Source organism: Sphingobacterium sp. B29 (assembly GCF_001952815.1).
In the GTDB taxonomy this organism is placed as follows: Bacteria; Bacteroidota; Bacteroidia; order Sphingobacteriales; family Sphingobacteriaceae; genus Sphingobacterium; species Sphingobacterium siyangense.
Map to the genome: position 1 here is coordinate 3460286 of NZ_CP019158.1, position 57671 is coordinate 3517956.

The window sequence follows — 57671 nt, forward strand, 5'->3', positions numbered from 1 at the left end:
CAGATTCAATCTGTTCAAGGGGCAACTTCTCCACAGGTGGAGCGTGTATCGGGTCTCCCGCAAATTAATATCGTTTATGACCGCACCCGTATCGCGAATTATGGATTGACAATTCAGGACGTTAATGATGTGGTGAGTACCGCCTTTGCCGGTCGGAGTACGGGCCAGATCTATGAAAATGAGCGTCGCTTTGATCTGGTCGTCAGGTTAGATACAACACACCGAAATAGTATTGATGATGTGCGTAATCTGATGATTCCTACAGATACGGGTACGCAGATCCCTCTTTCTCAGGTTGCTGCCATTGATTATAAATTGGGGCCGGCCCAAATCAGTCGCGAAGCTGGTAAACGAAGAATAGTGATTGGATTTAATGTGGCAGGGCGTGATGTTCAAACCGTAGTAAAGGATATCCAGCAACAATTGGCTACAAATGTAAAACTTCCTGCGGGTTATTATTTCACCTATGGAGGTCAGTTCGAGAATTTGCAAAAAGCGAGTTCACGTCTGCTGATTGCTGTGCCAGTTTCCTTATTGCTTATTTTTATGCTGTTGTATTTCACATTCCATTCCTTTAAGCAGGCCACGCTAATTTTTACCGCAATACCAATGAGTGCTATCGGGGGTGTCTTTGCATTGATGTTGCGCGGTATGCCTTTCAGTATTAGTGCCGGTATTGGTTTTATCGCCTTGTTTGGTGTGGCCGTACTCAACGGAATCGTTTTAATTGGGACATTCAATCAGTTGAAAAAAGAGGGCGTCGATGATATTTTTCAACGCGTTAAAGAAGGTACTTTGACCCGTTTACGTCCTGTACTGATGACAGCGACAGTGGCCTCACTGGGCTTTTTACCGATGGCAATAAGTACAAGTGCCGGCGCTGAAGTTCAGAAGCCTTTGGCAACGGTTGTTATTGGCGGATTGATAACGGCAACTTTCCTGACGTTGTTTGTACTGCCCTTATTGTATATAATCTTTAATTCTAAATTGAATATGAAACGAAGTAGGGATGCGAAGACCTTTGTTACAGTACTTGCTTTCTTATTTATGGCCTTGGGATCTCAGGTGTTTGGCCAAGAGCGCATTTCTGTTACAGAAGCTGTGGAAACTGCGTTGAAGAGCAATCGACAGTTTCAGATCAACCAGGCTGAAATCGTAGGTGCTGGTTTCAATGAAAAAACGGCGACCGAAATCCCCAAGACCGGGATTTTCGCAGAAAATGAAGATTACCGTCCTACGGATAAGGTCGGCTTATTGAAAATTGGTATAACGCAAAGTATTGCCTGGCCCGGGCTCTATGCGGCGCGCAAGGAGTATTTTAAACAGCAGCTAAAATATGCGAATTTAAATACGGATGTATTGAAAACTGCGATTACCAAAGACGTGAGGACAGCCTATTTTCAACTTTGGTATCTCCAGGATCGCCAAAAGCTGTATATGGAGCTGGATAGCATCTATACAGCCATGTTCAAAGCAACTGAACTTCGCTTCAGAACGGGTGACGTGGCTGCGCTGGACAAGATCGCAGCTGAAGCAAAACTGAAGGAACTGCAAGCACAGCTTGTTCAAAACAAAAAGGACATTGTTATCCAGCAACAGCAACTTATGCTCTTGTTGGACCGTAACGAGTGGATGCTCCCATTGGATCAGTCCTTGGAGAAGATTGTCGTGAACGCCAGTCCATCTGAGGAAACAACACATCCTTTACTTGTTTTACAGCAGCAAAACGTAAATATCGCTACATCAAATATCAGTGTTCAGAAAAATACAAATAAGCCTGAGTTCTCGGGTCGATTTTTTTCCCAACGTGTTTGGGGAGCCAAAGATCCATTATCGGGATTTTCGGTCTCCGCATCTTTTCCGGTATTTGGCCTAGGCGCGTATAAAAGTAAAGTGAAGGCTGCCAACGCTGAAATGGAAGTTCAACAGCGTAAGTTGGAATATGAGACGCAGGTATTCCAGACAAATAAAGGAAACGCACTTGCTGAAATTGACAAGAATAGTGCGTTACTACAATTTTATGAGTCTTCGGGTTTAAAACAAGCTGATGCCATCATTAAAGCGGCTAGTTTGGGTTATAGGACAGGGGAGATCAATTTTGCTGAATTGAGTCAATTTTTAAGTCAGGCCATTGGGATTCGCCAGAATTATTTAGACGTCCTCAATCAGTATAATCAATCAGCAATTCAATATAATTACTTCAATAACAAATAAGTCAGCAATGAAAGTTTTCATAAAGATATTTATCGTATGTATAGCCGGCACTGTTTTTTACGGTTGCGGTTCTAATGAGTCGGAGCCTAAAAGTCAACCGGAGGGAAAGGAAGCGCCTAAATCCGAAGCGGGGCATGAGGAAGGTCCGGTTAGGGTAGCGGCACTGAGTGCTGCGCAAATAAAAGCTGTGGGCATCGTTTTTGGAGGTATTGAAGAGAAGGAACTAACGGCTACAATCAAGGCCAATGGACTTTTAAGTGTACCCAATAACAATAAAGCGAATGCAACGGCGCTTTATGGTGGTGTTGTAAAGACATTAAACGTGCAGCTTGGTGATCACGTACGCAAGGGGCAGGTGATCGCTACGATCACCAACCCCCAGTTTGTACAGTTGCAGGAGGAATATGTCTCCCTTGCAAGTAAGATTACCTTGGCGGAACAAGAAATGGCAAGGCAACAGGAACTCAATGAAGGTAATGCGGGCGCACGGAAAAATCTGCAGGCCGCAACAGCAGACTTCAACAGTTTACGGGCTCGAAAGGCCTCCTTGCAACAACAGATCCAATTGATGGGCATTAATCCCAATAGCGTGAATCTTTCTAATATGCGGACCTCATTGGCCGTAACAAGCCCTATCAATGGAACAGTAAGTAATGTTTTTGCGAAAATTGGGAGTTATGTAGATGTCTCTTCGCCAGTGATTGAGATTGTTGATAATAGTCTGTTGCATTTGGATCTGCAGGTATTTGAAAAGGATCTACCTTTGGTTAAAGTCGGACAGCTCATCAACTTTCAACTGACCAACAATCCGGATAAGACCTATACCGCCAAAGTTTTTACAATTGGATCTTCCTTTGAAAATGATAGCAAGACCATCGCTGTGCACAGTACGGTTGTGGGCAGCAAAGTGGGGTTGATTGATGGGATGAACATCACGGGTATGATCGGTGTCAATAATGTACGGACTCCGGCTGTTCCGAATGACGCAATCGTGGAGGCTGACGGCAAGTATTATATTTTTGTGGAGACAGACAAGAAACCTGAGGAGCATGAAGAAGGGCACGACGATCACGGACATGCGCACGATGAAGGTGAAGCAAAACATGCGCATAAAAATGAGCAAGAAGCTGGGCAGCATGGCGAAGAACAGGCTAAAAACATCAATTTTGAAAAAATAGAGATTCAAAAAGGCGTGTCTGCTTTGGGATATACGGCGATTACCCCGGTTACCGAAGTTCCTGCTGGAACGAAAATTGTTGTAAAGGGTGCCTTTTTTATCAATGCTAAAATGAGCAATACAGGTGGGCACGAACATTAATTGACAGTATTTGTTAACAGAATCAAAGCAAGTTATGGAACATCAACATCGTTATGATGCACAAGGCAGACAGCTTTGTTGTACACAGACAGAAAAAATATATAGTCAGGCGGGAGCTGAAGACCTTATTGGGAAAGCTCCAGCTTCCAGTCATGGTCATGATCATAGCCATGATGAAGACGGTCACGATCACTCAACGGCAGGGGCTAGTCAGATGCAGTTATTTCTACCCGCGCTAATTTCTTTTATTTTGCTCATTGCAGCAATAGCCATGGATAATTGGATTGCGCAAGCATGGTTTAAGGATTGGGTTCGTTCGGGCTGGTATATCGTATCTTATCTGCCTGTTGGGTTTCCTGTAGTCAGAGATGCCCTAAAGAGTATTGCTAAAGGGGAAATCTTTTCGGAGTTTCTTTTAATGAGTATCGCTACGATAGGAGCTTTTGCGATCAAAGAATACCCAGAAGCTGTGGCGGTGATGTTATTTTATGCTGTAGGCGAGGTATTTCAGACGTTGGCGGTGAGTAGAGCTAAAAGTAATATTAAGGCACTACTGGATCAGCGTCCGGATGAAGTGACTATTTTGGAGAATGGAAAGAGCAAAGTAATCAAAGCCGCAGACGCAGGTATCGGAGCAATTGTTCAGCTGAAACCTGGCGAAAAGCTCGGGCTCGATGGTGAATTGCTGTCTGAACAAGGCGCATTTAATACTGCTGCGCTAACTGGCGAGAGCAAGCCAGATACAAAAATGAAAGGTGATGTTGTGCTGGCAGGAATGATTAATATGAACACGGTGAGCTTAATTCGGGTGACAACAGCTTATCAAGATAGCAAACTGAGTAAAATCCTAGAGCTTGTACAGAACGCAACAGCTCAAAAAGCGCCTACTGAACTGTTTATCCGCAAATTTGCTAAGATATATACCCCAATTGTCGTGTTTTTGGCTATTGGAATTTGCCTCCTGCCTTACTTGTTTGTCGATCAATATGTATTTAGCGACTGGTTGTATAGAGCACTCGTATTTTTAGTGATCTCCTGTCCCTGTGCACTCGTCATCTCAATCCCTTTGGGGTATTTTGGTGGAATCGGTGCCGCGAGTAGAAATGGTATACTTTTTAAAGGCAGTAATTTTTTGGATGCGATGGCAGATATCCGGCATGTGGTGATGGATAAAACCGGAACAATGACTGCCGGCGTTTTTAAGGTGCAGGAAATTAAGCTACAGGCTGGCTACGACGAGGCAAGAATTTTAAAGCTCGTCAATAAAATAGAAAGCCATAGCAGCCATCCAGTTGCAACAGCGATTAGGGAATATGCAGGTGCGATCGACGAGTCTATTAATCTCCATAATATAGAAGAAATCGCCGGACATGGATTAAAAGGAATTACTGAAGGCAAAGAGTTGCTGGTGGGTAACTTTAAATTGCTGGACAAATTTAATGTAGCCTATGATATCAATCCGAATGGTATCGTATATACGACCATTGCCATTGCTTTGGACGGTAAATTTGTAGGATTCATGACGATCGCTGATAGCATTAAAGCAGATGCCGCGCTTACAATTCAGCTACTGCATAAGCTCGGTGTAAAAGCAACGATGTTGAGCGGGGATAAGTCGACAGTAGTCGCCTATGTTGCCAAGGAACTTGGAATAGATCAGGCCTATGGTGACCTGCTTCCGGAAGATAAAGTGAATAAGGTCAAGGAAATAAAGGGGCTAAACGAATCTGTTGCTTTTGTTGGTGATGGCGTTAATGATGCTCCGGTTGTCGCACTGAGTGATGTTGGAATAGCGATGGGTGGACTGGGCAGTGATGCGACGATCGAGACGGCAGATGTCGTGATACAGGATGACAAACCTTCGAAGATTCCAACGGCCATTCGCATTGGGAAACAAACGAAAAAAGTTGTTTATCAGAATATTGGCCTTGCTTTTATAGTCAAAGGGATCGTGTTGATTCTTGGAGCTGGAGGTTTGGCAACAATGTGGGAGGCTGTATTTGCCGATGTTGGTGTATCGTTAATTGCGATATTGAATGCCATTAGAATTCAGAAAATGAAATTTTAACAATTGGCGCTAACTTACACCCGCCCTTTTCATTGGATGAAATGAAGGGCGGGTGTATTCCTATTTTTATTCGCTATCATTTATAAATACTAAATATATTAGTATATTTGAGCGTGCAGATCCACGAAGTGAATCGACTATTTTTTAAATTACCTTTGTAAGGTATTACCTGGTGTTAAAGTGATGACGAAAGAGCAAATTGCGGGATTGCTTGAAGGAATTCCGGCTGCAGTCGGCGTATATTATATTTATGATAAGTATGATGCACTAATTTATGTCGGCAAGAGTATCGATATTAGAAATAGGTTATTGCAGCATTTTAGAAGCACAGATTTTAAGGAACGCAAAATCCAAGGAGCAGCCTGCAGAGTTGGATTTGAACTGACTGGCCATGAATTACTAGCGCTATTGCATGAATCTGACCTGATCAAAAAATATCAACCCTATTATAATCGGGCGCAGCGTCGAACTCACTACGGATTCGGCCTTTATCTTGCAGTAAATCCATTGGGCTATCAAGTTCTTCAAGTTGAGGCGCTTGACCCCGAGCGAGAAGAGCTGATGACCTTTTCGAGTTACCAGGAGGGGCGCGAGCAATTATTCACTATTGTTGAAGCTTATCAGCTCTGCCAAAAAATAAACAAATTACAGACGTATACGAAACATTGTTTTCAGTATATGTTGAAGACCTGCAAAGGCGCTTGTATTGGGCAGGAGCTTCCAGAACACTATAATCGAAGAGTGCAGGAATTTGTAGCCTCTTCGGAGCTTCCGATGGGCGAAATATTTTTGGAGTTTTTAGGGCGTAATCCCAAAGAAAAGGGACTTGTTTACTTGTTGGATGGTCGGTATAAAGGATTTGGCTACTGTAATAAGCGTGTATATAGCGAAAAGAAAAAGCGAGAAGCCATCATCTTCAAAGCCGACAACAGGGACGTTAGACGTATTTTGAGACGTTATTTCAAACTCAACCCTGTTTAGATTTTTAACAACAATAGTTTACTGGCTTTGTAGGCCAGTAAATTATTGTTTTACCTTCGGTAAAAACTTTTTGTCGTTCTCATCGGAATCTTTATAGTAGGCTCGGGCTTCCTCCAGTTTATGATGCATTTCTTCACGCACCTTTTGGTATGCTAGTACATTGTATACATTCTGCATTTCCTGTGGATCTTTCTCTAGATCGTATAATTCCCACTCATCTTTGTCATAATAGAAATGGATCAGTTTGTACCTTTCGGTACGAATTCCATAATGTCGTTTTACCATATGAATGGAAGGGTACTCATAATAGGTGTAATATACTGCATCGCGCCATTGTTTTTCTTTTCCATTGAGTAGACCACGAAAAGATTTTCCCTGCATATCTTTCGGGATTGCAAGTCCTGCATAATCTAAGATTGTGGGGGCAAAATCAAGATTCTGAACAAGTGCTTTTGAGGATTGGCCAGCTTTAATTTCTGCTGGATAGCGGATCAATAAGGGGGTTCGGAGCGATTCTTCATACATAAAACGTTTGTCAAACCAACCATGTTCACCCAGATAGAACCCTTGGTCTGAGGTATAAATGACAATTGTATTTTCGTCGAGTCCATTGTCTTTCAAAAATTCCAATAGACGTCCAACACCGTCGTCGACCGCAGCAACGGTACCCAGATAATCCTGCATATAGCGTTGATATCGCCAGCGCATCAGGTCTTCTTTGGACATGTTGTGATATTTCATCTTAAAATCTGCCATGATTGGGTTGTAGATTGAATCCCATGTTGCGCGTTGCGCTGCAGTCATTCTTCCTAGGTTTCCATTGAAGGCAGCTTTATCCCAGGATAGATATTCTTTTAGTCCCAATTCATCCATTAGCGCAGGAGGTATCTTGTTGTCACCAGCCCAGTTCATGTGTTTAAGGATATTCATTTCAGCGGTTTTAGCAGCAGTTCCTCTTCCTTCGTAGGTGTCTAATAGATTATTCGGTTCTTTGTAGGTTTTTGACGTATATTGTTGAAGATGTCGCAAAGCCGGTAGCCACTCTCGGTGTGGCGCTTTTTGATGATAGAGCACACAGAAAGGTTTTCTGGTATCTCTTTTAGCGATCCAATCTAGGGTCATATCGGTGGTGAGATCCGATACATAGCCTTGTATTTGTTGTTTTACACCATTGATAATAAAGTTTGGATTATAATATTCGCCTTGGTCAATAAGGACCGCTGAGTGGTTAAATCCCTGGGGTAGGCCATCCATATGGATTTTACCGATTAATGCCGTTTGATACCCGTTTTTTTGGAGAATCTTGGCAAAGTTGTCCTGATTCCAATCGAATTTTGCCTCATTATCAATTTTCCCATTCATATAACTGTGCTTCCCAGTTAGGAGTACAGCCCGACTGGGCGCACATAATGAATTTGTCACGGTCGCACGTGTGAAAATGGCACCTTCTTTTGCTAATCTGTCAATATTGGGCGTTTCGTTCAGTCCGTAACCATAAGCGCTTATCGCTTGATAACCATGGTCATCACTCATGATATATACAATATTTGGATGCTTTTTTGCATGGCCTTTTTGTGCCAATGCCCACGAAGGTACAAGTGTGTACAAGGTGAAAGTAAGTATATAATGATGCAGTTTCATGGTTAAGGTTTGAATGTGTTATGCTGAACGATTTTACCTCAGGCTAATATAGGTGTTTTCATTGAGACAAAGACGGTGCTATTAGTTTAATGATAGGTTGTACCATTTAAATGATTTGTTTGTTAAATTATTCTGATAGAAATTTGTGTTATTAATAATTTCACTTATATATGAAGAAGAGTTTATTAGCACTTGCACTGGGGGGATTGGGGATAGGAATTACAGAATTTAGTATGATGGGGATGCTACCGGACGTTGCCCAAAGTCTGCAAGTTTCAATTCCGGAAGCTGGTTATCTCATTACAGCTTATGCCTTAGGTGTAGTTATCGGTGCCCCACTGTTGGTGGTTGTGATGAATCGATTCTCGCCACTTAAGACTTTGATTATCCTCATGGGATTGTTTACCCTATTTAATGGACTGTCTGTGGTTGCTCCAGACTATGGTCTTTTGTTGGTCTCGCGTTTTATTTCGGGATTGCCACATGGTGCTTTCTTCGGAGTAGGGTCTGTCATTGCCAGTCGATTGGCTGATCCTGGTAAAGAAGCGCAGGCTGTAGCGACGATGTTTTCCGGATTGACAGTTGCCAATTTATTGGGGGTTCCCTTGGGTACCTATATTGGACATCATTTTTCATGGCGTTATACTTTCCTATTGATTGTTATCGTCGGTATTTTGACCATGTTAGCCTTAAAGTTGTGGATGCCTAAGATGAAAGCAGCACCTAAAAATAATCCTTGGAAGGACTTTGGCATTTTTCGCAATGTGAATGTCTGGTTTATGGTTTTGTTATTTTCAATAGCTCCAGGGGCACTGTTTGCCTGGATAAGTTATATAGCTCCACTGATGACTGAAGTGTCTGGTATTGCTGATAAATACCTGCCTTATATTATGGTTTTGGCTGGATTAGGTATGTTTGTGGGGAATTTGATCGGAGGGAAGTTGACGGACGCTTTTTCTTCAGCAAAGGTGGTTGTAGCCGTATTGGTGGTTCAGATTTTATGTATGTTGGTTATTTATGGGCTGTCCGATAACGTTTGGGTATCCTTGGTGATGACTTTTTTAACCGGAGTCACAACTTTTGCGCTCGTACCTTCGTTAACCTTATTATTGCTTAACTCGGTAAAAAGTGATGCTGAAATGTTGGTTGCTTCTTTAGGACCTGCTTGTTTTAATATTGCGAATGCATTGGGTGCCTTTTTAGGTGGTGTACCCATTAATCAAGGCTATGGTTATACTTCTCCGGCTCTGGTTGGTGCGGTTATGGCAGCTTTAGGAATCGTAATTTCCCTATGTTATATCAAACGAAGCAAAAAGCAACCGGCTGTGGCTGCCAAAGAGGTTCTTGAGGATGCCGTAGGTCAGCTTTCGTAGAGTCCATTATGTTGTCTTGAAATTTGCTATCGGTCTAAAAAAAATAACGTATAGAATTGGTGTTAACCTAGATTTCCACCAATTCTATTGAAGATGGACTGAAATTGAACATCGATATTTTCCCCCAGGTACATGCGCTTGGCCTGGCGTTTTATTGGATATCCTTGGTTCAATAGAAAGGAAACGGCAGCTGTATTCTCTTTTGGTAGCACAACTTTGGAATTTTGCATTAAATACATTTTTAACAATGCCATTCCTGCAGCTTGTTCATTGGCAACAATAAGGCCTTCTCCCAAAGAAGGAAGATAATAGCCGCGGAGCGTTTGGTACTATTTTATTGCTGCTTTATTGTACTTGTTTTTATATTCAAGGGGAGAGAGTCCTGTAAACCGACGGAATATCTCGCGAAAAGCCTTTATGTCTGTATATCCAATAGCGTACATCACTTCATTTACCGTTTTCCTCGAGCTTTCCAATTCTTTTTTTGCCGATTCTACTTTTATCCGTTGAAGATATTCCACGGGCGTATTGCCTGTCGCTTTAATAAATCTACGGTCGAAATTCCGACGTCCGACAGTGAATTTTTCAGATAACTTCTCCATGGAAATTTTTTCTGAAAAGTTATTCTCGAGGTAGTCCTGTGCACGCATGACCATTTCATCTCCATGTGATTTTTGACCATTAAAGATCATAAAATCGGACTGTGTTTGTCTGGCAATATCAATTTGAAATATTTTGGAGCAATAAATAGCCGTCTGTCTGTCGTAGAACTTTTCGACCAGGTAAAGGAGGAGATTAAGGAACGAATAACCGCCACCATTGGTATAGATTCCTTGCTCATCAGTAATAATTTGTTCTGTTTTTAAGTTGACCTTTGGAAAGAGCTTATGAAAATTTGCCGCTGATTTCCAGTGGATAGAGCAGTTTTTGTTATCCAAAAGCCCTGTGGATGCGAGCAGATATGCGCCGGTACACATGCTTGCAACATTTGCTCCCTTGGTATAATGGTCTAATATCCATGCTGAGAGCATGCTATTACCAGCTTCTATCGCACTAAAATTAGAAATGACAGCGGGTACAATAATGAGGTCGGTCTTTTGAATCGTAGTGATATCTTTCTGCGTCATGACCGTTAATAATCCATTGACAAAGTTACTCTGTTTGGAAACTCCTGCCAATTCTATATTAAATATAGGTTCCCTGTTCAGTTGATCGTAATAGCGGTTCGCTTCTGTGAATATATGGTATGTTCCAACAATGCACGATATGGTATTAGGGCCTGTCTGACTGTCTGGAACTAAGATCGTTAGGTGTTTCATGTTGAAAGTTTATAAGATTGAATAAACGATAATACGCTTATTTGATGCTATTCAAATATACCGAAACGACTTGTCTAAATCAACCGCTGAGAATGTCTATTTTACACCCCTTTTTGTGTTTTGAACTCCGCTATATTTGATCTATAAATTTAAATTAATACGACAAGATGGTACGAATGATCGCAATATATAAGACTCCTACGAATAGGGAGTTTTTTGACAAACACTATTTTGAGACCCATATTCCCTTGGCAAAAACGCTTCCGGGACTTATTCGTTATGAAGTGGCCAAAGGTGGAATTCTGTCCACGACTGGACACGACGATGTGTATTGTATTGGAACTTTATATTTTGAAAGTTTAGCAGCAATTAAAATAGCATTTGCGTCTGAACATGGAAAGGATTGTGCAGTTGACCGGACAATCTTGGCACCTCATGATCATGATGTTCAGATTTACATATTTGATTCGATTGAGGTATAGGAAGATAAGAAGTATGAGTTAACGTTATAAAATACGATGAATGATGAAAAAGGACGATTTTAAAATAAGCATTACCGTTGAAGCAGGTGCTCAACGTGTATTTGAAGCAATCAATAATGTCCGCGGATGGTGGTCTCAAAATATTGAAGGGCCAACTGCTGCTTTGCATGATGAGTTTATATATCATTATCAGGATGTACATCGTTGTCGAATACGAATAGAAACGATGGAAACAGATCGTAAAGTAGTCTGGCGGGTCCACGAAAACTATTTTAAATTCACCCAGGATGAACGGGAATGGACTAATAGTTCCATTATCTTCGATATTGTGGAAGATGAGGGTACAACTACATTACATTTCACCCATCGTGGGCTTAATTCCCAGATGGAATGTTATCAGGTATGTCATGATGCCTGGACATATTACATAGCGGACAGCCTAAGACAATTGATTTTAACGGGGATGGGACAGCCTACTCCAAAGGAGGAAATAGCGCTGGACGCTATGGAAGAGAATCGCATACCACATGATCCTGGGACAAAAAGTATCTACCATAGATTGTTAATTGAAACTCCGGTAGAGACTGTTTACAAGGCGCTTACAACGGCGGAAGGACTAGCAGGCTGGTGGACACCAGATACGAAGGCAAAGCCAGAGATTGGTGCGATCCTGCGCTTTGGATTTGGTCCCAGCTATTTTAAAAATATGGAAGTTATTTCGCTGAAGCCTTATTCCAGGGTCGAGTGGCGCTGTGTCAAGGCATTTGAGGAATGGATTGGAACAACACTGACCTTTGAACTTGAACCTCAGCAAAAGGGATGTATGCTGCTGTTTCACCATGATGGCTGGGCAAATTATAGTGCGGAATTTGCTTCCTGTAGTTTTGATTGGGCGCTATTTTTCAGGAGTTTAAAATTTTTCTGTGAAAAAGGAAAGGGTTTTCCTTATCCCGAATTTAATGTATAAAATTCCTGAAGGGGCATAGTGTATTTTTGGTATAAAATGAGACTATCGCAATAGCTCGGCAATCGCATGCAGATAGTCTTTATTTTTAGAAAAATCATTATGTCCTTCCTTTGCCAAACGTATCAATTTATCCTGTTTTTTAAAGAAGTTACTCAGTTTAATGGAAGAATCAAAATAGACGGCATTATCCTGGTCTCCGTGGAAGATGATCGTTCTACATTTTACTTTTTGCAATGCCGCAGCATTGTCGAAATAAAAGGGGATCCCGCTTGTATCGAGTTCAGGGGCGACATGTTGTGTCCAATCTTGAAAACTATAGTAAGGTGCCTGAAGAATAAGCATTTTCGGAGAATTATGCGAAGCAATAGTTGAAGCTAGTGCCGTGCCCATAGATTGACCGATTATGATAATGTGATCTTCCGGATACTGTTGTGTCAGCTTATCATAGACCGTTTGCAGATCACGATAAAGTAGTTCTTCATTGGTTACTTTACCTTCACTTTTTCCGTAACCTCGGTAGTCCAACATAAAAAGATCATATCCGTTATCAGTATAGATTTTGGCAATTTTACCCCAGGTATCTACAGCCCCATTACTGCCATGCAAATAGAAAATTAGTCCTTTGCTCTTGTCTGCCTTAAACAAGATTCCATGGAGTTTAACATGATCTGCTGTTGTGATAAATTGTTCTTCAAATTTGCCTTGAAAGCTGAACGTGGAATCTTGGAGCTTTTTACCTGGAAACAGTTGTTCTTCAAGTATTTCATTCCAGTTTGGTTTCACTTTAGATTTACTGTTGGATTGCGCATGTACTGCGGGGTAAAAAAAGATGAATAGCAAGAGTAATAGTATTGGACGTGACCAAAGGTGACGGTAAAATTTTGTTAATGTGACGGTATTGTTTGAGTGCATAAAGATACTTGGTCTATGATTTTTATTGAAGTTACACATTTCTATGGCATCCAGAAAATGTGGGATTCCTAGTTTTAGCAGTATCTTTTCTTATAAACTTAATCTAGGTTAAGTTTATGCCTTAATCCAGGTTGTTGGAAGCAGGCTTCTTCTTGTCGTACCTTTGAGATAGCAATTTAAAATGAAGTGAATCAATTTGGGCTTCAACTTAAATTCATCAAGAACGATAAAAAAGGAGATCATAACATGAAAAAATCAATTGAAAGAATTTTCCAACGTCCAGCTCAACCGGGTATGGTAGGAGATGGATTTCGTGTATTTAATATGATACCAGGGAATGGGATTTCCCAAAAGAGGATGAGTCCATTTCTTTTACTGGATTTCAACGCAGCATTTGATTTTGGACCTTCGGATCATATCAGAGGCGTGGATGTACATCCGCATAAGGGATTTGAAACCGTTACTATCGCCTACAAAGGCAGTGTAGCCCATCACGACAGTTCGGGAAACAGTGGAGTTATTCGTCCAGGCGATGTACAATGGATGACTGCCGGTGCGGGTATATTACATAAAGAATACCATGAAGAGGAATTTTCAAAAAAAGGTGGATTGTTTGAAATGGTTCAGCTCTGGGTTAATTTACCAGCGAAAGATAAATCAGCGGAGGCACATTACCAGGCGATTACAGCCAATCAGATGGGGAAGGTACTATTGCCTGAGGCAGCAGGGGTAGTTAATGTCATCGCGGGGAAATTTCAGGATACGGTAGGGCCGGCGAACACCTATACGCCTGTCAATCTATTTGATATCAAATTGGCGGAGCAACGTGAAACGAATTTTTTAGTTCCACAAAATCATAATACTGCGATGCTGGTTGTGAACGGGGAGGTCGAGGTCAACGGTGAACTTGCGAAGGAACATAGTTTTGTTTTATTTGGTCATGATGGTGAAGAGATCTCGATAAAGGCCCATAAAAATGCGGTTTTACTTGTGTTAAGCGGAGAGCCCATCGATGAACCTATCGTGAGCTATGGCCCATTTGTAATGAATACACAGGCAGAGATTTACCAAGCCTTTGAAGATTTTCAAGCTGGCAAGTTTGGTGTACTTGAATAAATGAAATAAGTTTCCATCCATGGCCTACATTTATAACATGTAGGCCATTAATGGATATCATCATATAGAAGGTTTTCTGTTAATCAGCTTTTCTTTAGATTATGGTGTTCAACGACTAAGAAAATTTTTTTGGTCGTCTGTCGTAGCAGATATGGATGATGAGAACCAGTAGTGTACAACAAAAGCCTATCAATACCACGCCATTCCATTGAAAGTATTTCCAAGCGAGAGAAGCCAAGTAACTACCCAATGATCCACCCGCAAAGTAACTAAACATATAGACTGTATTTAGTCGGTTGGTTGCCCCTAGATTTAAGGCAAAGAAAGCAGATTGATTGCTGATATGCATTGATTGTAAACCCAGGTCAATTAAGATTACACCAGTTATTAATCCGGTATAGCTATTCCCCCCAATGTAGAATACGATCCAGCTCAATAGCAGGATACATATGGAACCAAGAATAACGGTATACGTAGAAACACGCGTTGAAATCTGGCCTACCAATGCTGCTGCTAGAGCGCCAACAGCCCCTATTAATCCGAAGGATCCGGCTACAGCGGACCCCGCGTGGAAAGGAGCTTCCTGTAAATGAAATACTAATGTAATCCAAAAAGCACTGAATCCCGCAAAACCTAGGGCACCTCTGAGTGCAGATAGCCGTAATACCGGTTGAGTTTTTGTCAGATGGATCAATGAGTGCATTAATTGTAGATAACTTCCTTGAAATGTCGGATTCACATCGGGGAGTGCGAAAGCTAATAATAACATGAATAGAACCATTAACGCTATCGCTATATAATAGATCGCTTGCCATCCCCAGATATCGCCAATAAATCCTGCTGCGACGCGGGAGAGCAGAATACCTAATAGTAAGCCACTCATGACCATTCCGATTGAAGAATTGCGTTTTTCGGGAGTAGCAAGTTCGGCCGTAAGGGGGACGAGCATTTGGGGAACGACTGAGCTAAATCCAACCATAAAGCTTGCGATATAAAGCAGCTCGAGGCTGGGAGCGAAGACCATTGCCAATAAGGAGGCTATGATAAGTAGAAAAATTGATAATATTAATTTCTTTCTTTTTATCATATCTCCCAAAGGAACGAGAAAGAGTAGTCCTGTTGCAAAACCGATCTGGGTGAGCATAGCAATCATACTTATTGCAGCTTCACTAACGTGAAAGTCTTTTGCCATCAATCCCAAAAGCGGTTGATTATAATAGTTGTTGCCGACGACTATTCCAGTTGTCAGGGTAATAAGCCATAAAAGAGGCTTCGTAAGTACAGGTGTATCCCGCTTTGAGTCTACGTGAAGTTCTATGTTTTGTTTTGTTATGTCTGTTGTATGTATCATTTTGAATTTTATTTCCTTGGCCGCAAATTTACAGCGATCAGTAATGTAGGAATTGAAGAATTCGATCCATGAATTGAAGAATTGAAGTTTGATTAACCTAAATTGATCCAGAAGTGAGATGATTGTGTACTGGACCAGATATTGTGTTTCTGTTTTTTGACTTAAGTCATGGTTTTTCAATTGCGAGGCGTCTGGATGTCATTTTTAATGCAAGATGCCCTTGAAAAATATCGTTTATTGTTGGATGAAAATCCAATGGTTGTCAGAAGGCTATCCAATAGAATAGTTGCTTCCTATCTGAATATTTCACAGGAGACATTGAGCCGTTTAAAGTCAAAGCTCTAAAACTCAACTGGCCTATGCAGTTCTTAAATGCATAGGGCAGTTGAGTTTTAGAGGAAGATAGATGAAAATAGTGCAGACTGATTAATCAGGTTTAAAGATTTATTTGCTGATTTCTCCTTTTGCGAGAAGCATTATAGACAATGATCACACTAATCGTCATCAGGATAAATGCTAAGAAAAACGGCGCGCCAGAAAATTTAAATGGTGCTTTGTCATGGGTGAAATAATAAAATAGGTTTGTCATCATCGGTGGACCAATAATCGATGTTGCACTCATTAAGCTTGTTAGTGCACCTTGAAGTTCACCCTGTTCGTTTGAAGGAACATTTTTTGTAATAACAGACTGAAGAGCTGGTCCACAAATACCACCCAAGCAATAGGGGATAAGGAAGACGAACATCATCCATCCCTCACTTGCAAACGAGAATAACAGTAGTCCAATAGCATACAGGGTCAATCCATAGAAAATGCTTTTTTGTTCACCAAGTTTGGGTGTAGTCCATCGAATTAAAACACCCTGAACCAATCCGATCAATAATCCAATAACACCTAATGAGATACCCACCATTCTTTCTGTCCAGTCGAATTTATACATGGTGAAGAAGTTCCAGTTACTTTGAACTGCATGACCTGCGATATATATTAAAATTAAGGCAACGATTAATCCGGATATTTCTGGATGTTTTCCAAGAAACTTAAAGGATCCAATTGGATTTGCGCGTTTCCATTCAAAAGCTCTACGTTTTTCTTTATCTAAGCTCTCAGGTAAGATAAAATAGCCATACAGGAAGTTTAGCATACACAGTCCTGCGGCCGCATAAAAGGGAACCCTGGCACCATAGTGACCGAGTAGACCGCCGATAACTGGGCCGATGATAAAGCCCAGACCAAATGCAGCGCCTATCAAGCCAAAGTTCTTTGCCCGATCTTCATCCGTAGATATATCGGCGATATAAGCACTTGCCGTTGTAAAACTAGCACCTGTCAATCCGGCGATAACGCGTCCTAAGAATAACCAACCTATAGTTGGCGCGAGGGCAAGAAAGATGTAGTCTACAGCAAACCCAAAAAGTGAGATCAAAATAATTGGCCTTCTGCCATATTTGTCACTGAGGTTACCAACGACGGGAGAACAGATGAATTGGGTGAAAGCGTAGGCAAAGCCGAGCCAGCCGCCATATTTTGCTGCTTCACTGATGTCGCTATGAATCAATTCCTCGATAAGTTTAGGGACGACTGGAATAATGATTCCCCAACCCGTAATATCGATTAGTAGTGTAATAAATATGAATCCGATTGCTGCTTTTTTCTTGGAATTTTCCATCATGATTCAAAAGTAATGAAATCCTTAAAAATTTGTTTGTTATTTAATTACTAATTTGTGCTACGTGTTATATTTTCGGTTGTGTTAACAAACCGATAATAGGGGGCTTTTTTCTTTCGATTGAACGTCTAGGTATGGATTAGATCGCTTGACATTTGGGACGGTGCAGCACAGTGAAATTACATGAATTCGCAATAAAACACATTTTATTTGCTTGGGTATGTAAGGATAAAGCAAGTTCTATCTGGGATTCATCTGTGATGAGAACCTCGGGGTGTAATATAACTTCTGTAAAACGACCACTTCCATCTCCATTCGTTTCGAGGGTGGCGATAGCATTGTCCGTATAGGATAAAATCTCGATGCTATTTTTCGAGCAGACGTATAAATAGGACATCATGTGGCAAGAAATCAGGCTGCTAAGTAGCAAATCTTCCGGATTGTACAATGCGGGGTCACCCTTGAATGCTTTTGCTGCGGAAACTTGCAGGTCAGCTTTCCCTTCGATCGCGATGTGATGGCTCTTTGTATAAATTTTTGAACCCACAGCACTAGGCTGTTCAGGATGGTTCCAAGTTAAGGTCGCTTTAAAGATATGTTTGTAACTCATTTTGTTTCAAATTTAAGGTATTCTCCAATATTATAGAACGTCTAGTCCGCCAATTACAGCATGTGTAGGATAGGTCGAATTGACCAGATCAAAATTTTAATAGAACTGCTTAAAAATCAAAGCGACCATTATCTGGTTGAAAACGAGTATGTCCTAGGGTATTCCTTTTATTACCTTGCAGAAGGATTGATCCAGCATGATATTTATCGTTTGGAGCAAATCGGCATTTGAATAAAACTACTTCGTTTGTAATCAGACTACAGTGGCGTCTGATTACAGTACTGTTATGTGCGAGCAAAAGTGATATAATCTGTGTTGATAGGTTCAATACCATTTTTCCGCATTTCGCTTGCTATTTGCGCCCTGTGATAGGTGCCATGATTAAAGACGTGTAACAGAATGTCGTTGGCCTTATTATGAAAAGCCTGATGCTGTGTGTTTGTATAATTGATAATTTCATCCTCTATATCATTTCTGCGCTGAATCTGCTGCCCAAATCCTTCTGAAGCTAAATCGTGATACCTTTGGCAATCGATGATACTGTGCTCATCCCAAACACCAACAGGTGGTTTTTCACCAGTTAATCGACTTAACCAAATAATCTGAGCATTGACAATATGGCTAAAGAGCCGTATGCAAGAATGAGGTACATTTTCGCCTTCACTTTTCAGTTTCTCCAGTAGTGCTGTATTGGCCCAGTTATTATATAACCAAAGCTGCATAAAAGTAGTTGACATCTAATTGTTGTTTATGTGGGTTCTGCAAAATTAAATATACGGAAGATCGCTATAACTTTTTTTGCTGAGCCTTCAATTATGGACAATTTATGTTATGTAAATAGACATTTTAGTGATCGCTACGTATTATATTTACCTTATTAGGTAAGTTTTGAAAATTACCAACTTAATTGAAATTAGAGATAACGTTATTCTATATTGATAACTTAGCAAATTACTTTATTTGCTGGATGAGCTAGCTGTTTTATGCACGCTAAAAATCATTTTCATTTTAAAGCAATATATTTGTTACAATTTTATTGTTTTGTGCGTAATGCTATTTTTTTTGATTTGCTCAGATCCTAATTGGGATATATTCAGATTGTTAGCGTTATAGGTGGTTGTTTTTTGTCGCAGAAATGTCTTTTTGCGTTATCACTTGATAAGTCAGACTACCACAAACTAAAGGATATCATTATATTAGACTGATATTATTGAAAAGTATGCTATCTATGAACAGGTTTTTCCAAAATTACAATACGGGGAAACGTATTATTCTTCATTTGTGTTTTTGGTTTTTGGTTTTGGGAATGCAATTCATTTCCTATCAGCGGATAGATATTGATAATTCCTGGATTTTGTTTGTAAAGGACGTCTTTTCTTTGTTGACAATATTTTATGTGACAGCATATATCGTCATTCCGCGGTGGTTTATTCCAGGGAAGTTTGTATTATGTATATTATGGTTGTTGTTTATTTACGCCTGGTGGTCGTTTCTAAGTTACTTTGGGGCCCTATTAACGTTGAAATATCTAACACCAGATGTTCGCCTGTCAAGCTATCTTGAAATAATATTAAGTCAAGGAATCTTTGGTGCTTTTCGCCTTTCTTCCATTAGCGATTATTTGTTGGATTTTATTTTTTTGGTGGCGCTGCCATTGACTGTAAAAATTGTACAGGCATTTATGTCTGTCAGAAATTCAAAAATGAAACTCGAATTGAAAAATTCAGCATTGGAATTGAACAATGTCCAATTGGAACTTGCCTTTCTAAAATACCAGATTAATCCACATTTTTTACTTAATACACTTTATAGCATTTATGTGCTGGTATCCGATCATGATGAACGAGGCGGCGAGAGTATGATGCGTTTAAGTAGTATTATGGTGTATTTACTGCATGAAAGTAATCAACCCAGGATAGAAATTAGTCGCGAATTTCAATTGCTAAAGGATTATGTTGAATTGGAAAAGTTACGCTATAGCGAGACCGTACAGATCAATTTAAATTTGGTGGCCGACGACGAAAACAGCATGATTGTTCCTTTGATCTTTTTTCCGTTTGTGGAAAATGCATTCAAACACGGACCTCGGTTAAGTTCTTCGGCGGGATGGATATCCGTAGACATTAAGGTTGCGGATGACAAGGTGTATATGCACGTGGCTAATGCGTACAGAGAACTTTCAAAACCAGAAAATTATATCGGCGGATTAGGGATAGAAAATGTAAAAAAAACGACTGGAACTTCATTATCCTCATAATCACAATTTGGAAATAAAGTCGCAAGAGGGTGTATTTAGTGTTAATCTTGTTGTAACTTTACATTCGGAAACAGAGCCGTAGCACCAAAGCAACGGGTTGCGAAGTACTTATGAATAGAATTAAAACGATCCTTATTGAAGATGAGCCTATTGCGAGAGGCCGCCTGGAGAAATTAGTTTCCAAATTAGGCCTGATCGAGATATTGGGTGTATTCGAGAGCCCATTGCAAGCAATTGACGTTTTAAGGCAGCACGAGGTAGATCTCATTTTGTCGGATATAGATATGCCTGAAATGGACGGAATTACCTTTCTCAAAGGGCTTGCTCATCCACCATTTGTTGTTTTTATAACTGGGCATTATGAGTATGCGGTCGATGGATTTGAGCTGGATGTGATCGATTATATCTTAAAGCCACTCCTGACGGAAGAGCGGTTAATCAAGGCAATTGAAAAAGTCCAAAAGGCAATTTTGTTTTCTAGAAGGGGCCCACAGGGTGAAAGAAAGGCTATTAAGATAAAGGATCGGAACAAAACTATTTTTATAGATCCGGCGGATATTTTCTATTTAAAAGCCTGGGGGGATTACATTCAAATTTATACATTAGAAGGTATGCAAACGTTGCTGTCTACCATGAAAGATATGGAAGCAGAACTGCCTTGGGATATGTTTGCTCGTATGCACCGGTCCTATATTGTCAATATCAAACAGATCAAGGGTGTTGAGGCAAGTAAAGTTATTCTGAAAAATGGGACAGAACTCGGTATAGGTTTACAATATCGTAATCAACTTTTCGCGAAGATGGGACTCCTATAATTTATCGGATTCATACGTTCTTTCTGTTTCCCAATTTGCATTTTATAATAGCCAACCATAAAGTGGTAAACGGCAAGTTCATGTAAGCGTTGATCAGACATGAACAATCGATTAATAAACATATGAATGTAGCTTGATAGTAACGATGTCCGAGCCGACTTGAATTCATCTTGCTCGGTATGGCTCTGTAAGGTGTTAAATATGCTGTATTGAAGTGCATTTAGTTTCTTTTTCGATTCTTCTAGGTTGTCTAAAGGTTTGTCGAACCAGTCTTTTTTCTCTTTAAACTTATTGTTGAGATGAATCCAAAGGTTTTTATTATTATCAAATTCTTGCTGATAAAGGGTATTCATCTGTAGGCAGAAATCTCTTTTTTCGATCAGTGTAAATTTTGCAGCTTCTAATAGCGACTCAATATTTTCGAAAGCCAGGCGCCATCGATCATTGATTGAAGTACTTTGTTGAATAACCTTCAGTACCGTTTCGCTCTGTTGATAGAATAGCTCCTCACTAAGTTCCATACAAAATGGGGTATAGCGTTCTATCTCCCGTGTATAAGTGTCAAAGGATAGCGTTGATATCTGTCCATCTTTAATAAACTGTTCCAATAGGGTATTGAGCGTGGATATAACGAAAAAATACTGGCTTGGATCTGAAAGCTCAACTCTAAACCTAATGTGGGGCGATGGATCGCTGTACCGTATAAAAAACCATTTTTTTAGGACATTTTGTTGACTAATTGTGGCTACGATAATGGGGAAAACTTCCTTTAACAAGGTGTCTGCAATATGTAAACCACAATAGATCTTGGCGTAAAGCCATTCACTGCCCAAAGGGAAGCATCTTTTTAGGTTATTGTCTTGCGGAGCTGATTCATTTGTGAAAGTCTCCTGTTGTGATTCTATTGGAATAATGATTTCGTTGGCAAAAATATGTCCATCTTTATCCCTGGCTATTGATGAATAGTCATTCAGGATATATTCGGTTAATATGGTCTCTCTTTTGCACATATGATCCAATAGGATTTCTATGCAATAAGGATTGTCTAAATTTATCAACAGTTCATTATCGCCGCTGCTGATGATGACCATTGCAGGGATTGATAACTCCGCTTGTATATTTTTTATGAAAGCCTGAGGGTTGCTGGGGTATTTCGCTATTTTTTGAATTCGCCACTGGGCTCTAGACAAGATAATATTTTTGTAGCTTATTCTTGGGAGCCTCCGCTGCTCTTTCATAATTCCCCAATTCCAGGAAAGATCCAACCTATTATTTTGGAACTGAAAATCTGCGAGAAACTTATAAATATTCATACCTTGTTCAAAATTGTGGGCCGTCGTCAAACGGGGGATAACCATTTTATTGAATTTCTTGGACCACAAGATTAGACGCTGTTCTTTAAGGAACAGGTATAAGTCATTAACATCAATTTGCTCTTGTTCTTCGTCGATTGTTGGGCTTAGACAAATTGATGTCTTTCGCAGCGCAGGTCTATAAATTATATTACCAGCATTATTGTCTGGGTAATGACAAATCTCGGCAAGTATTGCATTGGGAAACTGCTGTTGCTCTTTGTTGGCCGATTCTTTTAATTTGTTATGCAATTCTTCATCCAAATGTGCAAATCTGGAAATTAAGTTTCCTGATGACGAACCACCAATAGTACCTAGATTGAAGAATAAATTTTCCTGACATGAACTTCGAAGGAGATTGCCGATGGCATAGAATGAAGAAGGGATAGTATGGGCTGTTTGTTTACGCTGTTTAGCGATATGATCTAGATCTTTGCCGGTCAGCCGAATTTCGGTGAATTGATTTTTTACACTTTCTACAAATTTTTCAATGACCAGATCTTGATAATGGTGGTCCCCATATTTTTTTTCGCCCGTCGGAGTGATGTTTTTAACATCCCCGAGTATTTCATCCGTTATATTGTAAACACCTTCTTGACGTCCGTAACCAATCCCAATATCGGGGTCTAGAGCTGTCGTTAGCGGGACCATTCTATCTTCATATTTAACAGAGAACGCAGCTCTAAACTGGTCAAAATCTGTTAACTTAGCCTGGCTGCAAAGTGGTAGTAAATCCTGAAATTGATCTCTTATGTGATTTAATGCGGTATCTGATAAATTATTTTCTTCCATCCCCATGAGGAGATCCCCCTGTAACGAATTGGTCATATCGAGATCTGGAGCCAAAGGCTGCAATAATTTAAGGATGGCAGTTCTGATCTCAATGACAGATTGAGAACTATGAAGCCATCTTTTTATCGTTAATAAAGGATTTAAATAATTTTCCGCCTTATCCACTCTTTCAAGCGTCGTTATCAGGCTATCCAGATAACCTCGGCCAATTACATTGGGCTGTAATTCAGAAGATATGATTCCAAGGCTGATGAGGTTATTGACGAATAAGGGCGCATGCGTTGTTGATGCTCCAAGACCTTGCAGCAGATCGATTAATGATTGATAGTGGCTGGTTCTCTTATTACGTTCAAAGTATTGGATGACTCGATCCAAAACTGGGGTAAGCCTTATGCGTTTCAGGATATGCTGTCCTTTCTTTCCATTAGTCACTTTTTGATAATATTTGTAATATTTACCATCTAAGTATAAGGTCGGATTGATGCGATAATAGAGTTGAGTGTAAATTCTTTTGTCTTTTGATAGCTGTTCAATAATTCCTGTCAAAATGGTGGCATCCAGTTTTAATACAGCTTTATTCGCATTAGTCCTAATTAAGGATACCTTTTTTTCGGAGACGGCAATGTTCCCAAAAGATACCCCTGCGAATAAACCGAAAGGCGTACTTCTGGTGCTCATCCTAATCGCATATTTGAGTAGTGAAACGATCATTTTTGAGCTGCTTTCTTTCTTGTATTCAAGCCATTTTTGAACTTCTACTGAGAAGGCTGGGCTTGCCAGAAATAGGGCTTCTTTTAATTGCTCATTTTGAAACAAATGACGAAGTTTATCTTCTATTTCATGTCTCTCTTTACTCGTTAAAAGATCAACGGCAAATGCAGCTGGAAGCAGCGGCGTGCGCAGAAGAAAATAATCGGATAAGTGGAATAATGACATGAATTAGTAGGACTAGTATTGCATGACTTGTTTTATACAGGACTGAAACATTTCGGGCGAAATTGGTTTTTGTAGTGCAAAATGCTTTCTGTTTTTGATAAATTCCGGATAATGCCAGCGTGACACAGCGGACGTTATGATCAGGATAGGAATATCGGCGATCAATTCGGCAAGTGTATTAATATTACCGCCGCTAACAATGAGATCGAGGAATAGGATGTCTGCAGATTTTAGATCATGACTAAATAATGCTGGATTTTCAATGTCTTCAACCATCTTTATCAATTGAAGATCTGGAAACATGTGAATGTATTCAACTATTTTTTTTGTCGCCAAGGGTTCATCCTCAATAAGAATACATTTAAGCTTGGGTGAAGTCATATACTCGGTTCTTTTTTTATTTAGTAGGCAATAAAGACGATTGCTGTAAAGGCGCCTACCAGAACGCCCTCACAGCATTATCCTCTTTTATATTACTTTTGAAGATGTAACTGTCTTAATAGTTACCAGTTCCATATCATCAAAATCAAAAAATGAGATCGGTTCGACCACGCAGACAGTTTGTACATCCAATACAAAATCCTCCGCTAAAAAATTTTCAATGTTTTCCATAGTTATACGTTTAAATTGTAAACAAATGTGCTTTCTATGGAAAAGAACAACGAAAAATATCGACAGAATTGAAAATGAATCGGACGAACTAAAGAATCTATTCGACGAAAAAATAGTGCCTGTTCCTATTTCTGTTCGCCGTGTATTAGATGCTGTTCGAATAGTCTGCCAGATTATAATGAGCATTGAAAGAAGGTCCATCGTATGCTATTGGAAAATTCGACGAAATAGCATTTGAGTACGATGAAATAGCGACGGCTTCATTGTAGGATTCTATCTGGTTCATTATTTTAGAACTATCTATTTTAGCAGCGAAAAACCAATTCTTTAGCCATTAAAGCCATGTAGCGTAAATAGATAAACTAATGAGAAGGCTTGAGGTAAGTCCTTGACCAGAAAAGCATCTACCAAATAAATAGGTGAGTAGTGTGAGCGCGTAAAACAAATGAGAATATGAATTTATCTAATGAAATGCACAGTTTTTTGAAAAGAGAAGGTTTACGGTTATTTAGAAAAAAAGTAAGCTGGCAGACCTCTGCGAAATATCAGATTTATGCCGATGGGAAAACAAAGATTGGTGTCGCATTTGACAGAATTCAAAATTTTATCGATGAAAATACCGATGCATCCGGCTGGAGTGGAATGGAAACGATTAAACTCGAAGAGCGCGGTGATTATATTATCTATGGTTTTGTTGAGGAAGTGGAAAGCTAAAGAAGAATTGAGTTTAACCTGTCGTATCGTATTATCGAATAAATATTACAAATCAATTCCCTAATTGTGTAATGATTTCGATGTTATTTGTGGCCAAATTTGTTGTGTAAAATAAAACAATCAGTTATGGCGACAGATATTTATAAAGATACGGTTTATCTACCTTTAGAAGATGTTGAAAGCGAACATTGTGCTTCAATTGTCGAAAAAGGACTAGCTCAGGTCAAAGGCTTGGCGAGCTATCGGGTGGAATTGAATAATCATAGAGCTGCTATCGTACCTAAAGATAGTGAAGCGGTCGTTAGCAGTGTAAAGACGATCAAAGATCTTGGTTATGGTGTTTCTACATTGACCAAAATATTTCCAGTTCTTGGGATGACTTGTGCCTCATGTGCCAGTAGCGCCGAAAGTATGGCGAAATATGAAGAAGGGGTTGTCAATGCGTCTGTAAATTTTGCAACTGGAAATCTTACAGTTGAATATTTGCCTAATATTACGGATCATTTAAAAATTCAGAAAGCAGTCCAGGCTGGTGGCTATGATTTATTAATCGAAGATGAATCTACACAGCAGGAAACATTGGAGGCTATTCACGCAGCTAAATTTCGCCAGCTTAAAATCAAAACACGATGGGCAGTATTGCTATCTCTTCCCGTAGTTGTGATTGGTATGTTCTTTATGGATATGCCGTATGCAAATCCTATTATGTGGCTGTTTTCTACACCCGTAGTTCTTTGGCTAGGCAAGGACTTTTTTATCAATGCGTGGAAACAAGCGAAACACCGTTCGGCCAATATGGATACACTTGTTGCGTTGAGCACGGGAATAGCCTACATCTTTAGTGTATTTAATATGCTCTTTGCTGAATTTTGGCATCAACGTGGCTTGCATGCACATGTGTATTTTGAGGCCGCCTCTGTTGTCATTGCTTTTATTTTATTGGGTAAATTACTGGAGGAGAAGGCCAAAGGTAACACCTCATCTGCCATTAAAAAGCTAATGGGGTTGCAACCTAAGACGGTTATGGTCATTCAATCGGATGGGGTAGAGCGTCAGGTCCCTATAGAGGCCGTTCATACTGGCGATATCATTCTGGTAAAACCAGGGGAGAAGATCGCTGTCGATGGTGTTGTTATCAGTGGAAATTCCTATGTTGACGAAAGTATGTTAAGCGGAGAGCCGGTCCCGGTTTTAAAAACGGGAAATGAACAGGTATTTGCAGGGACGATCAATCAAAAGGGAAGTTTTCAGTTCAAAGCTACAAAAGTTGGCCGGGAGACAATGCTTGCACAGATCATTAAAATGGTTCAGGATGCACAGGGAAGTAAGGCTCCTGTGCAAAAACTGGTCGATCGAATTGCTGGTGTATTCGTTCCTGTTGTCATTGGTATTGCTATTTTAACTTTTCTACTGTGGTTTACTTTAGGTGGAGAAAACCATTTGGTACAGGGTTTGTTGGCGACAGTAACGGTTTTAGTTATTGCGTGTCCCTGTGCACTAGGTTTAGCAACTCCTACAGCGATCATGGTTGGCGTGGGTAAGGGAGCTGAACAGGGCATTTTAATTAAGGATGCGGAAAGTCTGGAGCTGGCCCAAAAGGTAAGTGCAGTTGTTTTGGATAAAACCGGTACCATTACGGAGGGAAAACCTGTTGTTACTGACGTGTATTGGAAAAATAATGAAGATAATTTGAAAGGTATCCTGTTAAGCCTGGAGAAACAGTCAGAACATCCATTGGCAGAAGCTGTTGTAGGGTATTTTAATGATGTGAAAGTTACTCCAATATCCTTTATCGAAAGTATTACAGGGAAGGGTGTAAAAGGCAGTGAAGGAATCGAAACTTACTATGTAGGGAATCGGAGGTTGTTGGATGAAAATAGGATTACAATTTCGACAGAATTGACGGAACATGCTACTCAATGGGGAAATCAATCGAAAACAGTGATCTGGTTTGCCAATAGTCATACTGCATTAGCTGTAATTGCCATTGCGGACCAGATTAAGGAAACTTCTGTACGTGCAATCAAGGAGATGCAAGCAATGGGAATTGAACTATATATGCTGACTGGTGACAACGAGGCTACAGCGAGGGCCATCGCTGCGGAAACAGGGATTCAGCATTACAAAGCCGAGGTGTTGCCAGAACACAAAGCTGATTTTGTTAAGGAATTGCAGCAAAGGGGGCAGGTGGTCGCTATGGTTGGGGACGGTATTAATGATAGTACAGCCTTAGCAACAGCGGATGTCAGTATTGCAATGGGAAAAGGAAGTGATATTGCAATGGATGTAGCGAAAATGACAATTATTTCTTCTGATTTGACGAAGATACCCCAGGCAATTCGACTTTCGAAACAAACGGTCGCAACAATTAAGCAAAACTTGTTTTGGGCATTTATTTATAATTTAATTGGAATTCCCCTCGCTGCAGGCATTCTGTATCCATTCAATGGTTTCCTTTTAAACCCGATGATAGCTGGGGCTGCAATGGCATTGAGCAGTGTAAGTGTTGTCAGTAATAGCTTGCGGCTTCGCTGGAAAAAATAGCTACCGATGGTTAAGCTGTAGACCGTGTTTTAAACGATAAATATTGTAAAACAAAATAGAAAAACTATAAGTATAGCCAATTGAATTAAAGGGATATTTGTATAGATAATTAAATAGATTAATAACATTAAAATTAAATAACATGGAAAGCAAAGAACTTCAATTCAAAACAAACCTTACTTGTGGGGGATGTGTATCCAAAGTAAGTGCAGATCTGGATAGTGTGGACGGTATCTGTGAATGGAATGTTGACACCACAAATGCAGACAAAATTCTGACTGTAAAATCTGAAGGCGTTTCGGAAGAAGAAATAATTGAAATTATCAAGAAGAAGGGTTTTAATGCAGTGACCTACTCCGCATAATTGTTCCATAAATCTATAGAAGCATCACACCCTAAAAGCTGGACAAAACTTTTAGGGTGTTTTTATGAAGTATAATTATGAGACGAAACTGAGCTCAATTTTATTCGTTTTAAATTTGGGGTTTCCTTTTTATCCATTTTAGTTTTAGATTCCTGTTAATTAAAATGATAAACATGTCTTTAAAATTAAGTGTCATTTTAGAAAATTGGCGGATAATATCTTGTCCTATATTTCCATATACAGTTTCATTCTTGATTTTCGATTTCAATAGGTTTATTTTTTTAAGAGCGATCGGTTTATCGCCGATATGGAATGTATGTTGTATGACAAAGCCATCATATTCAACGTTACCACCTGCGCCGCCCATGGCGACTTTGGTCGGTATACCATATTTTTCGATATGCTGTTTGTAGGTTTCGTAAAATGGCGCATAAAGGATTGTATTTTCCGCTCCCGTATCAAAGGTATAGTGCTTTCCATCAATGGCAATAAGAGGTGATAACCCATCTATTGCAAGATTTGAAGCCTTCTTTGTAACTGTAGGTCTCTTAGGTACGATAAAAAAATCATCTTGTGTAAGCTGTACTTCTTGCAGTGCTTCTATGACTGGGAAGCCTATTATGCCATTGATCTGATAGCCAATTTGTGGGATATAAAGTGCACTGTCTGGGAAAACCAGAAATATAGCATTCGATATACTGATGTTACCAAGTTTTAATTGTTTACAGACTGCTAAATCGGCTTTGATAGCAATACCTGTAATTGCGTCTACATCAATATCTGCAGGGATCATATCCATATGAAGTCGTTTGGCCACGGACTCCGAAACTGTAGATAGATTTGCTCCGGTGTCAAATATGAAACTTGCTGTATCGCCGTTAACCTCTACTTTTAGATTCTTCAAGCCGGCTTTATCTTTCGTCATTTTAAGACGGGTATCGTCGTTGATTTGTATAAGCTGCGGCTTTACATGATCAAGTGCCGACCAGATTTTTAGATTGTTTCGGAGATCCGCTCTTGTATCTGTTGACAGCAAGGGATCGAATTCGAGTAGGATTTTTTGCGTTGTCTGTTTTGCCCCATCGTAATCTTTCAGTTTGACAAAATTATCTTCCTGAATACGTCGTATTTTTAGTCGCAGTGTGTCAGTCAATTTTTCTGTTGCTGTGTTCAGCAGTGCAATTTTTTTGTTTGAAGCGATGGGCCTATTAAAGGCATTATCGAGTATTGCCAAAATAAAAAGTTGCTCATGGGCGTTTAAAAAAGTTTTATTTACCTTAAAAAGGTCACGGGCGGTGAAGAAATCTTTTGATGCTATTAGCTGATATAGGTTATTGAATTTAGTTGACGTGGCTTGCCCGAAATTAAGCTGGGGGGTGATGAATAACAGGAAATATATTAACAAGTATTTTTTGAAATGATTTGCTGAGAGATTCATGATGTAGTCAATAAATTGTCTTTTGATCAGTGATATGTTCACTCTTTTAAATGTCGGAAAAGTTCTTGTTATTTTTTCAAATTTATTGTTGCTTATTTTGTTATTGATCAATTGTTTATGTTGTGAAGTTGTTTGCAATACTTGTGGTCTTGAATAATTAAGGTTAAATTAGCTAATGTTTGAGAATTTCTCCTAGGAGGATTGGATTGACGAGATCTCCGAATTCGGATTTAATCTTTTAGCCCTTACTTTAAGAGAACGATTAGTGAACAGGATTTATTTTTAATAGAATAATTTAATGAAACAAAAGACGATGAATATTAGGTTTAATAGAGGGGTTATTTTTTTGGGTCTTGCGGCTTTATCGACCAGTTTGTTTTTTAGCTGTGGAAACACAGGAACTAAAAGTGAGGCCAAGGCCGAAAAGGTGGAGGAACCTGCTGAAGCGACTGCACCCACAACGCAGGAGCTATCTTTTAAGGATAAAGAGGGGAAGGTTCTTCAATTAAGTGCTTTAAAAGGTAAGGTCGTATTTATCAATTTCTGGGCGACTTGGTGTCCTCCTTGTATTCATGAACTACCTTCCATTGACCAGCTTAGGCAATCGCTTAAAGATAATAAGGATATCGTTTTCCTCATGGTGGACGTTGATGGCGACATGGAGAAGTCTTCAGCATTTATGGCAGAAAACAAGTATGATCTGCCCCTTTATATAGCAGAGGGTGAAATTCCTGCAGAATTCTTAGGGCAGTCCATCCCGACAACGGTGATCTTGGATAAAACTGGAAAGATCGTAGAGCGTTTGGAAGGAAGCCGTGACTATGGGACTCCTGAGATAAAAAAAGCATTGCAGGATATCGCAAGCGGCAGTTAACGATCGATTATTGTAATCGTTATTTTCTAGATATGGAGAATAGAATTTGAAGAGAAAAAACAGTATTTTCGCGGTGTCAAGTTAATTTATAGCGATGTCCGAACTTCAAGAGCAGACTGCAGTCAGAACGACTTATTTTAGTATTGTAGGCAATGCATTACTAGCATTGTTAAAATGGCTAGCTGGTTTCTTTGGAAACTCCTATGCCCTGATTGCGGATGCAATTGAGTCAACGGCGGACATTTTCTCTTCATTTCTAGTGCTTCTGGGTTTAAAATATGCGCAACGACCTGCCGACGACAATCACCCGTATGGTCATGGCCGGGTAGAACCCCTCATTACATTTATTGTCGTTGGTTTTCTCATCGTTTCTGCAACCATAATCGCTTATGAAAGTATTGAGAATATAGGAACGCCACATGATCTTCCAAAGCCTTGGACCCTATTTGTTCTTGGCGGGATCATCGTATGGAAAGAAATTTCGTATAGGATCGTTATGAAGAAAAGTAAAGAAACAAATAGTTCTTCACTTCGTGCAGACGCTTGGCACCATCGAAGCGATGCGATAACGTCAGTTGCAGCCTTCATTGGGATATCTATTGCATTGTTACTCGGAAAAGGATATGAAAATGCGGATGACTACGCGGCATTATTTGCTGCTGGATTTATACTGTATAACTGTTATCATATTTTCAGACCGGCGCTTGGCGAGATAATGGATGAAAATGTATACGATGAGGTCATTGATAATATCCGGGAAGAAGCATTAAAGGTAGAGGGGATAAAAGCCACAGAAAAATGTTTTGTCCGCAAATCGGGGGCTAAATATCATGTCGATCTGCACGCTATTGTTGATAGTGAAATTACCGTAAGGGAAGGGCATGAGTTGGCACATAAACTCAAAGACCATTTGGTTGCGCATATTCCTGATCTCGGTCATGTGATGATCCATATTGAACCGAACGAATGTCTTTGGAAAGCAAATTGAAATGGCAGCACATGTTAGTTTTCTTGAACCGTGCCGCCATTTGATTGTTTAGAAGCTTAGGTGTTTTCAGCTTCAAGCAATTCGATCTGCCATTTAACCTGATCCGCTTTAATAGGGTAATCGATATTATTTCTTAAGCTTTCATAAATGGCTTCAAACAGCTGATTGTAATCTCCTTTATGTGGCGTTACTAAAGACTCATGTTTTTGATTTGATGCGTCTATCGTAACAAGTTTCCCCTCTTGGCCGGCTGGCTCAAGTCCATAAGATGGATTGTTAGGTAACATACCATCTAGCAATTGCTGTTCTTGCACATCTGTCATATTCTTGATAAAACTCCCTTTTGTGCCATGTAAAACAAAGGCTGGCTGTGGAGAGGCAACAAGTAGACTTCCCGTTAAATACACGTTCAGTCCAGCTGGATAATAGAGCTGGTAGTGAAAATAATCTGCAACTTTAGAATCCGGCCTGTTAATGGATGTTGTCTTGGTAAATTTAACCGGTTTTCCAAAAAGTGAGATTGCCTGATCAATAAGGTGAGGGCCTAGGTCATAAGTAAGACCATTAGAAATATACTGCGTATCTTCCTTAAAGTATTTTTGTCCCAATTCCATTTTATAGCGATCAAATCTGAAATGCACTTCAATTAGCTTTCCTAATTCTCCACTGTCAATCACTTTTTTAATATCTAAAAAGTGACCGTCATACCGTCTGTTTTGATAGAAAAATAATTGTTTGCCTTGTTTTTTGCTGATGGCAAGAAGAGTGTCGAATTGTGTAGTGTCATCAACGGCAGGTTTTTCTATCAATACATGTTTTCCTGCTTCTAGGGCCTCTTTGGCATATTGGAAATGTGTATAGTTTGGTGTATTCACAATGACCAGTTCGATGCTTTCATCCGCTAGTAATTCAGCAATGCTATTATAGCTTTTTATTGCCGGATAAAATTCATGTGCTGCTTTTTTCGACCGTTCTACAACAGCGCTGAGATTGAAATGAGGATTGGTATGTATAAATGGTGCGTGAAAAACACGTCCTGACATGCCAAAACTCAGTATTCCCGTGTTAATTTGAGTGTGTTTCATGTTAATTTAAATTACTTTAGCGTTGTCTTGTTGGTTGTTAGACTTCAATATAAATTTTAATGCTATTGCGTGACAATCTTATCCATGTCTGATTCTCCAAGGTTGTTTGCAAATAAATGTGTTACGCCGTCTTCTGTTGCCAAAAGACATGCCGAACACAGCTGATAAAAAAGTGAATGTTCTATAACCCCTGAAATGAGTTTAATTTGTTTATTCAAATCAAAAATATCGGGCAGTTTAGAAAAATAAATATCTGCCAGGAAATTACCTCTCTCAGAAAGGAGAGGCCCCGATTTTTGTTCAGATTTTCGTAATACAATGTCGGATATCGTTGTAAAATAACTTGATTTTAGATTTTCACGTACCGATAGCCAAGCTTCTGGTATAATTTCAACACATAACGGATGCTTTGTGCTAAGTTTTTCGACCATCTTTGAGCCATCGACCAAGAGAATAAACTGCTGCGCCATATTCGCCATAATCTTCTCACCCGTGTGCACGCCACCGCCACTTTTGAATGCATTTAAATGAATGTCGACCTGATCACAGCTGTCAAAATAATAGTCCAGCGTTGTTAGGATACTGTTATCAACACAAATAAGTCCATTCTCTTGGAGCAGCGTTTTGGTTTCCAAGGAAGGTGATGTAAATTTTAAGCTGGATTTAAAGCTGATACTGCTGGCGATTAATTCAATGAAATAAGCTATTGTTGATCCAACACCTAGTCCAATGAGCTGATCGGGTTTTAATAGTTGAAGAGCAGCTTTGGCAGCTTCCTGTTTGAGATTGTTCATAGACGGTAAACTTATAAGATTGTAATACCTTGTGCGGCATAAGGCTGTAAAATGCGGTCAAAAGGATCCTTTTCTGTAATTAAATAACTGATATCAGAGATGGGGCATGTCAGGAAAGAAGCCAAGGTATCCAGCTTATTGCTTGTTGTGGCAGCAACAATGTTCATTGAATTTTTACATAGTACTCTTTTGATATCTGCTTCTTCGTGTGTTCTTGATGTAAGTCCGCGGTGGAGATCTAGGCTACATACACCTATGAAGCTGATATCCGCGTATATGTCTTCAAATGTGGAGATCGTTTGTTGTCCTTGCATAGTAAGTGATGATTTGCAGAAAGTGCCACCAGCAAAAATCAAGGTGATGTTTGGGAAGTTGGCAAGTATATTGGCTATTGGGAGACTATGTGTGACAATAGTAAGGGTTAGGCTATCGGGAATATTTCCTGCAATTGTCTGTGTTGTTGTGCCGCCATCGAAAAAGACAACTTGATGATTTTTCAATAGAGTGATCGATTTTTCTGCTATGGATTGTTTCTCCATAACATCAAGGTTGTTTCGGTCGTATATATCGAATGGCATGTTTGATCGTAGCGTGGCGCCACCCCGAATAGCGCGAAGCAAGCCGGCGTCGGATAACTCTTTAAGATCACGTCGGACGGTATGTTCAGAGACACCAAGTTCGGCCGCTAAGTCTACCATCGCTAATTTTCTTTCCTTTTTGATTTTAACCAATATAAAATCGTGGCGTTCTACTTTGGATATCATGCTATAAATATAGTGCTTTTGTGCTATATACTGCAATATTTAACCTTGAATTTGTTGTTATGTTGCAATAAGTTGCAATATGATGAGTTGTTTATCGATAAATTGTTTATTAGTTTTTTTGGGGATGGCTTCTAATTCAATTTTTGATGAACTTGTTTTTGTGGCATTTATTTCTTTCAAATAGCGTTATATTTGTGAATGATCGGGGGGGGTAGATTCGCTCACCTTTCTGTTGTAACCAATTCTAATTTTTGCCTTTACAGGTTTGCATCTTAAGCATGGGAGATCAAGTAAAATATGAATGTTATCGTTAAAATTGCAGGTTCTATTGTGTTCGTCTTTTTATGTGGCTGTAACGTACAGCCTGGCGGAAAGCTTAAGAAAGAACAATGGGTATTAGGAGGCTTTGAGCGGCCCAAAGGTATCAATCCAATTATTGAGCCTGATACGAGTTCGATATTTTATGATCCAATTCTGAAGAAGGAGATTCGATGGGAGGACAACGACACTTTTAATCCTGCTGCAGTGGTAAGGGGAGATAGTGTTTATGTCATTTATCGTGCAGAAGATCGGACAGGGAAGGCGATTGGCCACCGGACCTCCCGACTGGGATTAGCAGCTAGTGCTGACGGTATTCATTTTGAACGACTGAAAACACCGGTATTCTATCCAGCTCCCGATGAGCAGCAGGATAACGAGTGGCCCGGTGGGACGGAAGATCCCCGCTTAGCACAGACGGAGGACGGGCGTTTTGTACTATTTTATACCCAATGGAATCGAAAGGTTCCACGCTTAGGTTTAGCAATATCCACTGATCTGAAACACTGGACTAAGTATGGTCCCATTTTTAAAAAATCGAAAAACAGGCCCACTCTTGTTGATGAACCGCATAAATCAGCTTCTATTGTGACAGTAATGAAAGGTAACAGACAGGTCATAGCTAAAATCAATGGGAAATATTGGTTATACTGGGGGGAACATGGTGTGTATGGCGCCACATCTGATAATTTGATTGACTGGGAGCCCGTAACAGATAAAAAGGGGGCATTGATCGCTTTTATTTCGCCAAGGGATGGTTATTTTGATAGTTCATTGACGGAGTGCGGTCCCCCGGCAGTTTTGACTGATAAAGGTATTGTATTGTTGTACAATGGTAAGAATCATGCTGAAAAAGGAGATAAGCGCTTTAATAAAAATACTTATTCCGCTGGGCAGGTTTTATTTGATTCACGAGATCCCACAAGCGTATTGGCTCGAATGGATGTTCCATTTTTGCGTCCCATGGAATCTTTCGAAAAAAGTGGGCAATATATCGATGGTACTGTTTTTATTGAAGGATTGGTCTTTTTTAAACAAAAATGGTTTTTATATTATGGCTGTGCTGACTCTAAAGTTGCTGTGGGCATTTATGATCCAGGAAATCCTTCCGTCATGGACCCCTTACCCTAATCGATGTAGATATGTTTGTATAGCATAAAAACATTATTGAGTCTGAATTTTATATTAATTAAGGATTGATGGAGCAATTTTGAAGGGAGGCTGTATTGGTTGAATTTGCAAAATTAAAAAAGGCAGATCATTTGATCTGCCTTTTTGGGTAAGTAATCGGGCTCGAACCGACGACCCCTAGAACCACAATCTAGTGCTCTAACCAACTGAGCTATACCTACCGTGATTTTGATGATACAAAAGTACGATTAAACCCTATTCCCTCCAAATATTTGATTGAAAAAAAACAGCGTTTAATGCCAACTAGGTGAAGATTAGTTTATTAAATTTTAATAAAAAACATCGATATGGTTACGTTTCGATGTTGATGTGCATTTCGCTTGTCTAAATTTGTCATTTGCTTCCGATATTTTAACAAAAAATGCGGTTCCTACCATAGAAACCGCATTTTTTGTTAAAAGAAATATGATTAGATCATTTCTACACTTCTCTTCACGAAAGACGTTAGATCTGCTCCCGACAATAAACCTCTGGACAAGAGCGCTAAATCAAAAGCTTGTTTTGCTAGTTTTGAACCCTCTTCGTCAGATGACGATAAAATTCTTTTGATCAGCGGATGGTTCCCATTGACAGTTACTTTATAATTATCGGGCAATGAACCATAAAAATTCATACCACCACCTGTCTTGGCCATATCTTTCATTCGGCGCATAAATTCATCAATTGTTACCGACACAGGCAAATCGCTTTCATTTAACGCATCAACCTCAACTTTCATATCCTGACGGGAGATTGCTTTTTCAAAGACCGCTAACGCTTTTTTAGATTCTTCTTCCGAAAGGGCAAGTTCGACCTTTTCGTCTTTTTGGATCAATTTATCGATAACGTCAGCATCTACACGCTTCAGCTGTACCTTTTCACCGCCTTTTTGCTCCAAATAAGCTGCAAAGTGCGTATCCAGTGGTCCATCGAGCATCAAAACATCATACCCCTTATTTAATGCAGTTTGGATGAAACCATCTTGTTGAGCAGCATCATGCGTATATAAATAAATAATGTTTCCATCTTTATCTACCTGAATATCTTTGACCTTTTCGTAATACTCCTTAATGGTGAAACTTTGGTTACCTGTGTTTTTTACTAAACAGAAGTCATTTGCTTTTTCAGCAAATTTTTCATCGCTTAGCATACCGTATTTGATAAATAAACCGATATCCGTCCATTTCTCTTCAAATCCCTTACGATCAGTCTTAAATATTTCGTTCAATTTGTCGGCCACCTTTTTGGTGATATAACTGTTGATTTTTTTAACGTTACTGTCTGCCTGTAAAAATGAACGGGATACGTTTAATGGAATATCCGGCGAATCAATTACCCCATGAAGTAACATCAAGAATTCTGGAACAATATCTTTCACCTCGTCGGTGATGAACACTTGTCTAGAGTAGAGTTTAATTTTATTGCGTTGGATCTCCAGTTCATTTTTAACTTTAGGGAAGTAGAGGATACCTGTCAGGTTGAATGGGTAGTCTACATTGAGGTGAATCCAAAACAATGGTTCATCCATAGAGTAGGGATAGAGTTCGCGGTAGAAGGCTAGATAATCTTCGTCTTTTAATTCAGACGGCGATTTTGTCCAGGCCGGATTGGTATTGTTGATGATATTGTCTACCTCTACAGATTTGTATTTTGGTTTTCCTTCTTCGTCTTCACCATCCGGTTCAGAATTTGTTTTGGTACCAAAACGAATTGAAACAGGAAGAAATTTAGCATACTTATCTAAAATGTCCTGTAAGCGTGCCTGGCTTAAAAATTCAGTTGATTCTTCGTTAATATGCAAGATGACATCTGTTCCACGGGTGGTTCTTGTACCTGTAGAAATTTCGTAAGATGTACTACCATCGCAAGTCCAATGAGCAGGTTCTGCTCCATCCTGATAAGATAAGGATTGGATTTCTACCGTATCGGCTACCATAAATGCGGAATAGAAGCCTAAACCAAAGCGGCCAATGATTTCATTTGCATCATTTGCCTCTTTGAATTTTTCCATGAACTCTGTTGCTCCTGAGAAAGCGATCTGGTTGATGTATTTTTTTATTTCATCTGCTGTCATACCAATACCATTGTCGGAAATAGTGATGGTCTTGGCAGCTTCATCAAATTTTACGTCTACAATCAATTCACCTGTTTCACCTTGGTATTGACCCAAAGATGCCAGACGTTTGATTTTTTGAGAAGCATCAACTGCATTAGATACCAGTTCACGCAAGAAAATTTCATTATCAGAATATAAGAACTTTTTGATTACGGGAAATATGTTCTCCGTGTGAATTGAAATACTACCTTTTTCTGGATTCATAATTTGTATGTCGCTATTTTTAATTTTTTAATTTGTTTTATAAACATACAATCAGTGTTCCAAATCGTCTTTATAGGACATGATGGCAGGAAACAGCCTATTTTGTCATAGGCTCATTTGTTGAATTTAAGGGCTTTTTAAGTAAACTGCCAGCGAGCGCAAGTTCCTAACATTAATTTAGGCCTGGGCTCTGTGGGAAATTGGCGACATGTGCATATTTGGGGCCAAGTCCAATAATGGCATCCTTCCACAACAATTCACCGTTACCTTCAAAAATGAGCTGATGATGGTATTTGTTTTGTACAGCCCAGCTATTTTCTTTGATTTCGCCGTCTAATTGACCTGCGGACCATCCAGAATATCCGATAAAGAATTTTAATTCGTCAGGTTTTATGCTATCGGTTTGTATGGCTTCGATAAGCTTCTCTTCATCGCCGCCAAAATAGATTCCAGGAGCCACTTCTTCGCCACTCAACAGTAAATCGAAACGGCTATGTACAAAAAAAAGGCTTTCCTGAGCAACTGGGCCACCAACGTAGATCGGGAAATTGCAATCCGGTATAGATTCCAATAATTGGCCTATACGAACATTGGTTTGATTATTTAGAACAAATCCGAGCGAACCTTCCGTATTGTACTCACATAACAATATCACGGACCTGAGGAATCTGGGGTCTAGCATAAAAGGCTCGGAAATCAATAAACTTCCTTTTTGTGGGTCTAGTTCGGTAAACATATAGCGCGAATTTTAATTATTTATTGAATTTAATCTTTTTTATTTAATCTATGCGAGATTTGTGCCAAAATTAGGATTTTGTCAATTTCTACTAACTTTATAGAGAAAAAGCAATGATTTTAGTAAGTTTGTAGGATATAAAAACAGGTTTCTATGTCCATTCAACATAAAGATATTGCAGCAATCAGACAGGATTACGTATTAGGTAGTCTATCTGAATCGGATGTGGATCGTGATCCAGTCCACCAGTTTAAAAAATGGTTTGATGAGGCTATTCACAGTGAGGTAATCGAGCCCAATGCCATGGTACTTTCAACGGTTTCTTCCCATCAATTGCCGTCCTCGCGAGTTGTTTTATTGAAGGATATCGTAGCAGAAGGACTGGTCTTTTTTACAAACTATGAAAGTCGTAAAGGGGAAGACATGAAAGCTAATCCGCATGTTGCTTTGTTGTTTTTTTGGCCTGAATTACAAAGGCAGGTCCGGATCGAAGGTGTCATTGATTTTGTAAGTGAGGCCGATTCGGATGAATATTTCCAATCGCGGCCCAAAGCAAGCCGTATTGGTGCGTTAGCATCCCCACAGAGTCACGAAATCCCTAACCGTAATTTTTTGGAAAATAGGGTGGAAGAACTCGAGAATCAATATAATGGAAACGATTTTGTACCGAGACCATTACATTGGGGTGGTTATCTATTGAAACCGATTTATTTCGAGTTTTGGCAGGGGCGTGCAAGTCGGCTACATGATCGTATGGTCTATAAAAAAGTGTCGGATTCCTGGAAGATTACGCGCATAGCTCCATAAATATGACATTTGACGAAATTAAATCGATGCTTGTTTCAAATTTGGAAGTCAAATTATTCTTAAAGAAGATCAGAATGGGCTGCAGCCAGCACTTTTTATTGATAAAGCAGATATTGTAGCCGTTTGCTTATTTCTGAGGGATACAGAAGGCTTATACTTTGATTTTTTAAGCAACCTAACTGCAGTGGATTATCAAACGTATTTTGCTATTGTTTACCATCTAAATTCCTTACCTTATCAACACGGTTTGGTCTTAAAAGTTGAGTTGTCTGGTAATCGTTCGTTGAATGAACTACCTGAGATTCCTTCGCTTACTTCGGTGTGGCGCACGGCAGACTGGCATGAACGTGAAGCATTTGACCTTATGGGGATATATTTTGAGGGACATCCGGACCTGAGACGGATTTTGCTGCCTGACGATTGGGAAGGTTATCCTTTACGAAAGGATTATGAGGAAGCAGAAAAATATCATGGCATTCATATTAATTGATAAAAATGGCGAATCCAAAATATAAAGAGGCATTAATGCGCTATGAAAAACACCTCACAGAGATCTCAAGTCAGGAAATGGTGTTGAATATGGGACCTCAGCATCCTTCGACCCATGGTGTACTTCGGTTACAACTGATTACAGACGGAGAGATCGTGAAAGAGGTTGTTCCACACTTGGGTTATCTGCATCGTTGTTTTGATAAGCATGCTGAATCGTTGAATTATGCAAAAACAATTCCATTTACTGATCGCCTGGACTATCTGGCTTCGATGAACAATAGCCATGCTTTCGTAATGGGGGTTGAACGCATGCTTGGACTCGACAGTAAAATACCTAAGAGAATAGAGTACATTCGGGTTTTGGTCTGTGAACTCAACCGGATAGCATCCCATCTAATTGCTATTGGTACATATGGTATTGATATCGGCGCAACAACGCCATTTCTGTGGTGTTTTAGGGATCGCGAACATATCATGAATATGTTGGAATGGGCCTCAGGTTCCAGGATGTTGTACAACTATATCTGGGTAGGAGGTTTATTTTATGATTTGCCTGTTGGCTTTGAAGAGCGCTGTACGGAATTTATTGCGTATTTCAAGCCCAAATTGGTCGAACTTGATGAGATATTGACACAGAATCAAATATTTATCTCCCGTACAGCTAAAATAGGTGTACTTCCTGCTGATGTTGCCATAAATTATGGTGTATCGGGGCCTATGCTGCGTGCTTCGGGGATAAAATGGGATTTGAGACGAATAGATGGCTATTCTGTTTACCCGGAAATTGATTTTGAGATACCTGTGGGAAAAGGTGAAATGGGGACACTTGGTGATTGCTGGGATCGTTATAAAGTTAGGGTAGATGAGGTCAAGGAATCTGTTCGCATTGTTGAGCAATGCCTTGAACGATTACAGAAAGACTTTACACGTACAGCCGAATTTGATCCGCGAGCTTTGGTTCCGAAGAAAGTGAATTTGAAAGCGCAGGACTACTATGTCCGTGCTGAAAATCCGAAAGGAGAATTAGGGTTTTATTTTGTCACAAAAGATAAATCAGATATTCCATTACGTGTAAAATCAAGGGGACCAAGTTTTAATAACCTTTCGGTGATTTCAGAACTCGGAAAAGGGGTGCTGATCGCTGATTTGATAGCGATCCTTGGGTCGATTGATATCGTCTTGGGGGAGGTGGATCGTTAGATTGCGGTAGTGTGCGTGTTTTATAAACGATTTAGCAAAATAAAATAGAGATTGTATTGAAAATGTTGCATGAAAACGCAAATAAATTTGTAAATGAAAGCAATTTTCATCATATTTGCAGTCTCATAATTTAAGTTTATAATTGGTTAATGAAAGCTCGTTACTCCCAAAGTAACGGGCTTCTCTTTTTTATAAGGGTGTAACTTATTGATGCCGCTTATTTATGATGTCGATGTGTTGGTTTGAGCTTGAAGGATTTACTGTCTTTTCTCCCGAGTATTGTTGATTATCCTGTAGATTTCATCGAATTCCTGTACTAGAATTTAACGTAAATGATTACCTTTACTGGTCTTAAATATAAAAAAGTGACGGATAGTTTAGTTATCATTCCAACATATAATGAAAAGGAAAATATTGAAAAAATCATTCGCAAAGTTTTTTCCTTATCACAGGCATTTGATATTTTAATTGTAGATGATGGTTCTCCCGATGGGACGGCTACCATCATCAAGAATTTACAGGCTAATGAATTTACTGGCCGTTTGTTTATCGAAGAGCGAACTGGGAAGCTGGGGTTAGGAACAGCATATATCCATGGATTTAAATGGGCACTATCCCGCGAACATTACCAATATATTTTCGAAATGGATGCGGATTTCAGCCACAATCCAGAGGATCTGCTTCGCTTACGGCAGGCTTGTGTGGATGGTGCAGACATGAGCATAGGTTCGCGTTATATCAAGGGCGTGAATGTTGTCAATTGGCCGATGAGCCGTGTGCTGATGTCCTATTTCGCTTCGGTATATGTTCGTTTTATAACGGGAATAGCTATTCAGGATGCTACTGCGGGGTTTGTTTGTTTCTCCAGGGAAGTCCTCAAGACAATCCCACTTGAAAAGATTAAATTTGTAGGCTATGCTTTTCAGATTGAGATGAAATTCACAGCCATAAAATATGGCTTTAATGTCGTTGAAGTACCCATTATATTCACAGACCGGACCGAAGGTACATCAAAGATGAGCACAAGTATCTTTAAGGAAGCTTTTTTTGGAGTGATCCAATTGAAATTAGGAAGTATCGGAAAGCGCTACAAGAGAAATTAAATATTGCCACAATGAACGAGAATTTAGATCCAAACCCAGAACGTCTGAGCAATACAGATCGTGATATTGAACGGGCATTGCGGCCTCAGGCTTTTGAAGATTTTACGGGACAGGCTAAAATATTAGAAAACCTCAATATTTTTGTGAAGGCAGCTAGGCTGAGAGGAGAGGCGCTGGATCACGTTTTGCTGCATGGCCCCCCGGGCTTAGGAAAGACAACCTTATCCCATATCATTGCTAATGAGATGGGGGTTGGTATCAAAATTACTTCTGGACCTGTATTGGATAAACCGGGTGATTTAGCAGGATTATTGACAAATCTCGAAGAAGGGGATGTTTTGTTTATCGACGAGATCCACCGTTTAAGCCCTTTAGTAGAGGAATATCTCTATTCGGCAATGGAAGATTTCAAAATTGACATTATGTTGGAAACGGGACCAAATGCGCGGTCTGTTCAGATATCCCTGAATCCGTTTACCTTGATAGGGGCCACAACGCGTTCAGGTCTTTTGACAGCCCCCTTGCGTGCTCGTTTTGGAATTAATTCACGCTTACAATATTATGATGCAAAGCTGCTGACAACTATTGTGCTGCGCTCGGCTCATATCTTAAACACACCGATTTCTGATGAAGGTGCCTATGAGATTGCGCGAAGGAGCAGAGGAACGCCCCGGATAGCCAATGCTTTACTGCGTCGTACAAGGGATTTTGCACAGATAAAGGGCAATGGGAGCATCGATAAAGAAATCGCGAAGTACGCTTTGCATGCGCTTAATGTGGATGAAAATGGTTTAGACGAGATGGACAACAAAATCTTAACGACCATTATCGACAAATTCAAAGGTGGTCCAGTAGGATTAAAGACCGTAGCCACAGCAGTTGGGGAGGATGAAGGTACGATTGAGGAAGTCTATGAACCCTTTCTGATTCAAGAAGGATACATTATGCGGACGTCGAGGGGACGCGAGTGTACCGAGGCTGCTTATAAGCATTTGGGCCGTGCCAACCTCTCGAAAGGAAATACATTGTTTTAAGCGCGAGTGAAAAGTATATTTTAATTTTTCTGCTGAATAATTTTATTAGTCCGGCTCATTAAGGCCGGACTAGGTTTTGTCCGTTGAAAATAGCTTATCTGGGCCAGTAATTCCTCATATATCCAAGGGTGCTTCTTTCGCAAGTTATTTAAGATGTCCAGGCAGTTGACTAATACAGCAACGGGACATGAAGGTTCGATCATCCATTGGAAGGAATGCTCGATAATTTCTTCTTCTATCTCATTTTGAAGCGTATATTCTTTGTTTTTTTTTCGACGTCAAAAATAGCAGAATTTTAGTGTAGCTTCTAAGGCAGCTCCAGTTTTTTTGTTTTTTTAAATTGTCCAAGAACTGCGCGAGAACAGATTTTAGCAATGTTGTATTCTTTAAAACGATGGTTTCAAATACCCAGGCAGCGCGAAAGGCAATCTTTTTGTCCTTCTCTAAGGAGATGTTCAGCAAATCGGCCAGGCTTATCCCTTGAAGGATATTCAAAGAAAAATCCGTTACCTCGAAAGATCTCAAGGTAACGGATAAAAATGCTAATTTTTCATTGTAGGTCATGTAACCGTTATTTTTGTGGCTTTTCTCGATTCATTTCAGTCATGTCAACTTCGTTCATCTTGGAATCACCCAACAGATATTGGCTAAAGTAATCACCCATTTTCCAAAAGAAATACTCAGTCATATCGCCAAAGCCATGTCTTTGTCCAGGTAATAGCAGGAAATCAAATCTTTTGTTAGCCTTTATCAATGCGTCTACCATGCGAATTGAATTTGCCGGGTGCACATTATTGTCAATATCTCCGGTAGCGATAAGTAGTCTACCTTTTAGGTTTTTTGCGAGCTCTGTATTTTTATTGATTTGGTAGGAGAATGTTGTATCACCTTTAGCGGATACTTTTTCTGTTACCCCATGATGGCGCTCACTCCACCAGCGGTTGTAAATCTGATTTTCATGGTTTCCTGCGCCAGATACCGCAACTTTAAAGAAATCAGGATAAACAAGCATTGCGGCTGTAGACATAAATCCACCTCCGGAGTGGCCGGTTATACCAACGCGGTTAATGTCGATGTATTTATAACGATCTGCAAGCTGTTCCGCAGCGACTTTTTTATCTTCCAAACCATAGTCACGCAGATTGCCATAGCCATAGGTATGATACCATTGTGAACGTGAAGGATGTCCGCCACGGTTGCCGACTGTGATGACGATAAATCCAAACTGAGCTAGCCTGTCGATTCTGTCCATGCTTCTTCCAAAGGATTTATTGACAGCCTCGGTTTGGGGCCCTGGATATACATATTCCACAATGGGGTAAGTTCTGGTACTGTCAAAGTCAAATGGTTTATACATGACTCCATAAAGATCCGTGGTACCATCTCCGGCTTTTACTTTAAAAGGTTCCGGGAATTTGTACCCTGCAGCAAATAGTAAGGATAGATCTGTCTTTTCCAGTGTCATTACTTTCTGTCCATTGCTATTGTATAAGACAGATTCAGGAGTCGTGTTTACTCTGGAGGAATTATTGATAAAATATCGGGAAGATTCGCTCATTTCCACTTGGTGATCAAAGTTTCCCGGATTTAATAATTTAATTCCGGAGCCATTTGTATTGATACTGTACTGATGTAGATAATAAGGGTCTTCGTTTTTCTCACGGCCCGATGCTGTAAAGTATAGTGTTCCTGAAGCAGGGTCTAAACCGGTAATTTCCTCCGTATGAAAGGCACCTTTTGTAATTTGATTAATCAATTTTCCATTCGTGTCGTAAAGGTAGTAGTGACCCCAGCCATCTCTTTCTGACCAATGGACTAATTGCTTTTTGTTTTCGATAAGGAATGGTTTTTGAACATCCAAATATACATTGGAACGCTCCTGGATAATATTTTTTACCGTACCATTTATATTGATTTTTAGGAGATCAATCCGTTTGAGGTCACGGCTAGAGCGTGAAATGTAAAACTCTTCGTTATTGCCTAACCAGTAGTTGATAAAATAATCCTCTTTATAAGAATTTTTATCCGGAGTTTTTGTCCAGGTAGAGATGGTCTGATTTTTAAACGCGGATATATTGATGCGGCGTGGAGATTTTGCTGCTGCATCGAAGATATAAAGTTCAGTTTCCGTCGAATCGACTTCGCCCGGCATTTGGTATTTATAGGTTTCAAGTGTCGGCCTGGCTGAGCCAACATTATTGATTACCCATAAGGCTTTTAGAGAACGGTTGTCCTTTCTGGTCAAGGTGAAATAACGTCCATCCGGCGACCAGCTGATCCATACTCGTTTACGTTTTGGGTCATTGTCTTTGTCTTTTTCCTCACCTGTAGTTGTGCTGTATTCATCACCGCCCCAAGCATAATATTGTACACCGTCTTTTGTTATCTGGTGCTCTACAATGGTGCTATCTTTTTCATTCTTTACCGCTTTAAGGTAGTTGGGTTTGTCCATCCAATACAAGTTGTAATCTTTCGCAAAATAGACTGTATTGGTGTCAGGGGAGAATGTCGCCCAGCCCAATGGTGATTTTACTTTTGTTGAGTCACTTATTTCAACGACAGACTGTGCAGCTAAGTCATATTCCAGATAAAATAGTTTCTTTTTAGTCGTATCGGACTTATTCTTGAGCTTTTGTATTTCATCTTTGGATTTTACGGTGTCTTTAGTACTCTGAACCTGAAACCTTAATTTTTTCTCATCCTTGGTAAATCGAAGCCCCTGTAATTCCAGATGCTGGGCATCTACAGGATTTTTAACGATTTTAGTAATCTGAGCGGCTAAGTTGTCATTATTGAAAAGAAGTTCTTTCTTTTTCAGCGCAGGGTTTACAATGTACCAGTTTCTTCCCTGTGGACTTGCGTAATCATACCAAAAGCGATCGGAAAAATTGATCCAATTTGGTTTGATGCTAGTCGAAAAAATCATTTTCTTTAATTTTTCAGGGGAGAATTTTGCAGCCAGCTGATAATTGGGCTTTATAGGCGTTTCTTTCGCCTGTTGTGCAGTGCTAACATAGGGCAATAAGCTCGCCGCCAAGATTAAGTAGTACTTATGCATTAATAATATAGATAATTGTATAATAATGGTTCCGAACGTAAAAATATCTATTATTAGGTTCTTTTGCGAATGATTCGTGTAATAATCCTATGATGGATAGAAGTTTTCATTGAAATTGACCAGAAAAAGTTCCTTTGTTGCTCGGGTAACCCCAGTGTACAGCCATCTTAAGAATTCAAGATCCAACATATCATCGTTTATATACCCCTGGTCGACAAACACGATTGGCCATTGGCCGCCTTGTGCTTTATGACAGGTAATTGCAAATGCAAATTTAATCTGAAGCGCATTATAATAGGGGTCTTTTTTGATTGCTTCGAGCCTGTCCTTCTTATCCATGATGTCGGCATAATCCAAGGCAATCTCTTCGTAGAGTGCTTTTTGGGTTTCATAGGGCAGATTAGGGCTGTCTGTATAAAGGCTGTCTAGGATAACGCGGCAGGTGATGGGTTCTATTTCGTCAATGTCTACAAATTCAAGCGTGACATCTGCAAATCGAAATCCATGCTGATCGTGGATGTTACTTACTTTTCGCACTTTGGCCATATCGCCATTTGCAATAAATCCATCGCCCATGTTGTTTTCCTGTAACCAGAAGTAGTTGTTTTTTACAACCATAATATAATCTCCGCCGGTGAGCTCCTCGTCCCGGAACAAAATCCTGTTCCTTATATTTTGGTTGTATAAATTTGCAGATCGATTTGAACGGCAGATAATCATTGTATTTTCGAGTCCATATTTGTCATATGCATAGTTTATACCTTCGATTAACCGTTCACCTGTCATTCTGTAAAGATCTTTAAATCCTTTTGTTATGAACTTTGGAAAAGGGAAGTCGTCTTGTTCTTCCTCTGCTGAGGTTATCTCTTCGCGTATTTTGGTTGCATTGTACAATATACCGGAGTCTTTGGATTGGCGGACAACCGTGGTTAGCTCAAAAGGATAAACGCAAAGGTGAAATTCACTTTCGAGATAGCTTGGATTTAAGGCAGGACTATCCAGGAGTCCTACAGGAGGTAATTGAGCCGTATCTCCAACAAATAATAGGGTACAGTTCTTCCCAGATTGTACATAATGGATCAAGTCCTCCAAAAGGTTTGCCGAAAACGAATTCACGGAAGCATTGGATATCATTGAAGCTTCATCGATGATAAATAAAGTGTCTTCATGCAGGTTCTCCGCCAAGGTGAAATCGAGCTGAAATGAAACAGCGGATTTTTTACGGTATATTTTCTTGTGGATCGTCAGTGCTTTGCGTCCCGAATAATAGGTGATCACTTTTGCAGCCCTGCCTGTCGGTGCCAGCAGAACAGCCTTTTTCCGCAATGCAGGCAGCACTTTAACCAGCGCAGAAATTAATGTTGTTTTTCCCGTACCCGCATATCCTTTTAGTACAAAGCAAGATTGCTTGTCAAAAGCGAGTAGAAACTCTTGCAATAATTCGAAAGCCTCCAACTGCTGTTCGGTGGCTTGCCAAGGGAATTGCTGTATTAACAGATTTTTGATGAACACCCTCAAAGTTATTTAAAAGGTTTGTCTTATCCTCTAGAAAAAGCTATTTTTGCTCTAAGAAGTTTTAATTTTTACAATTCAGCGAATGAATTATATTTCAAAACAATTTAATATTCATTATTTACCGGAGTACAATCTTTTGGTCAAGGCTGGCTTTCAGAAGGATGTCTTGGCCGTGGTTGATAAAAAGTCGATCGCACCGATTTTGATCGAGTATCCTTCAGAGGAGCCAATTTTGGATGCCACACGAATTATGAGCCTTCCGTTTCGATTTGTCCGCGTTGTGATACCACATCAAACTTTTACGTTTATTCCAAAAGAATTTTTTCTGAGCGAAAACATCAGTGATTACCTGCAGTTTTTAGGCACAACTGATCTTGAAAATACATTTAGCTATTCTTTAGATAATCTTAATTTAGTTGCTGTATATCAGTTTGATGGCCTTTTATTGAATAGGTGGAAGCGGTTATTTCCTGATGCTGTTATACTTCCAGAATTTGCGGTTGTACTTGACCGTGCGCAGGAGCGTGTATCCATTAGGGGGAGCGTATTGGGGCTTCATTTTGTAGCTGACAATACAGTTGATTTTTATCTTTTTAAAAATGGTGTTTTCCAGCTTTACAATAGTTTTGAAATTCATAATCTAGATGATATCAGCTACTATGTGCTTAATATTTTAACACAATTCAATCTAGGGGACTCCATCAATAAAGTGCTCCTTTCAGGAGAAATTCCAAATGAATCTTATTATAAACGTATCTCTACTTATGCGGGGGATATCGAAATATTGGATTTGAAGACAAAAGTCATATTGGCGGATAGCGAGATCGAGTCAAATTTGGCCCCATATAATGTATTGTTTGATTCTATACTATGCGAATAATCGGAGGTCGTTTAGGTGGTTTAAGGCTGAACCCACCAACCAATTTACCTGTGAGGCCAACCACGGATATCGCTAAGGAAGCGTTGTTTAATATTTTACAGAACCGACTGGATTTTGATCGTTTAAAGTGTCTGGATCTTTTTGCAGGAACAGGAAATATTAGTTTTGAGCTCGCATCGCGGGATGTGGAATCAGTAGATGCAATAGATCTTCATTTCAAATGTGTGCAATATATTAATGAAACAGCCGGGAAGATGAAACTGGAGCAAATTAAAGCAAGGAAAGCCGATGTATTTAAGTTTATTGCCAGCTGTAAGAATACCTATGATTTTATTTTTGCAGACCCACCTTATGATATTCCTAAATTGCCACAATTGCCAAAATTAATTTTTGAACAGGAATTGCTGCATGAACATGGGCTCCTTGTTGTTGAGCATCCGTCAACAAGACAAATGGAAGATCATCCAAATTTTATAGAAACTAGAAAATACGGGTATTCATCATTTTCCTTTTACGCTAAGACTATCTAATATGAAAATTGCTGTTTTTCCGGGCTCTTTTGACCCCTTTACATTAGCTCATCAAGATCTTGTTGAGAGAGCAATGCCGCTATTTGATAAAATTATTATTGCAGTGGGCTATAACGCCAATAAAAAAGGAATGTTAGATCACGACGAAAGGGTAGATTCAATTAGCCGTGTTTTTAACGACGTAAGTAGGGTTGAGGTGCATAAATATAAAGGTCTTACAGTAGATTTCTGTAAGCAAGTTAAAGCACGTTTTATATTGCGTGGGCTTCGAAATACCAATGATTTTGAATTTGAAAATGCTGTTGCTCAAAATAATTTGTTGCTCAATAATGATGTTGAAAGTTATTTTTTAATGAGTAGATCTGGCAAGGCTCATATTTCTTCATCCATTGTTAGAGACGTGTGGTTTAATGGCGGAGATATCAGTGCGATGGTGCCTGTTTCTATTCTATCTTTGTTGAATGAAAAAATAAGATAAGTTACCTAAGTATAGGAAAAGCGATATTTAACAAAAAATGGCTAACAGAATATTATTTTGTTAGCCATTTTTTATAACTGAAAAACAGGAGCTTATATTCGTTATCTAACTAATATGTTTTCTTAAATTAAAGTCATTTCACTTTCTTCTATACTGTGTGACCAAATATTATTTGGTAATGCGATTGAAATATATTTACTACCCTTATTTTCAGTATATTAAAATGTTTTCCCCTTGCAGCTAGTCTAGTAAGAGCTTGCTTTATCCAAAAGAAAACATTCTTCCGGTGTCAACTTGATTTCTACAGCTCTACTGAGTTCCTCGAGCTGTTGGATACTGGTTGCACTTACAATAGGCGCCGTAACTGAAGGCCTGTGTAAACTCCAGGCTAAGGCAATAGCTGACATACTAGCTTGTTGTGTATGTGCTATCTCAGCCAACACATCTAAAATGCGCAGGCCACGCGCGTTAAATCTGTCTTTTAATGCATCGTAACGCTTAGTCTCTTTGATGTCTTCAATAGATCGGTATTTGCCCGATAGGAAGCCACTGGCAAGTGAATAGTAACTGATTACGCCCAAATGATTATCAATGGCTAATTGTTCATACTGCTCTTCGTATTTCATACGGTCGTAAAGGTTATATTCAGGCTGGATAGCGATATAATATGGCAAATTGTGGTCTTCGGCTATTTGGAGGGATTCTGAAATACGTTCTGGACTTAGGTTTGAAGCGCCGATCCATTTTATTTTTCCAGTCTGGATCAGGTGATGATAAGCCTCCAGTGTTTCATCGATTCCAGTTGTCAGATCATCATGATGAGATTGGTAAAGATCGATTGTGTCTACGTTCAATCGCAGGAGTGAATCTTCCACAGATTTAATAATATACTCTTTTTTAAGATTAGGTTTACTATTGTCAATTCGGCGTCCGCCGACTTTTGTTGCAATCTGAATTTTATCGCGAATATCTCTTTTGCTGATCCATTTGCCAATGATTGTTTCTGATTCGGACCCACTGTGACCCGGGACCCAATGTGAATAGTTGTTGGATGTATCAATAAGACTGAATCCCATATCGATAAATGCATCTAACAGGGCGAAAGACTGTTTCTCATCGACGGTCCAGCCAAATACATTTCCACCAAAGACAAGAGGTTTGAATTCAATTTCACTGTTTCCGAGTTTTACTTTTTCCATGATCATTTGATTGTTTCCTGATTAAAATTACGTAAAAAAGGCCATTTTCAATCAATTGATAGAGCATTGAAAAGTTTTTTTAAAATTTTCTCATTCATTTTCAGTGAGTTTTAAAAATGCACGTTATGGTGATTTGGAATAATAAAAACTTTGCTTACTTTTGCATCATCCCAAACGGATATGCCCGGATGGCGGAATTGGTAGACGCGCTGGTCTCAAACACCAGTGGGAAACCGTGCCGGTTCGACTCCGGCTCCGGGTACTAAAGCTTCTCAATCGAGAAGCTTTTTTTATTTACTTACTTACTTACTTACTTACTTACTTACTGCTTTTTAGACTTAGTTTAAGGTAGTTTTGCGTGGTTCCTTATTCATTTCCAAAACTAATGGCCTTATTCTTCTGCTTTTCAGCTTTCTCCATTAAAATGTATTAGAAATAAAAAACACCACAATACAGCGTATTATGGTGTTACATGAATATGTGGTTTGATTAGTTTTTTGCCAAGACCATTTCTGGTTCTTCTTTTCCGCCGTGACAGGTTTTACAGGAAATAGCTTTGGCAGGCGAGCTATCCCAGCTACGATTAAAATACTTTTTGTTTATCTTTTGGGTCATCTTAATCATCGCTCGTCCAATTTCTTTTTTGTGGTTATCGTCACTTGCAAAATCCATTTTTTTAGGATCCTCTTTCGATGGTGCGTGACAGAAACCACATTTTACGCCCAAAGCGACATTAAATTCCTTCATGGTGGAAATCAATTCATCGTGGGAGATATTCTTGGGAAGAACTTTTAGATTGGTTGGTTTTGGTTCTTCTTTAGGTTTTTCCTGTTGGAAGCTAAATGCACTCAAAGCAAGGGCGATAGCAAACACCGATGCAATTGCACCTAATTTATTTATTTTTTTCATTTCTCTTTTCCTTTATGCTTACCTAAATATAGGGAGAAAGCGATAATTTTCAAACAGAAAATGAAGTTAATATGACAATTTAGATTGATTATTATTTACGTACTGCGTTATCTACATTCCAAGATTGGCTATTGGATTGATAGTTAATTCTCAGCAGCTTTCCTTCGATTGTTACGTTTTTTAAGAGTGTTGTATCAGTGGAGACCCAAGTGCTATCATTGGTTTTATTAAATCTAACTCCTGTGATATTTGGAATGCCCGTGAAAAATTCAATTTTATAGGTGTCTGTACCATCAGGCAGCACGCGTATCAAGCGATTATCGCGGTCCACTTCAATTGAATTTCCTTGGTATTTAACACGACCGATAAAGCTGCCGGAAGCGCCTGCAGAAGCACCGCCTGTATTTTCATTTTTTTTACACGAGATAAATATGATAACGAATAAAACGGACGCGACTAAAGGCTTAAACAACTTCATGTGTGTAATTTTTTGTGCTAAAATAAGCTTTTTTGGCCAAAATCTCAATTGATCAAACCAGAAATGATGTTAATAGTCAATGCAACGACAAAGGTATTTAACGCAAAGGAGAGGAGGCCGTGAAATAATGCTACTCTTCTTATTTTTTTTGACGAGATTCCCACATCAGATACTTGAAAGGTACAGCCCATCACAAATGAAAAATAAGCAAAATCCAAATAGTCGGGCTTGTCGTCTCCCGGAAATTCCAGTCCAGTTCCGGCAGCTTTATTTTCATAGTATAATCGGGCGTAATGAAAGGTATATATGGTATGGACCAATCCCCAGGAGGACAGCATGGCTAATATGCAAATAATGATAATATACGCGTCATTTAACTGTTTATCCTTACTTGATATAATAATCATCAATACCGAAACAAAACAGCCTATGGTCACTAAGATGATAAATAACGACACGAAGAGACGGCTACCATCCTCTTGCTGTGCTTTCCTGGCAATGGAAGCAATCGGCATTGTGTAGAATGTGTACCAGGATATAGAAATATAGGATACACAAAATCCAAACCAGCATAACATCAAATTAAGCAGCGGAAGGCTTTTGATCGGCGAGAGCAGGTAGATCAACAGAAAGAAAAAGACCGAAATCAGTGCCCTATGTATGGATTGCATCCGATGCAGGTAGTAGCTCATTTTTCCCATTTCAGGTTCAATTAACAGTCAAATTGTTCTTCTGCTTCAAACATCAATGGGTTGCCGTTATTGGACAGAAACAGTAGCATAGCTTCTTCCTCATAATTTTTTGGATTGGAAAAAATAAAATCTAATGCACCATCTCGGTCGATATCCCCAACGAATAGAGTCGACATAAATACGTGGTCATATTGGTCAACCTGAAAAAGTATTTTCTCTTTATTTCGATTATTTGGAATATAGAGCAGCTTGTAATTGGTAACCTCATGAAACACCTTTTCGTGCCCTTTTTCATCTGTTTGTACTTCTGTGGACTTGATAGTTCCCGAGCCCTTAAGCTCGATCGTTTGGTTATTGAAAGAATATGCAACGGATTCTTTTGGCCATACTTCGGAGTGACTTATTTTAACATGTTCCACAGCACCAGCTTTAAGCCCCTTGAGTTTCAAGAATAACAATGAATTTCTTCGTGATTCAACGCTTTTAGTCGCTACTTGTGCGCAATCGTCAAAACCGTCCTTGACCTCAAAATCGGCTTTACCTAGATAATATTGACCATTCTCTTCATAGAGATCATACCATTCTTTGTTTAATACTGTTGTAGGATCGTTCTTTTCCCATATACGATAGCTGCGCACAAGAAAAATCTGTCCTTGTGAAGAATCGCTTTCAGGAGAAACGAACGATGTAGTGCTATCGCTAGTTGATACGGCTAAACTATCCGAAGTGTTTGCTGTATCAGGTAAATTTCTATGTTGTTTTGTAGAGGAGTTTGTACATGCCTGCAGGAAAAATAATCCCAGGATCAGGCTCATGTTAATGGAAATATTCATATACGGTGAATTTTGTTTAAATATATAAAATTCACGTATATAAAGTAGCTTGGATCCTTAAGCGAGTATTTCTTTCAACAATGATAACGAATGGAGACACTTTTCATCATCAAAGATATAAGAAGTAGCCATGATCTCGTCCACTTTGTGATCGTTTACGAATTTTTCTATTTCTGGAAGAATTTTAGTGCCATCGCCAATAAATGCACAGGAAGCCATACTTTGCACGGCCTGCTCTATGGCCGGAATGCCTTTATAGATAACTTCCTGAGTAGGTTCTGAAAGTGGCCTTCTGGTATTTGTCACAATACCAGCGAATAGATTATAGAAGCTTGTGGCCAAAAAATTGGCTTCTTCGGTACTATCGGCAGCAATAACATTTACACAAGAAATGAAATATGGCTTTTCCAAAGCATCAGAAGGAACAAAATTTTGATGATAGATCATGCTTGCTGAGGCAAACTGAGCGGGAGCAAAATGCGTTGCAAAAGCATAGGGAAGACCTAGACTAGCGGCTAAATAGGCACTATCGGTACTTGACCCGAGGATATAAAGTGGGATATCCAGTCCTTCTCCTGGAAATGCACGTACTTTTGCGTCATAGTTGTCTGCACTGAAGTACCGCTGTAAGTCTTTCACCTCTTGAGGAAATTGAAAGGCTGTATTCAAGTTGTTTCTACGTAAAGCCATTGCGGTCAATTGATCTGTACCTGGGGCACGTCCTAAACCGAGGTCAATACGCCCTGGAAATAAGGTTTCTAAGGTTCCAAATTGCTCTGCAATGACTAAAGGAGCATGATTAGGTAACATAATCCCACCAGAACCCACGCGAATAGAACTGGTATTTGATGCGATATGTTGTATTAGGAGTGAAGTTGCTGAACTGGCAATATATTCCATATTATGATGTTCGGCCACCCATATTCTTTTAAAATCTAATTTTTCTACATGCCGGGCAATCTTAACGGTACGAGCCAATGCGCTCGCTGTATGCTCCCCTTTTTTGATCGGAGCCAAATCCAATGCTGATAATGCTATTTTATCCATACATTAAAATTACGGAGAAGATTTTCGACAATTGTAATGAAAATGTCTATTCTAGCATTCGTTGTGTATGTATGACACTAAATTGATCATTTAGGGTTGTCGTAAAAAAAGAAAAGGAGTCCCCAGCATCCCTGATTTTAAATTTCTTTTTAATCTCTTCTGTTTTGAGCGGGAAATTTTTAGCAATGATCCCTGATTGCAATGATTTCTTGTTTTTCTTGAAATCAGAAAAGGATTCTACCTGTTTTACGATAAATGTTTTACCAGGAAAGTTTTCGATCTTTTGATCGGAAGTGTAGAGATGCGTGTTTTTATGAAGTTTTTTAATGTCAAATAATTGGCCAACCGTTTTAAAGGCGCCAGCTTTGGAGAGAGCAACATCTGGTTCATATAAATAGGATAGTGGTTCGCTATATTCATTTACGAGAGCGCGCTCACTTTCATAGGTGAAGGAGATAACTTGTTGCTGTCCGTGATATAATCTGACGGCATGAACGACGGCGTCACCTTCATGATTTTTTTCTTGCACGAAAATAAGCTCTTTGCAGTCATTTTGTGAGGATACCACATAAACATCTTTCACATGTCTCAGCTGTTGTATGGCAGAAGAGATATCCAATAGTGGTGCAAGTTTGCTGATGATGGTGTTGCTGCGCTGAAAAAAGTCATCCTGCAATTGCACTAAATTAGGTTCACATTCATCCAATAAAAAGACCTTTTTGTTTTGAACTCTTCTCGAAGGATCTAAATAGATGTAATCAAATTGTTTGATTGGATCATTGAGAATGTAATCGACACCGTTAGCGGCAATGATCTGAAGGTTATCTGCTTTCAATACAGCGGCATTATGTTTTGTGATCGCTGCCAAATCAGGATTTAGTTCGCAAGACGTAACCTGTGCAGCCTGTTTTGAGAAGTAAAAGCTATCTACCCCAAAGCCACTGGTGGCATCAATCAAGCGTGTACCTTTTTTAATTAGTGAACTTTTGAATACTGCCGTTGTTTCCGAAGAACATTGCTCCAAGTTAAGCTTAGCAGGAAAATAGATCCCTGGCGTTTCCGCCCATAAGGGAATTTTTGCGCTAGCCCGTTGTCTTCCGTCAAGTTGTGCGGCAAGCTCGGAAGACAATATTCCTTCAAAAGGAGATTTTTTTAATGCAATTTTAGTAGGTGACTCAAGTGCGTTTCTGTCTAAAAACCGTTGAATCTCCTCTTGAAGGATCAATGTATTCATTTATATTTTCTTTACGAGAAGCTGACAGGTATATGTATCCTTTAATTCACTAATAACTTGCTTATCAACCAAAACGCGATCAATTGTTTCTTGATTGTAATAACGAATTGTAATAAGTTCGAGTCCGGATTCATATTTGACTTTGAACCTTTGCTCCAGCTCATTGATTAAGTCCACCAGATTTTTTCCTGTATCATCTACTGCAACGGTGAAATTGATAGCTGTGTTGTGCATCATATTGATTTTGATACGATGCTCGTAGAATAGATTAAAGATATCTCTTAAATTATCTTCCACGATAAAAGAAAAGTCCCTTGGAGAGATTGAAATAAAAATTTGATTTACCTTGAATATGAAAGAAGGGACAGGTAATGTTTGATTCGTACTTTTTATCATAGTACCCGGAGAATCGGGGTCGACAAAGGAACGTACGTTCAATGCGATTTTCTTATTCTGTAATGGTTTGATGGTTTTAGGGTGAATGACCGTGGCACCATAATAAGTGAGTTCGATGGCATCCGTATAGGATAACTCGGGAATTAGCTCGGTTTTCTCAAACCATTTTGGATCGGCATTAAGTACACCAGGAACATCCTTCCAAATCGTTACATTTTCAGCATTTAGGCAGGAAGCAAAGATCGCCGCCGAATAGTCGGAGCCTTCACGACCCAAAGTAGTTGTGAAATTTTCAGAGGTAGAGCCCAAAAAACCTTGCGTAATCACGATATATTCGTCAAGTATTGCAGGCAGCTCCGTACGAATTTTTTCTTCAGTTTTATTCCAGTCTACAACTGCTTCGCGATACGTATTGTCTGTGAATATATAATCACGCGCATCGAGCCACTTTACCTTTTCACCAATAAAAGAAACATAAGCTGCCACAATCTTCGTCGAGATAAGTTCACCCATCGATACAATTTGATCGAAAAGATAGTCATATGAATCTTGAGGTTCCTCCTCTAAAATCCATTCGATCTCCACAAAGCAGTTAGAAATCTCATCAAATATAGGGTGTTCAGCGTCAGGAAATAATTCTCGAAGAATATGAAAGTGAAATTCTTTGGCCTCTTCCAATGTCTGAAATTGATTGCCAGTATTGTTAAAATATTCTTTGGTCAATTTTTCTAGAAGGTTTGTTGTCTTTCCCATCGCTGATATGACAACTAACAAGGCTTCGCCCTTGTATTTTGAAATAATCCGCGCTGAATTTCTGACACTTTCTGCATCCTTTACTGATGCGCCCCCAAATTTAAAAACCTGCATTTATTTATTAGTTTAGTTGATTGCT

54 protein-coding genes and 2 tRNA genes (2 of these 56 running past the window's edge) are annotated in these 57671 nt (G+C 39.5%); 26 read left to right on the forward strand and 30 right to left on the reverse strand.

The annotated features are described in order from the left end of the window. The 4 genes from BV902_RS14545 to BV902_RS14560 all read left to right on the forward strand — a co-directional run. Positions 1 to 2214, forward strand: partial view of a CusA/CzcA family heavy metal efflux RND transporter gene (locus BV902_RS14545; protein ID WP_075992564.1) — the 3' portion only. The gene continues 2109 nt to the left of window position 1, outside the view; only the last 2214 of its 4323 coding nucleotides appear in the window; its start codon lies off the left edge, out of view; the stop codon is at positions 2212 to 2214. Positions 2215 to 2221: 7 nt separating this feature from the next. Continuing rightward, entirely contained in the window at positions 2222 to 3532 is a 1311-nt protein-coding gene (locus tag BV902_RS14550) for an efflux RND transporter periplasmic adaptor subunit (RefSeq protein WP_075992565.1), read from the forward strand. A 34-nt stretch (positions 3533 to 3566) separates the two neighbouring features. Then, positions 3567 to 5600 (forward strand): heavy metal translocating P-type ATPase, encoded by a 2034-nt coding sequence (locus BV902_RS14555; RefSeq protein ID WP_075992566.1) that lies wholly within the window; start codon positions 3567 to 3569, stop codon positions 5598 to 5600. Between the two features lie 183 nt (positions 5601 to 5783). Then, positions 5784 to 6581: a GIY-YIG nuclease family protein gene (locus tag BV902_RS14560; RefSeq protein WP_075992567.1), complete on the forward strand. Its 798-nt coding sequence runs from the start codon at positions 5784 to 5786 to the stop codon at positions 6579 to 6581. Positions 6582 to 6623: 42 nt separating this feature from the next. Here BV902_RS14560 and BV902_RS14565 read toward each other — a convergent pair whose 3' ends face one another. Further along, positions 6624 to 8222: a sulfatase family protein gene (locus tag BV902_RS14565; RefSeq protein WP_075992568.1), complete on the reverse strand. Its 1599-nt coding sequence runs from the start codon at positions 8220 to 8222 to the stop codon at positions 6624 to 6626. Positions 8223 to 8392: 170 nt separating this feature from the next. Between BV902_RS14565 and BV902_RS14570 the strand changes: the two genes are divergently transcribed. Further along, the gene (locus BV902_RS14570) at positions 8393 to 9595 is read left to right on the forward strand and encodes an MFS transporter (protein WP_075992569.1); all 1203 of its coding nucleotides are present in this window, start codon (positions 8393 to 8395) and stop codon (positions 9593 to 9595) included. A gap of 62 nt (positions 9596 to 9657) precedes the next feature. Here the strand turns inward: BV902_RS14570 and BV902_RS14575 are convergent, their stop codons facing one another. Both BV902_RS14575 and BV902_RS14580 read right to left on the reverse strand, forming a co-directional pair. After that, on the reverse strand, positions 9658 to 9825 hold the full coding sequence (locus BV902_RS14575) for a hypothetical protein (RefSeq protein WP_157626082.1): 168 nt from the start codon (positions 9823 to 9825) through the stop codon (positions 9658 to 9660). Between the two features lie 99 nt (positions 9826 to 9924). After that, complete coding sequence (locus tag BV902_RS14580) at positions 9925 to 10914, reverse strand: GlxA family transcriptional regulator (protein ID WP_075992571.1); 990 nt, start codon at positions 10912 to 10914, stop codon at positions 9925 to 9927. A 176-nt stretch (positions 10915 to 11090) separates the two neighbouring features. Here BV902_RS14580 and BV902_RS14585 point away from each other — a divergent pair, with 176 nt between their 5' ends. Continuing rightward, a complete protein-coding gene (locus tag BV902_RS14585) occupies positions 11091 to 11396 on the forward strand; it encodes an EthD family reductase (RefSeq protein ID WP_237241643.1) in 306 nt (101 codons plus the stop codon). A gap of 40 nt (positions 11397 to 11436) precedes the next feature. Then, complete coding sequence (locus tag BV902_RS14590; RefSeq protein ID WP_237241645.1) at positions 11437 to 12363, forward strand: SRPBCC family protein; 927 nt, start codon at positions 11437 to 11439, stop codon at positions 12361 to 12363. Positions 12364 to 12405: 42 nt separating this feature from the next. Here the strand turns inward: BV902_RS14590 and BV902_RS14595 are convergent, their stop codons facing one another. Next, positions 12406 to 13275, reverse strand: coding sequence for an alpha/beta hydrolase (locus BV902_RS14595; protein WP_172840687.1), 870 nt, complete (start codon positions 13273 to 13275; stop codon positions 12406 to 12408). Positions 13276 to 13521: 246 nt separating this feature from the next. Here BV902_RS14595 and BV902_RS14600 point away from each other — a divergent pair, with 246 nt between their 5' ends. Next, positions 13522 to 14391 carry a pirin family protein gene (locus tag BV902_RS14600; protein WP_075994788.1) on the forward strand — a complete coding sequence of 290 codons (870 nt, stop codon included), beginning with the start codon at positions 13522 to 13524 and terminating at the stop codon, positions 14389 to 14391. 115 nt (positions 14392 to 14506) lie between these two features. Here BV902_RS14600 and BV902_RS14605 read toward each other — a convergent pair whose 3' ends face one another. Next, entirely contained in the window at positions 14507 to 15742 is a 1236-nt protein-coding gene (locus tag BV902_RS14605) for an MFS transporter (RefSeq protein WP_083663624.1), read from the reverse strand. Between the two features lie 195 nt (positions 15743 to 15937). Between BV902_RS14605 and BV902_RS14610 the strand changes: the two genes are divergently transcribed. Continuing rightward, positions 15938 to 16087 carry a hypothetical protein gene (locus BV902_RS14610; protein WP_216640357.1) on the forward strand — a complete coding sequence of 50 codons (150 nt, stop codon included), beginning with the start codon at positions 15938 to 15940 and terminating at the stop codon, positions 16085 to 16087. 91 nt (positions 16088 to 16178) lie between these two features. On the opposite strand, the gene BV902_RS14615 is transcribed toward BV902_RS14610, so the two are convergent. The 3 genes from BV902_RS14615 to BV902_RS14625 all read right to left on the reverse strand — a co-directional run bounded on the left by BV902_RS14615 (position 16179) and on the right by BV902_RS14625 (position 18758). Then, positions 16179 to 17414 (reverse strand): TCR/Tet family MFS transporter, encoded by a 1236-nt coding sequence (locus BV902_RS14615; protein WP_333888926.1) that lies wholly within the window; start codon positions 17412 to 17414, stop codon positions 16179 to 16181. A gap of 136 nt (positions 17415 to 17550) precedes the next feature. Beyond that, positions 17551 to 18021, reverse strand: a complete 471-nt coding sequence (locus BV902_RS14620; RefSeq protein ID WP_075992574.1) for an OsmC family protein — start codon at positions 18019 to 18021, stop codon at positions 17551 to 17553. A gap of 284 nt (positions 18022 to 18305) precedes the next feature. Beyond that, positions 18306 to 18758 (reverse strand): DinB family protein, encoded by a 453-nt coding sequence (locus tag BV902_RS14625; protein ID WP_075992575.1) that lies wholly within the window; start codon positions 18756 to 18758, stop codon positions 18306 to 18308. Positions 18759 to 19249: 491 nt separating this feature from the next. Between BV902_RS14625 and BV902_RS14630 the strand changes: the two genes are divergently transcribed. Together BV902_RS14630 and BV902_RS14635 are read left to right on the forward strand one after the other, a co-directional pair. Then, positions 19250 to 20278, forward strand: coding sequence for a sensor histidine kinase (locus BV902_RS14630; RefSeq protein ID WP_172840688.1), 1029 nt, complete (start codon positions 19250 to 19252; stop codon positions 20276 to 20278). Positions 20279 to 20388: 110 nt separating this feature from the next. Then, positions 20389 to 21093, forward strand: a complete 705-nt coding sequence (locus BV902_RS14635) for a LytR/AlgR family response regulator transcription factor (RefSeq protein ID WP_075992577.1) — start codon at positions 20389 to 20391, stop codon at positions 21091 to 21093. On the opposite strand, the gene BV902_RS14640 is transcribed toward BV902_RS14635, so the two are convergent. The 4 genes from BV902_RS14640 to BV902_RS27355 form a co-directional block, all read right to left on the reverse strand. Next, entirely contained in the window at positions 21063 to 24173 is a 3111-nt protein-coding gene (locus BV902_RS14640) for a lantibiotic dehydratase (RefSeq protein WP_075992578.1), read from the reverse strand. The two genes, BV902_RS14635 and BV902_RS14640, sit on opposite strands and share 31 nt — an antisense overlap. 12 nt (positions 24174 to 24185) lie before the next feature. After that, entirely contained in the window at positions 24186 to 24554 is a 369-nt protein-coding gene (locus BV902_RS14645; RefSeq protein WP_075992579.1) for a hypothetical protein, read from the reverse strand. Positions 24555 to 24641: 87 nt separating this feature from the next. Further along, positions 24642 to 24785: a hypothetical protein gene (locus tag BV902_RS27350; protein ID WP_153848663.1), complete on the reverse strand. Its 144-nt coding sequence runs from the start codon at positions 24783 to 24785 to the stop codon at positions 24642 to 24644. Between the two features lie 145 nt (positions 24786 to 24930). Beyond that, complete coding sequence (locus BV902_RS27355) at positions 24931 to 25071, reverse strand: hypothetical protein (protein ID WP_157626084.1); 141 nt, start codon at positions 25069 to 25071, stop codon at positions 24931 to 24933. A 167-nt stretch (positions 25072 to 25238) separates the two neighbouring features. Between BV902_RS27355 and BV902_RS14650 the strand changes: the two genes are divergently transcribed. From BV902_RS14650 to BV902_RS14660, 3 genes are all read left to right on the forward strand, one after another. Beyond that, the gene (locus BV902_RS14650; RefSeq protein WP_157626086.1) at positions 25239 to 25499 is read left to right on the forward strand and encodes a hypothetical protein; all 261 of its coding nucleotides are present in this window, start codon (positions 25239 to 25241) and stop codon (positions 25497 to 25499) included. A 126-nt stretch (positions 25500 to 25625) separates the two neighbouring features. Beyond that, positions 25626 to 28043, forward strand: coding sequence for a heavy metal translocating P-type ATPase (locus BV902_RS14655; RefSeq protein WP_075992581.1), 2418 nt, complete (start codon positions 25626 to 25628; stop codon positions 28041 to 28043). Positions 28044 to 28185: 142 nt separating this feature from the next. Continuing rightward, the gene (locus BV902_RS14660) at positions 28186 to 28407 is read left to right on the forward strand and encodes a heavy-metal-associated domain-containing protein (RefSeq protein ID WP_075992582.1); all 222 of its coding nucleotides are present in this window, start codon (positions 28186 to 28188) and stop codon (positions 28405 to 28407) included. A 109-nt stretch (positions 28408 to 28516) separates the two neighbouring features. On the opposite strand, the gene BV902_RS14665 is transcribed toward BV902_RS14660, so the two are convergent. Next, the gene (locus BV902_RS14665; protein WP_157626088.1) at positions 28517 to 29887 is read right to left on the reverse strand and encodes a retropepsin-like aspartic protease; all 1371 of its coding nucleotides are present in this window, start codon (positions 29885 to 29887) and stop codon (positions 28517 to 28519) included. Positions 29888 to 30158: 271 nt separating this feature from the next. On the opposite strand from BV902_RS14665, the gene BV902_RS14670 reads away from it, so the two are divergent. Continuing rightward, positions 30159 to 30719 (forward strand): TlpA family protein disulfide reductase, encoded by a 561-nt coding sequence (locus BV902_RS14670; protein WP_083663820.1) that lies wholly within the window; start codon positions 30159 to 30161, stop codon positions 30717 to 30719. Positions 30720 to 30813: 94 nt separating this feature from the next. After that, the gene (locus tag BV902_RS14675) at positions 30814 to 31707 is read left to right on the forward strand and encodes a cation diffusion facilitator family transporter (RefSeq protein ID WP_075992585.1); all 894 of its coding nucleotides are present in this window, start codon (positions 30814 to 30816) and stop codon (positions 31705 to 31707) included. 56 nt (positions 31708 to 31763) lie between these two features. On the opposite strand, the gene BV902_RS14680 is transcribed toward BV902_RS14675, so the two are convergent. From BV902_RS14680 to BV902_RS14690, 3 genes are all read right to left on the reverse strand, one after another. Beyond that, positions 31764 to 32792 (reverse strand): Gfo/Idh/MocA family oxidoreductase, encoded by a 1029-nt coding sequence (locus BV902_RS14680; protein WP_075992586.1) that lies wholly within the window; start codon positions 32790 to 32792, stop codon positions 31764 to 31766. A gap of 62 nt (positions 32793 to 32854) precedes the next feature. Continuing rightward, positions 32855 to 33586 carry a ribose 5-phosphate isomerase A gene (gene rpiA / locus BV902_RS14685; RefSeq protein WP_075992587.1) on the reverse strand — a complete coding sequence of 244 codons (732 nt, stop codon included), beginning with the start codon at positions 33584 to 33586 and terminating at the stop codon, positions 32855 to 32857. Between the two features lie 11 nt (positions 33587 to 33597). Then, positions 33598 to 34350, reverse strand: coding sequence for a DeoR/GlpR family DNA-binding transcription regulator (locus tag BV902_RS14690; protein WP_083663626.1), 753 nt, complete (start codon positions 34348 to 34350; stop codon positions 33598 to 33600). 297 nt (positions 34351 to 34647) lie between these two features. Here BV902_RS14690 and BV902_RS14695 point away from each other — a divergent pair, with 297 nt between their 5' ends. Next, positions 34648 to 35799 carry a glycoside hydrolase family 130 protein gene (locus BV902_RS14695; RefSeq protein ID WP_075992588.1) on the forward strand — a complete coding sequence of 384 codons (1152 nt, stop codon included), beginning with the start codon at positions 34648 to 34650 and terminating at the stop codon, positions 35797 to 35799. Between the two features lie 147 nt (positions 35800 to 35946). On the opposite strand, the gene BV902_RS14700 is transcribed toward BV902_RS14695, so the two are convergent. The 3 genes from BV902_RS14700 to BV902_RS14710 all read right to left on the reverse strand — a co-directional run bounded on the left by BV902_RS14700 (position 35947) and on the right by BV902_RS14710 (position 38894). Beyond that, positions 35947 to 36020 (reverse strand) — tRNA-His (locus tag BV902_RS14700). Positions 36021 to 36268: 248 nt separating this feature from the next. After that, a complete protein-coding gene (htpG, locus tag BV902_RS14705; RefSeq protein ID WP_075992589.1) occupies positions 36269 to 38158 on the reverse strand; it encodes a molecular chaperone HtpG in 1890 nt (629 codons plus the stop codon). Positions 38159 to 38330: 172 nt separating this feature from the next. Beyond that, entirely contained in the window at positions 38331 to 38894 is a 564-nt protein-coding gene (locus tag BV902_RS14710) for a YqgE/AlgH family protein (protein WP_075992590.1), read from the reverse strand. A 153-nt stretch (positions 38895 to 39047) separates the two neighbouring features. On the opposite strand from BV902_RS14710, the gene pdxH reads away from it, so the two are divergent. From pdxH to ruvB, 5 genes are all read left to right on the forward strand, one after another. Continuing rightward, positions 39048 to 39701 (forward strand): pyridoxamine 5'-phosphate oxidase, encoded by a 654-nt coding sequence (gene pdxH / locus BV902_RS14715; protein ID WP_075992591.1) that lies wholly within the window; start codon positions 39048 to 39050, stop codon positions 39699 to 39701. 133 nt (positions 39702 to 39834) lie between these two features. Next, positions 39835 to 40191 (forward strand): NADH-quinone oxidoreductase subunit C, encoded by a 357-nt coding sequence (locus BV902_RS14720; RefSeq protein ID WP_335682281.1) that lies wholly within the window; start codon positions 39835 to 39837, stop codon positions 40189 to 40191. Between the two features lie 35 nt (positions 40192 to 40226). Then, the gene (locus tag BV902_RS14725; RefSeq protein ID WP_120336172.1) at positions 40227 to 41393 is read left to right on the forward strand and encodes an NADH-quinone oxidoreductase subunit D; all 1167 of its coding nucleotides are present in this window, start codon (positions 40227 to 40229) and stop codon (positions 41391 to 41393) included. 365 nt (positions 41394 to 41758) lie between these two features. Continuing rightward, positions 41759 to 42496, forward strand: coding sequence for a polyprenol monophosphomannose synthase (locus BV902_RS14730; protein WP_075994792.1), 738 nt, complete (start codon positions 41759 to 41761; stop codon positions 42494 to 42496). 11 nt (positions 42497 to 42507) lie between these two features. After that, entirely contained in the window at positions 42508 to 43530 is a 1023-nt protein-coding gene (ruvB, locus tag BV902_RS14735; RefSeq protein ID WP_075992593.1) for a Holliday junction branch migration DNA helicase RuvB, read from the forward strand. 571 nt (positions 43531 to 44101) lie between these two features. On the opposite strand, the gene BV902_RS14745 is transcribed toward ruvB, so the two are convergent. Beyond that, positions 44102 to 46588, reverse strand: coding sequence for a S9 family peptidase (locus BV902_RS14745; protein ID WP_075992595.1), 2487 nt, complete (start codon positions 46586 to 46588; stop codon positions 44102 to 44104). Positions 46589 to 46675: 87 nt separating this feature from the next. Next, positions 46676 to 48100: an ATP-dependent DNA helicase gene (locus BV902_RS14750; RefSeq protein WP_075992596.1), complete on the reverse strand. Its 1425-nt coding sequence runs from the start codon at positions 48098 to 48100 to the stop codon at positions 46676 to 46678. Between the two features lie 85 nt (positions 48101 to 48185). On the opposite strand from BV902_RS14750, the gene BV902_RS14755 reads away from it, so the two are divergent. From BV902_RS14755 to coaD, 3 genes are read left to right on the forward strand one after another with little or no spacing between them, the layout of a single operon-like run. Continuing rightward, a complete protein-coding gene (locus BV902_RS14755; protein WP_075992597.1) occupies positions 48186 to 48983 on the forward strand; it encodes a DUF3822 family protein in 798 nt (265 codons plus the stop codon). Further along, positions 48974 to 49513, forward strand: a complete 540-nt coding sequence (gene rsmD / locus BV902_RS14760) for a 16S rRNA (guanine(966)-N(2))-methyltransferase RsmD (protein WP_075992598.1) — start codon at positions 48974 to 48976, stop codon at positions 49511 to 49513. The genes BV902_RS14755 and rsmD overlap by 10 nt, the downstream gene beginning before the upstream one ends. 1 nt (position 49514) lies before the next feature. After that, complete coding sequence (gene coaD / locus BV902_RS14765; protein WP_075992599.1) at positions 49515 to 49991, forward strand: pantetheine-phosphate adenylyltransferase; 477 nt, start codon at positions 49515 to 49517, stop codon at positions 49989 to 49991. 245 nt (positions 49992 to 50236) lie between these two features. On the opposite strand, the gene BV902_RS14770 is transcribed toward coaD, so the two are convergent. Further along, positions 50237 to 51190 (reverse strand): aldo/keto reductase, encoded by a 954-nt coding sequence (locus tag BV902_RS14770; protein WP_075994793.1) that lies wholly within the window; start codon positions 51188 to 51190, stop codon positions 50237 to 50239. 182 nt (positions 51191 to 51372) lie between these two features. On the opposite strand from BV902_RS14770, the gene BV902_RS14775 reads away from it, so the two are divergent. Then, positions 51373 to 51452, forward strand: a tRNA-Leu gene (locus BV902_RS14775). Between the two features lie 227 nt (positions 51453 to 51679). On the opposite strand, the gene BV902_RS14780 is transcribed toward BV902_RS14775, so the two are convergent. The 8 genes from BV902_RS14780 to BV902_RS14815 all read right to left on the reverse strand — a co-directional run. Continuing rightward, a complete protein-coding gene (locus tag BV902_RS14780; RefSeq protein ID WP_075992600.1) occupies positions 51680 to 52099 on the reverse strand; it encodes a c-type cytochrome in 420 nt (139 codons plus the stop codon). Positions 52100 to 52190: 91 nt separating this feature from the next. Beyond that, entirely contained in the window at positions 52191 to 52577 is a 387-nt protein-coding gene (locus tag BV902_RS14785; RefSeq protein WP_075992601.1) for a hypothetical protein, read from the reverse strand. 44 nt (positions 52578 to 52621) lie between these two features. Further along, on the reverse strand, positions 52622 to 53278 hold the full coding sequence (locus BV902_RS14790; protein WP_075992602.1) for a DUF1345 domain-containing protein: 657 nt from the start codon (positions 53276 to 53278) through the stop codon (positions 52622 to 52624). An 11-nt stretch (positions 53279 to 53289) separates the two neighbouring features. After that, positions 53290 to 54102: a hypothetical protein gene (locus tag BV902_RS14795; RefSeq protein ID WP_075992603.1), complete on the reverse strand. Its 813-nt coding sequence runs from the start codon at positions 54100 to 54102 to the stop codon at positions 53290 to 53292. A 57-nt stretch (positions 54103 to 54159) separates the two neighbouring features. Further along, a complete protein-coding gene (locus tag BV902_RS14800) occupies positions 54160 to 55149 on the reverse strand; it encodes an LLM class flavin-dependent oxidoreductase (RefSeq protein WP_075992604.1) in 990 nt (329 codons plus the stop codon). 46 nt (positions 55150 to 55195) lie between these two features. Beyond that, entirely contained in the window at positions 55196 to 56383 is a 1188-nt protein-coding gene (locus BV902_RS14805; protein ID WP_075992605.1) for a THUMP-like domain-containing protein, read from the reverse strand. After that, positions 56384 to 57646: an aspartate kinase gene (locus BV902_RS14810; protein WP_075992606.1), complete on the reverse strand. Its 1263-nt coding sequence runs from the start codon at positions 57644 to 57646 to the stop codon at positions 56384 to 56386. 23 nt (positions 57647 to 57669) lie between these two features. After that, positions 57670 to 57671, reverse strand: a 2-nt sliver of a protein-coding gene (locus BV902_RS14815) for a DUF3298 and DUF4163 domain-containing protein (protein WP_172840689.1). 709 nt of this gene lie beyond the right edge of the window; only 2 of the gene's 711 nt are visible here; its start codon lies beyond the right edge, outside the window; only part of the stop codon is in view: it crosses the right edge, with 2 bases visible at positions 57670 to 57671.

Bases quoted from the DNA above. Each gene is read 5' to 3' on its own strand.
- BV902_RS14550 (WP_075992565.1), top strand. From the start codon at position 2,222: ATGAAAGTTTTCATAAAGATATTTATCGTATGTATAGCCGGCACTGTT.
- BV902_RS14555 (WP_075992566.1), top strand. From the start codon at position 3,567: ATGGAACATCAACATCGTTATGATGCACAAGGCAGACAGCTTTGTTGT.
- BV902_RS14560 (WP_075992567.1), top strand. From the start codon at position 5,784: ATGACGAAAGAGCAAATTGCGGGATTGCTTGAAGGAATTCCGGCTGCA.
- BV902_RS14565 (WP_075992568.1), bottom strand. From the start codon at position 8,222: ATGAAACTGCATCATTATATACTTACTTTCACCTTGTACACACTTGTA.
- BV902_RS14570 (WP_075992569.1), top strand. From the start codon at position 8,393: ATGAAGAAGAGTTTATTAGCACTTGCACTGGGGGGATTGGGGATAGGA.
- BV902_RS14575 (WP_157626082.1), bottom strand. From the start codon at position 9,825: ATGCAAAATTCCAAAGTTGTGCTACCAAAAGAGAATACAGCTGCCGTT.
- BV902_RS14580 (WP_075992571.1), bottom strand. From the start codon at position 10,914: ATGAAACACCTAACGATCTTAGTTCCAGACAGTCAGACAGGCCCTAAT.
- BV902_RS14585 (WP_237241643.1), top strand. From the start codon at position 11,091: ATGATCGCAATATATAAGACTCCTACGAATAGGGAGTTTTTTGACAAA.
- BV902_RS14590 (WP_237241645.1), top strand. From the start codon at position 11,437: ATGATGAAAAAGGACGATTTTAAAATAAGCATTACCGTTGAAGCAGGT.
- BV902_RS14595 (WP_172840687.1), bottom strand. From the start codon at position 13,275: ATGCACTCAAACAATACCGTCACATTAACAAAATTTTACCGTCACCTT.
- BV902_RS14600 (WP_075994788.1), top strand. From the start codon at position 13,522: ATGAAAAAATCAATTGAAAGAATTTTCCAACGTCCAGCTCAACCGGGT.
- BV902_RS14605 (WP_083663624.1), bottom strand. From the start codon at position 15,742: ATGATACATACAACAGACATAACAAAACAAAACATAGAACTTCACGTA.
- BV902_RS14610 (WP_216640357.1), top strand. From the start codon at position 15,938: ATGTCATTTTTAATGCAAGATGCCCTTGAAAAATATCGTTTATTGTTG.
- BV902_RS14615 (WP_333888926.1), bottom strand. From the start codon at position 17,414: ATGATGGAAAATTCCAAGAAAAAAGCAGCAATCGGATTCATATTTATT.
- BV902_RS14620 (WP_075992574.1), bottom strand. From the start codon at position 18,021: ATGAGTTACAAACATATCTTTAAAGCGACCTTAACTTGGAACCATCCT.
- BV902_RS14625 (WP_075992575.1), bottom strand. From the start codon at position 18,758: ATGTCAACTACTTTTATGCAGCTTTGGTTATATAATAACTGGGCCAAT.
- BV902_RS14630 (WP_172840688.1), top strand. From the start codon at position 19,250: ATGAACAGGTTTTTCCAAAATTACAATACGGGGAAACGTATTATTCTT.
- BV902_RS14635 (WP_075992577.1), top strand. From the start codon at position 20,389: ATGAATAGAATTAAAACGATCCTTATTGAAGATGAGCCTATTGCGAGA.
- BV902_RS14640 (WP_075992578.1), bottom strand. From the start codon at position 24,173: ATGTCATTATTCCACTTATCCGATTATTTTCTTCTGCGCACGCCGCTG.
- BV902_RS14645 (WP_075992579.1), bottom strand. From the start codon at position 24,554: ATGACTTCACCCAAGCTTAAATGTATTCTTATTGAGGATGAACCCTTG.
- BV902_RS27350 (WP_153848663.1), bottom strand. From the start codon at position 24,785: ATGGAAAACATTGAAAATTTTTTAGCGGAGGATTTTGTATTGGATGTA.
- BV902_RS27355 (WP_157626084.1), bottom strand. From the start codon at position 25,071: ATGAACCAGATAGAATCCTACAATGAAGCCGTCGCTATTTCATCGTAC.
- BV902_RS14650 (WP_157626086.1), top strand. From the start codon at position 25,239: ATGAATTTATCTAATGAAATGCACAGTTTTTTGAAAAGAGAAGGTTTA.
- BV902_RS14655 (WP_075992581.1), top strand. From the start codon at position 25,626: ATGGCGACAGATATTTATAAAGATACGGTTTATCTACCTTTAGAAGAT.
- BV902_RS14660 (WP_075992582.1), top strand. From the start codon at position 28,186: ATGGAAAGCAAAGAACTTCAATTCAAAACAAACCTTACTTGTGGGGGA.
- BV902_RS14670 (WP_083663820.1), top strand. From the start codon at position 30,159: ATGAATATTAGGTTTAATAGAGGGGTTATTTTTTTGGGTCTTGCGGCT.
- BV902_RS14675 (WP_075992585.1), top strand. From the start codon at position 30,814: ATGTCCGAACTTCAAGAGCAGACTGCAGTCAGAACGACTTATTTTAGT.
- BV902_RS14680 (WP_075992586.1), bottom strand. From the start codon at position 32,792: ATGAAACACACTCAAATTAACACGGGAATACTGAGTTTTGGCATGTCA.
- rpiA (WP_075992587.1), bottom strand. From the start codon at position 33,586: ATGAACAATCTCAAACAGGAAGCTGCCAAAGCTGCTCTTCAACTATTA.
- BV902_RS14690 (WP_083663626.1), bottom strand. From the start codon at position 34,350: ATGATATCCAAAGTAGAACGCCACGATTTTATATTGGTTAAAATCAAA.
- BV902_RS14695 (WP_075992588.1), top strand. From the start codon at position 34,648: ATGAATGTTATCGTTAAAATTGCAGGTTCTATTGTGTTCGTCTTTTTA.
- htpG (WP_075992589.1), bottom strand. From the start codon at position 38,158: ATGAATCCAGAAAAAGGTAGTATTTCAATTCACACGGAGAACATATTT.
- BV902_RS14710 (WP_075992590.1), bottom strand. From the start codon at position 38,894: ATGTTTACCGAACTAGACCCACAAAAAGGAAGTTTATTGATTTCCGAG.
- pdxH (WP_075992591.1), top strand. From the start codon at position 39,048: ATGTCCATTCAACATAAAGATATTGCAGCAATCAGACAGGATTACGTA.
- BV902_RS14725 (WP_120336172.1), top strand. From the start codon at position 40,227: ATGCGCTATGAAAAACACCTCACAGAGATCTCAAGTCAGGAAATGGTG.
- ruvB (WP_075992593.1), top strand. From the start codon at position 42,508: ATGAACGAGAATTTAGATCCAAACCCAGAACGTCTGAGCAATACAGAT.
- BV902_RS14745 (WP_075992595.1), bottom strand. From the start codon at position 46,588: ATGCATAAGTACTACTTAATCTTGGCGGCGAGCTTATTGCCCTATGTT.
- BV902_RS14755 (WP_075992597.1), top strand. From the start codon at position 48,186: ATGAATTATATTTCAAAACAATTTAATATTCATTATTTACCGGAGTAC.
- rsmD (WP_075992598.1), top strand. From the start codon at position 48,974: ATGCGAATAATCGGAGGTCGTTTAGGTGGTTTAAGGCTGAACCCACCA.
- coaD (WP_075992599.1), top strand. From the start codon at position 49,515: ATGAAAATTGCTGTTTTTCCGGGCTCTTTTGACCCCTTTACATTAGCT.
- BV902_RS14770 (WP_075994793.1), bottom strand. From the start codon at position 51,190: ATGGAAAAAGTAAAACTCGGAAACAGTGAAATTGAATTCAAACCTCTT.
- BV902_RS14780 (WP_075992600.1), bottom strand. From the start codon at position 52,099: ATGAAAAAAATAAATAAATTAGGTGCAATTGCATCGGTGTTTGCTATC.
- BV902_RS14785 (WP_075992601.1), bottom strand. From the start codon at position 52,577: ATGAAGTTGTTTAAGCCTTTAGTCGCGTCCGTTTTATTCGTTATCATA.
- BV902_RS14790 (WP_075992602.1), bottom strand. From the start codon at position 53,278: ATGGGAAAAATGAGCTACTACCTGCATCGGATGCAATCCATACATAGG.
- BV902_RS14795 (WP_075992603.1), bottom strand. From the start codon at position 54,102: ATGAATATTTCCATTAACATGAGCCTGATCCTGGGATTATTTTTCCTG.
- BV902_RS14800 (WP_075992604.1), bottom strand. From the start codon at position 55,149: ATGGATAAAATAGCATTATCAGCATTGGATTTGGCTCCGATCAAAAAA.
- BV902_RS14805 (WP_075992605.1), bottom strand. From the start codon at position 56,383: ATGAATACATTGATCCTTCAAGAGGAGATTCAACGGTTTTTAGACAGA.
- BV902_RS14810 (WP_075992606.1), bottom strand. From the start codon at position 57,646: ATGCAGGTTTTTAAATTTGGGGGCGCATCAGTAAAGGATGCAGAAAGT.